Source organism: Exiguobacterium sp. s150 (assembly GCF_018618435.1).
GTDB lineage: Bacteria > Bacillota > Bacilli > Exiguobacteriales > Exiguobacteriaceae > Exiguobacterium > Exiguobacterium alkaliphilum.
On record NZ_JACSMC010000025.1, the window covers coordinates 1 to 40,825 of the forward strand.

The window sequence follows — 40,825 nt, forward strand, 5'->3', positions numbered from 1 at the left end:
AAAGACAAACGGCCGCCAGATGGCGACCGTTTGCGTTGCTCGTCCGACGGCGCCCCGACTCCTGCAGGAGAGCAATCCGACGGAGACCCGGCAGCGACGCTAGTCGCGATGCGGCTCCGGGATTGCCTGCGGAAAGCGTGGGCGTCGGAAGGACGAGCGATTCGATTGATGTTAGTCAACAAGCTGAAACGCCTCGGGATACCCGAGGCGTTTCTTGTTATGAGGCTGTCCCTTTTAGCTTCCCAGGAAGCTTGCAACGCTCGAAATAAATCATTTGGCCGTGCCGGACGATGCGTGCCCCTTTCCCATCATGGTTCGCCTCACGAAGCCGCAAGAGCCCTTTCTCCTTCGCCTCGTGATCGTCCTTCGCGTCGAGCGTCTCGTTCAAGACGATTGTGCCATCGTTTTCAAACGCGGTGATCATATACTGTGCCATCTCCATTGCCCCCTTTGTATCTCCATTGTACTGAATGGTCATTCATTCTTCAAGGGGACGTGTCGCGAGCTCCTCGAACGTGAGTTGACGCGCCGTCTCCGTCCGCGGGATTAATTCGGAGGCCGTCATCCCAATCAAACGGACGGGTTCACTGATTGCCATCTCATCGAACAGACGACGGGCGAGCCGTTTAATCTCGTCATGGTCGTGTGTCGGATGGTTCAGTTTGATTTGATGGCTCCGTGCCTGGAACTCACTCGTCTTGATTTTAATCGTCACGGTCTGGCAACTGAGCTCACGACGGTCGAGTTGACGCAAGACGTCCTCGATTTCCGGGACGACCCGTTCAAACACTTCTTCCGGGTCATCGAGGTCGAAGGCGAACGTCGTCTCAGAGCCAATCGATTTCCGTTCCCGTGTGGGGACGACCGGGCGACTATCGCGGCCGTGGGCGAGTTCAAACAGTTGTGTCCCACGGTCATGGCCGAAGATGGCTTTTAGTTGTGCGACGTCTGCTCGCTGCAGATCGGCAATCGTCTCGAAGCCGTGCTTGAATAAGATTTGCGCGGTCACTTTTCCGACGCCGTGCATCGTGGTGATCGACAGCGGGGCGAGGAACGTTTCGACTTCTTGCGCCGTGACGACGGTCAGCCCGTTCGGCTTTTGAAATCCGGACGCGATTTTGGCGACGAACTTCGACGGGGCGACACCGGCCGAGGCAGTGAGCCCGGTCCGGCGTTTGATTTCTCCGAGGATATAACGGGCCACATATGTGCCGGACGTGCTCATGAGCGCGTTATCGGTGACGTCTAAATACGCTTCGTCGAGCGACAACGGTTCGACGAGTGGGGTGACCGATTTGAAGATGGCCATGACTTGCTCGCTCACTTGGCGGTACGCTTGAAAGCGAGGTTTGACGAACGTCGCCTGAGGACAGAGCGCGAACGCCCGTCGAGATGACATGGCGCTGTGGACGCCGTACTTTCTTGCCTCGTACGAACAGGTCGCGACGACACCACGGCTATGGGGTGCTCCTCCGACGATGACGGGCTTGTCGCGAAGATGAGGCCGGTCCCGCTGCTCGACCGAGGCGTAAAACGCATCCATGTCGACGTGGATGATGAGGCGTTCCATGTCATTCTCCTTTCCATTCAAATCAATTTAAGTCTATTATACCGAACTTTTGTTCGATGTTTTATTTTTCTGCCTCTTGATTGCTTGCTTCGTGTTCACTTGCGTCGGAAACTGTAGGAGCGAGCCGATCCAATTCTTCCGTTTCAACCACACTTGGATGATGACGGTAAAGAGGAGAATCATCGCCCAGGCGAAGACGTAACCGAGCGGCCAGTCGAGCTCGGGCATCTCTTTGAAGTTCATTCCCCAGATGGCGCCGAACGCGACGACGGGGGTCGTCAGCGCCGTGAAGACGGTGAGCGCCTTCATGATCTCGTTCCCGCGAAAGTTCGAGAGCGTCGCGGCGAGGTCGGTCATGGCGATGACGTCGTCCTGATAGTGTTCAATCGATCCGAGCAGTCGTTCGACGCGATACGTCGCGAGCCGGTAAGGCTTCAACTCGTTCAAGTCCATGTCGAGGAATGCCTCCCGACCGGCCTGTAACAGTTCGCGATACGGGACGACTGTATCTGACCAACGTTCGATTTCGCTGCGGAGCCCGAAAATCTCATTCATGAACTCAGGCGGCACTTGTCCGCTCATCTCACGCTGGGCAATCATGAGACGCTCCTCGTACTCGTCAATCCCGTGAAAGTAATAGTCCATTCTCTCGGCGAGCAGCTCATAGAACGCTTCAAGCGGCGTCTCATAACGTTTTGCTTTGACGACTTCACAAAACAAATCGTCAAACCCGATCGTCCATAAGAAATCAGGCCCGACAAAGTAGTGTCCGACCTTTTGAGGTTCCCGCTCAAGCTGTTCATAGTCGAGGGTGAGCGAGCCGTATAGATAGCGATCGCCGACGATGATTTTCGTGACTTTCGCTGTCGTCAGTTGATCGAGCCAATACGTGTACGCCTCCTCGTAACGCTGATCGATGTGCACGGACTCCTCGGGCCGTGTGTACCAGTTCCACTTCATCTTCCATTCCTCCAATTCCATTCTCTATCCACTATTCCCGAATTGATAAGAAAGTTGGCATCTCGGAAGAAGTTTCGTTAAGATGGAGGTACTGAATTAGAGAGAGGTGCTAGCATTGGCGACAAAAATCGGACAGCTCAAAGTGGGCGATACGTTAGACCAATATGTGATGATTAAACAATCTTACCGGGGACTGGCCGGGAACGGGAAGCCGTACTTGACGCTCATCTTATGTGACGAGAGCGGGGAGATTGAGACGAAGCTGTGGGACAGCGCCGACACGGACAAGTATGCGATGAAAAAAATCGTCCATGCCTCGGGTGAGGTGATGGATTACCGTGGACGCACGCAACTGAAGCTGAAGCAAATCTCCATCATCGAAGGGGAGACCGACATCGCACCGTACGTCCGCTCCGCCCCGGTCGCGAAGCCGGAGCTCGAAGCGACGATCCGCTCGTATATCGATGCGATTCGTCACGACGGGATGCGCCAGCTCGTCCAGTCGATCGTCGACCGGAATGAAGAGGCGTACTTGACGTATCCGGCGGCCGTGCGGCACCATCACGCCGTCTACTCAGGCCTCGCTTTCCACGTCATGTCGATGTTGAAACTCGCCGATGCGATGTGCGACCTGTATCCGCAATTGAATCGGGACTTGCTCGTCTCGGGTGTCGTCTTGCACGATTTGGCAAAAGTGATTGAACTGTCGGATGCGATCACACCGGAATACACGCTCGAAGGCAAGTTGCTCGGACACTTGTCGCTCATGGCATCCGAAATTGAAGTCGTGGCCCGTGAGCTCGGTACCGACCGCGAAGTCGTGACGCTGCTTCAGCATCTCGTCCTCAGCCACCACGGCAAGCCGGAGTGGGGATCGGCGAACGCACCGCAACTTCCAGAAGCGGAGATGCTGTTCTTCATCGACAATATCGACGCACGCATGAACATGTTCGACAAGGCGTTCGAAGGCGTCGAGCCGGGGACGTTCACAGAACGCGTCATGGCGCTCGACAATCGCGCTTTCTATAAACCGAACCTATGAAAAAACGGTCGCTCTCATTTGTGAGGGCGACCGTTTATGGCTTATTGTTCAGTTGATTCTTCAGCTGGTGCTTCTTCAGCTGGTGCTTCTTCAGAGGCTTTCACAGCTTCTTTGACTGCATCGAACTGTTGCGAGGCTTTCGCGTCTTTCACGTCGACGTTATATTTTTCAATCAACTCGGCGTAAATCTTGTTCGCATCAACCGATGCTGCTTTCTCGGCTGCGAGTTCTTCACGGATGCGATCTTTCTCATCCTCGAGCTTCAAGTCTTTCTCTTTGCGGTCGACGACTTTAATGACGTGGTATCCGAACTGTGATTGAATCGGCTCAGAGATTTCGCCGACGACATCTTCACGGAACGAGTACTCTTCGAATTCAGGCACCATCGCACCGGCTGAGAAGTAGCCGAGGTCGCCGCCTTGTTCACCAGAACCTGTATCCGTCGATTTCTCTTTCGCGAGTTCTGCGAAGTCCGCACCGTCATTCAACTGCTTGATGATGTCTTGTGCTTCCTCTTCCGTCTCGACGAGGATATGGCTCGCTTGGACTTCAACGTTTTCCTTCGCGAACTGTGCTTCGATTTCTTCGTCCGTCACGTCGACGAGCTCAGATTTCGCTGCATCGACGAGCATCTGGCCACGGAGTGCCTCTTTGAACTCGTCCGTGCCGCTCATGCCGGCTTGTTGAATCGCTTGTTCGAACTCTTCTGTCGAGTTGAACTGTTCTTCTGTTTTACTGTACTCTTCTTCGACTTTGTCTTGCTCGACTTTGTCGCCGTACTCTTTTTCGAGAAGTTCGTTCATCGTCTCTTGGAACGCGAGTTGTGGGACCATGCGGTCGTAACTCATGTTCGCGATTTCACCGCGTGTGATCTCGCCGCCTTCGAATGAGACGACAGTCGAATCGTCCGATGCGCCACCGCCGTTTGTCGCAGCGTACGTGCCGCCTGCGCCGATGACGAGAGCGAGTGCAGATGCGCCGACGAGGGCGCCCGTTGAAAACTTCTTATCTTGTTTCTTTGGTTCGTTTGTCATTCCGTTTGACATATATTCCACCCCTAAAAATCAATAAGTTTCTATGTCCGACTATATCACATTTTCTAGATCATGACAGCTGTTCTGTTGCCTGTACAGTATCATAGCACAGAAACGTATCGTATAATGGTAAAAGAGAATGTGAAATGATGGGGTGGGAAACGTGTCGTTAGAAGAGAAAATGAAACAATTGTCATATCAAATGGAGCTGTTGATGCAGTCGGTCGACTGGTCGGACCGGCCCTTCGAATATGAAGTCATTCGGGCGAACTTGACGCGAGACGACGTCGAAGCGTTCTACGCCTTGTTAGAGGAGATTCGCCAACAACAAACCGAGCAAGGGCGCTACGGTTTGTCGTCCGTAGAACCCTTGCTCGTCAATTTCGTCGGCATGTTACACCCGGCGCTCGATCCTGAAACAATCTTGGCGGCGTGCGTCAAGCAACAGATTGCGCTTGACGTGACCGAACCGCTCTATCGGCAGGTCAAGCTTCTTTCGTGATGTCGTCGTCTTCCGGGCGACGACCGGCCTCTTCGGTGATCATCTTCGACGTCTCTGCGAAAATGTCCATGAAGTTGTCCCCATAGAGGCGACGGACGATCGCGGTGATGTCCGTCAAGTCCGGGTACTTCCCATAAAGTTCTTGGAGCGGCAACGAAGCACGGAACACGCCGTTTTCTTCCGGGTCGAACGCATGAATCGTCTCGAGCAAGAGCGCCTCACCTTCTGGCGTCAATTGGACGTACGTGTTGCGCTTGTCGGTCTCTTTCTTTGAGAACGTGAGCAAACCGCGGTCTTCTAACTTTTTCGAGAAGTTGAACGCCGTCGAGACGTGCATGACGCCGTACTTGGCGATTTCCGAGATTGAGGCGCCCCCGAGCGCGTGCGCAATCCACAAGATGTGATGCTCGTTGATGTTCAAATCGAACGGTTTAATCCAATTTTGCCAGTCCTTCTCGACCGTCTTCCACAATGCTTTACTGAGTTGAATGATTTTATGGCTATACAACATGGCCTCAGGGCCAGTGAACTCTTTTTCTTGCTCCATCTCGATCCACCCTTTCCGGATACAAAGTGACTAAAACGACGGACGATGAGGACAGACCGCTTAGTTGGTCTGTTTCGCTTTCGCTTCGGTCATATCTGACTGTACGTTTGAAAGCTCGTTAAGGTTTCCTTGGATCCGCTCGATTGAAGGCTGAATGTCTTGCTGATAGCGTTCGACTTCGGCTTTCACTTGATCCGTTAATTCTTTCCCTTGCAGTTTTCCTGCTTGCGCGACATGCGACGCGTTGGCCGCTACTTTTTGGAATTGTTCTTTCAACGTAGTGATTGTAGACGCGCGATGTTGCGTCGAAGCGGCATCGTTCGCCGTTCCGCGCGCGAGTTTTTTCACGGTCGCAACCCCTAAAAACGCTACGACGAAGCCGAAAGCAACCCAATCTCGACGATTGTGACTCGACAATACATTCCCCTCCTTAAGCACGATGATGCTAGAATACATTCTTTTCATATTATTTTACCAAAAAAGAGAGATTAAAAACCTATATCTCAAATAAAATTTTTCAGAACATTCAATTTTGACCGAAAAATCTTTTTATTTTAAAATATAGGTAAAGGAAGGTGACCTCCAGTGAATATGCAAAAGCGTTGGGTCGATGACATGTTGGACCTGTACAACGCGGCGAAACGACTCGGAGATGACACTTGGGCACATACGATCATGAAAGCACTCGAGGCAGGGTACGAAGCATCGGAGTTGAATGAACAAGAGCGCAAACAAACGATATTAGAAAAGCGCCTCATGGAAATAGATGCCCGCCTACACGAATTAAGAAAACAATTTGAACATGCCGAATCTGTCAAATCGCGTCAGCAGCTGTACGAACAGGCGATCAAATTACAAGTCGAACGGGCGCAAATCGAGGAGGAGCGGAAACGCCACCACGATTCGATCAATTCGACATAAAAAACGGACCAGGCGTCGTGCGCCTGGTCCGTTTCGTTCATACGTGCGTTGAGATGTTCGCCGCCAATGTCTTGAGGGCGTCTTGTGAATAGTCGTCGGCGTGCGTCTCCCACTTGGCCCCGAACCCGTCGTCATGACCGAAGCGCGGAATGAGGTGGATATGGAAATGGTACACGGTCTGACCGGCGATCTCCTCGGCGTTCGACAAGATGTTCATACCGATTGCGCCCGTCTCGCGTTGAATCGCGTTCGCAATCCGTGGCACCGTTTTGAATACGTCCGATGCGACCGCCTCGGGCAATTCGTATATGTTCCGGGCGTGATGTTTCGGGATGACGAGCGTATGACCGTTCGTCACTTGCGAGATGTCAAGAAAGGCGACGACAGACTCGTCCTCGTAGACTTTGTGAGACGGGATCTCACCTTTGACGATTTTACAAAAAATGCAGTTATCTTCAGTATGCATGGCACGTCCTCCAATCGAATAGGAATACTCGTCTCCATCATAACACGGAAGCTCGGGCGGAAGAACGATTGTCCGAATCGATGCACCTCCTCTACAATAGAAGGAACAAAAACGGAACAGGAGGCGGACACGTGAATTATGAGCGTAAAAAAAGACATGACCGGAAGCGACGGCTACGAATCGGTCTCCTGAGCGCGACTGTCTTTCTCGTCGCGGCTGGCCTCATCTATTTCTTAGGATATCAACCGGCTGCTGAAAACGAACGGATTCATGTTCGATTCAAAGAAGCGCTGTTGACCGAGGATGTCGGATTTTTTGAACAGAACGTCGAATATGCGAACGAGCCGCTCACACGGGCCGAGACGCTCCGCTTCATCCGCTGGTTGAACGACGAACCGAGCATTCGTAGCGAGGCGATCGCCGAAGTCGTGACCGACCGTGAAGACGCAGCAGCGAGCGGGGATGGCTTATTCCGACTGATTGACACAGGGGAAGGGCGGTTTGGCTTCTCCGATTATCGGATTGAGCTGTTACCGAAACAATTGACCGTGACGACCGATGTCCCGTACACGAACGTCTGGGTGGACGGGATTCAAGCCGCGCGACTCGAAGAAGCGGGGGAGACCGTCACCCTCGACCGGATGCCGGGACGATACGACGTGAAAGCGGTCGCGGTCGTGGACGGGACGACACGGACACAGGAAGAGACGGTGACGCTTGTCGACGTGGACGAGCTCGCCTTCTCCCTGCGACCGGAGACGAGCGAAGTGATCGCGGGACAGTTCGACCTCGATCGGACCGAGCTGATTGAAATCGAGGTCGAGGCGCAGACGGGCCATGCCATCGAAGTAATTGACGGGCTTATGAATAAGCGAACGGACGCGGTCAAGGAAGCCGTCGGCGAGCCGGTGAGCGAAACGGAGCGCGTGTGGCGCTATGACGGGTTTGACGTGACGTTTGACGGCGGTCGCGTCAGTCGCATCGACATCGATCTCGCCAAAAGCCCGGATGACTTGATTGCGTTGATTGGTGAGCCGGCCGAGCGAATCGAGGTGGACGGTGGGACGGAGTGGCGTTACGACCGGCCGCTCCTCGAGTCAATTTTCACGTTGTTCGGTTTTCAAACGGATAAACGCTTCTTGGAACGGGACGGCAAACTGTACGTCGTCATCCGCTGAACGAGAAACGGGACCCTCGATGATGAGGGTCCCGTTTTCGGTAGGCATGTGATTAGCGTTTACGCATTGATTTCATGACGAACGATACGATCAAGATCAAGATAATCGCACCGAGAAGTGCTGGTACGATGGCAATGCCGCCAACTGCAGGACCGAAGTCTCCGAAGATGAGGCCGCCAAGCCAAGCACCGATGATCCCGGCAATGATGTTCCCGATGACGCCACCTGGAACATCCTTACCTAAAATAAGACCTGCTAACCAACCGATAATACCCCCGACAATTAACGTGATAATCCAACCCATAAAAACATTCTCCTTTCTGTTTTGTCCATTGTCCTTCTTAACAATTTTATGGAACAATGGAAGTATTGAATAAGTTTTAAAATGCCTTACAGTTCAGATTATTCCCATGTGACAGCTTTTAAAACATATATCACAAAAAAAAGTTGAAAATGAGGGGTGGAGTTTTCATGTTGCACGTCGACAAGTTGAACGGCGGTTATATAGGAAAGCAAGTGCTGCACGATATTTCGTTTGAAGTGAAAAAAGGGGAGCTCGTCGGGCTGATAGGGCTAAACGGAGCCGGGAAGTCGACGACGATTAAACATATTTTAGGACTGCTCAATCCGTTGTCCGGGACGATCACGGTCGACGGGGAGACGTTAGAATCTTCCGAAAAAAACTATCGTAAAAAAATAAGCTATATACCCGAGACCCCTATTTTGTATGAGACGTTGACGCTCCGGGAACACTTGGCGCTCATGGGCAAGGCGTATGGCTTACCAGACGAAGAGTTAGAAGAACGGACGCTGCGTCTGGCGAAAGATATGCGGATGGAGAAGCAACTAGGCTGGTTCCCGTCGGTCTTTTCGAAAGGGATGCGTCAAAAGGCGATGATTTTATGTGCGCTCGTGACGAAGACGCCGCTCCTCATCGTCGATGAGCCGTTCGTCGGACTCGACCCGCTCGCGATTCGACAGCTGCTGCGATTGTTTGACGAATATAAGGAAGACAGCGCCATCTTGATGTCGACCCACATCCTTGAGACGGCGGAACGCCACTGTGATCGCTTCGTCTTCTTACATCAAGGCGTCGTCATCGCGACCGGTACGGCAGCGGAATTGCGTCAGACGTACGGGCTCGACGCGCTCGCGTCGCTCGATGATATTTACGTCGAGGCGATTGAGGCCGAGGAGCGGAAACGATGAACGTATTTCGACAACGGTTTGGTGTCTGGGTCGAGGACGTCGTGAAATATAGCCGCTACGTGGCGAACGGCGGCCTATTGTTCACGCTCTACTTCACGCTCATCTACGGCGCTTTCGTCTACAATCAATTTTTGAGCGGGCTCGACGCTTCGTTCCCGAGCGCCTGGGTCGTCGCGCTCGCGTTCTTGGTCTTGCCGCTCGGTCACCGACCGCGGACGCTGTTGCAAGAAGCGGATCAAGTCTTTTTACTACCGGAACTCGGAAACATCCGGGCTTATATGAACGGCGTTCGCCTTTTCAACGTCGTCTTTGCGTCTGTACGTGCCGTCCTGCTCATGCTTGTCGTGTTGCCGCTTCTCGTCCGGACGCTCGACGTCACGCCTGGCGAAGTGCTCGCGATCATCGCGACGAGCGTCCTGTTGTCTGTCGTCGGCCGCCTAGCGAAGCTTGAAAGCATCCGTTACGTCGGGGTCGTCAGTGCCTTCTTCAGTGCGGGCGTCATGCTCGTCGGATTCCCGATTGTCACGCCGGTGCCGTCACTGTTGGCGCTCATCTATTTACACATCAAACGAAACGAACGCATCCCGCTCGCGGACTGGCTCGTCCTCGAACAGGCGAGCAAGGCACAGTTCAACCGGGTCGTCAGCTGGTTCGTCGATTTGCCGGACATGCGAGAAGACGTGAAGGCACGACCTTTTATCGTGAACGTGATGAACCGTTATTTACTTAAACGTACCGACGCGGCCCGATACGTGTATGGGTTACGAATCGTGCGGTCGAACGACTCGCTCGACTTGATGTTCCGGCTGTCGCTCGTCGCCATTCTGGTCATGTGGTTGTCTGGCGGTTGGTACGTCGGGTTGGTCGTCCCGCTCTTCGTCGGCTTGACGGCGCTCCAACTCGTCCCGCTGTTCAAACGACTCGACTCCGTCTCGATCGCGTCATGGCTCCCGATCACGCGCGCCGAGCGGCTGGCCGCCTACAAGTGGTGGACGCTCCGTCTCCTCGTCGGGCAAGCGCTCGGACTCGGAATTGCGTCGCTTCTATTTGGCGGGACATGGGACGCGCTCGTCGGGCTCGTCTTGGCTTATGGAATCGTGCGCTATTATTTGGCTAGATTAAAATAAAACGAAGGACACCCGCTAGGCGAGTGTCCTTCGGATTGTTGACTAACAGAATGTTTTCGCTCATCCTCTTGGCGCCTCCGCTTGCCCCCAGAAAAGCGAGCTGTGCCCGGTCGGACAAATAAAAAAACTGCAGACAATGTTTTGTCTACAGTCTGGAAGGACACCCGCTAGGCGAGTGTCCTTCGTTTTATTTCTTAGGAGACATGACCGAGACGCTCGATCCGAGGATTTTCGGGAGACGTGTCGGTGTATCCGGTTGTTCTTCGATTTCGCCGTAAGCCGAGATGCCGTGCTCGGCGATATCGAGTCCGATGTCTTCTTGCTCTTCCGTGACGCGAAGCCCAATCGTCACGTCGAGAAGTTTCAAGAACGCATAGCTTCCGCCACCGGCGATGACCATGGCAATCAAGACGCCGAGCGCCTGAACGCCGAGCTGACCGAGACCACCACCGTAGAAGAGACCGGCCGAGCCGATACCTGTGATGTCAACGAGTCGTGGTGAGGCGAAGAAGCCAAGGGCGAGCGTCCCGATGATTCCGGCGACGCCGTGAACCGAGAAGGCGCAGAGCGGGTCGTCGACGTATTTCGCCATGAGGAGGCTCGTCCCGTATGTGGCGACCGCGGCGAGCGCCCCGATGATGACGGCAGCCCACGGTTCGACGAACGCACAAGCGGCCGTGATGGCGACGAGCGCCCCGAGGACACCGTTGACGACTGTCGGGATATCGGCTTTCTTCCGGTGGACCATGACGATGGCGAGCGCCCCGAGTGCGCCGGCAGCCGTGGCGAGCATCGTCGTGAGGGCGACGTAGCCGAAGAACCCGTCAGCGACTGACATCGTCGATCCGGCGTTGAACCCGAACCAGCAAAGCCAGAGGACAAGTCCGCCGACGACCGTTAGGACGTGGTTGTGACCAGCGAGCGACTCTGTCTTCCGACGTGGTTTTAAGATGATCGTTGCCATGAGCGCGGCCATCCCGCCTTGAAGGTGGACGACGGCCGAACCGGCGAAGTCTTGCATCCCCATCGATCCGAGCAGTCCACCGGCCCAAACCGAGCGGGCGACGATCGGATAGAGGATGGCGACGAAGAAGATGCCGAATAGGACGTAAGCAGAGAGCTTAGCCCGTTCTGCGAATCCACCCCATGCGATGGCGAGTGCGACCGCGACGAACGATAACTGGAACAAGAACTTGATGTCGATCGAGACGTTTGCCCAGTCTAAGCTTGTGAACGAACCGTTCAAGAAGAACCCTTCCGTTCCGAACCAGCGCGTCCCGTCCCCGAAGGATAGTCCGAATCCGACAGCCCAAAAAGCGAGTGCCGCCACAGAGAGGCTGATGATTTGTTTGACGGCGACGTGCCCGGCGTTTTTCGCCCGGAGCGTTCCCGTTTCAAGCAGGCCGAAGCCGAGTTGCATCGTCAAAACGAGCAATGCCGCGATGAGTACGAACAGCGTGTCCATATAATACATAATGTCTTCCATGTTGCGATTCCTCCTTTTTTTCATCGGTGTGGGTGAAAAGTTGTTTTCAGTGTAATGCGAATAAACAAGGGTGGATTGCATTTTGTCAGATTATCTGACATAGTTTTTTTAAAAGGAGGATGGGTGTGGTGGACTATAAAACGAAGAAAGTGATCGGAATGGGCGTCATCACGGAATTGACGGGGCTGTCTGAACGCCAAATTCGTTATTATGAAGCGAAGGGACTCATCTTCCCGGAGCGGACGAAAGGTGGTTCACGCAAATATTCTTTCCATGACGTCGAGCGCTTGATTGACGTCGCCTCGAAACTCGAGGACGGGTGGCGTATCCAAGATATTAAAGAGCGAGAGAAGCGTCTGTCGGCGAAACAGCGTGACGATCTCATCCGTGGACAGCTCAATTCGGCGTTCCGGACGTATCCGACAAAGAAATGACACAAAGAAAACACAATGAAAATGCTTCACATTAGCATTATTCTAATTAATTTCTGTATAATGTTTTTGAGTTCACATACCTATAGAAGAAGAGTGTAGGAGAATTAAAGAGGGGAATGACGCGACGTATGAACGATACTATTTTAAGGGCGTTTCGAGGAGAGGCGACGGACTATGTGCCAGTCTGGTACATGCGCCAAGCGGGACGCTACCAGCCGGAATATCGGGAGATTAAAAAGACGAGGACGTTATTCGAGATCACACACGACCCAGAATTGTGTGCGTATGTGACCGAGCTCCCGATCAAACAACTCGGCGTCGACGCGGCCATTCTATATAAAGACATCATGACACCGCTCCCGTCGATGGGCGTCGATGTGGAAATCAAGAGCGGCATCGGTCCGGTCATTGATAACCCATATCGGACGATGGCCGACGTCGAGAGCTTGAAGCCGCTTAACCCGGATGACATCTCGTACGTGTTCGAGACGATCCGTTTGCTCCGGCAGCGCCTCGACGTGCCGCTCATCGGCTTCTCGGGCGCGCCGTTCACGCTCGCGAGCTATATGATTGAAGGCGGTCCGTCACGGAACTACCATCGTACGAAAGCGCTCATGTACGCGGAACCGGACGTATGGAACGCGCTCATGGACAAGCTCGGCGACATGGTCATCACGTATGCGAAAGCGCAGGCCGAGGCCGGGATTCAAGCGTTCCAGCTGTTCGACTCATGGGTCGGCACGCTCAGCCGGAAAGACTACGCCCGCTACATCAAGCCGACGACAGAACGGATCTTCCGTGAGCTTCGTGGACTTGATATCCCGCTCATCATGCACGGCGTCGGGGCGAGCCACCAAATCGAGGAATGGCACGACTTGCCGCTCGACGTCGTCGGCCTCGACTGGCGTCTATCCGTAGATGAAGCACGCGGACGTGGCATCACGAAAGCGGTCCAAGGAAACTTAGACCCGTCATACTTGCTCGCACCGTGGCCGGTCATCGAGGCGAAAGTGAAAGAAATTCTCGATGAAGGCATGAAGCAACCCGGATACGTCTTCAACTTGGGACATGGGGTGTTCCCGGAAGTCGATCCAGCCGTACTCGTCAAATTGACAGCGTTCATTCATGACTACTCACGTGAAAAAATGGGAGGAAAATCATTATGAAAACAGTCGGATTACTCGTCATGGCATATGGGACACCATACAAACCGGAAGACATCGAGCGTTACTACACGCACATCCGTTATGGCCGTAAGCCATCACCGGAAGCGCTTCAGGACTTGACGGAGCGCTACGAAGCGATCGGTGGCGTGTCACCGCTCGCGAAAATCACGGTCGACCAAGCCGAAGCGCTTCGCGACATCTTGAACGAGCGTCACGTCGGCGAAATCGAGTTCAAATTGTATATCGGTTTGAAACATATCGAACCGTTCGTCGAGGATGCGGTCGCGCAAATGGCGAACGACGGCATTAAAGAAGCGGTGTCGGTCGTATTGGCCCCGCACTACTCGTCATACAGCGTCAAGTCGTATAACGGCCGCGCCCACGAAGAAGCTTCGAAATACGGCATCGAGATTCGTTCGGTCGAGTCGTGGTATGACGAGCCGAAGTTCATCAACTGGTGGGCCGAAGCGATCAAGGCGACGTTCGCGAACTTGCCGGTCCCGGCCGAGAAGGCTTGCTTGATCGTGTCGGCGCACAGTCTTCCCGAGAAGATTTTGGCAGGCGGCGACCCGTACCCGGATCAATTGAAAGAGACGGCGGACAAGATTGCGTTAGCCGCTGGCGTACCGCATTACGAAGTGGGTTGGCAGTCGGAAGGGAACACACCTGACCCGTGGATCGGACCAGACGTGCAAGATTTGACGGCTGAACTTTATGAAAAGCATGGATACGAAGCGTTCGTCTATACACCGGTCGGTTTCGTAGCGGATCACCTCGAGGTGCTCTTCGATAACGACGTCGAGTGTAAAGTCGTCTGTGACCGCTTAGGCGTTCACTATGCGCGTCCGAACATGCCAAACGCGGAGCGGAGCTTCATTGAAGCCATCGCCGATCGCATGGAAAGCGTGATCGTACATCATGCGTAATGTAACGATTGTCGGTGGTGGGATTACAGGTCTCACCGCCGCTTTTTATGCCGAGAAATATTTGCCGGAGGACGTGACAATCACGCTGCTCGAGGCGACGGACCGTCTCGGCGGAAAAATCGACACGTTCGAGACGGGGGAGTTCGCGGTCGAACGGGGACCAGACTCTTACGTATTCCGCAAGACGGCGATGACGGAGTTGATTCATGAGGTCGGCCTTGGTGACGAGATCGTACGAAACGGTGTCGGTCAGGCGTACGTCCTCCATCATGACGGCCTGCATCCCATCCCGAAACAAACGGTCATGGGCATCCCACTCGACGTCGATGCGTTTAAAGATACGACGCTCTTATCGGAAGAAGAACATGCCGCGCTCCGAGCGATGCTACTCGCGCCACCGGACGTTGAACCGCCGAAAACGGACGTGTCGCTCGGATTATATTTACGTGAGCGTGTCGGCGACCCGATTGTCGACCGGTTGATTGAACCGCTTCTTTCCGGGATTTACGCGGGAGATATCGACAAGATGAGCGCCTTGTCGACGTTCCCGCAGTTCATCGAAGGAGAGAAAAAGTACGGCAACCTGTATGAAGGGATGCGCCATCTTCGTCCCGAACAGCGTGTCGCCGAAGTCGGGGCGAAGAAAGTCGGGCAGTTCGCCTCGCTCAAGCGTGGCTTGAAGTCGCTCACCGACCGGCTCGCGGAGCGCCTTGAGCGGACCGAGGTCGTCTTGAACTGCTTCGTCGAACACGTCGAAGAGATCGAGGACGGGTACCGGTTGCTCACGAATCGTGGCGACAAGGAGGTCGAACACTTAATCTTGACCGTGCCGCCACGCCTCATCCGTCAGTTTTTACCAAAAGTCGACAGCGACTTCTTGGCGGACATGAAACCACACGCGACGGCGACGTGCTCGCTCGTCTTTAAACAAGACGACATCGAGTTGCCGTTCGTCGGGACCGGTTTCGTGACGAGTCAAGAAGCGGACGTGACGATCACAGCGTGCACGTTCATCGACCAAAAATGGCCGCACGCCGTACCAGAAGGGTATCACGTATTGCGTGTCTTCCTCGGGCGCCCGGGGGCCGATGACATCGTCGAGGCGTCCGATGAGACGATCGTGTCGACCGCACTCGGTGACCTTGGCCGCTTGATGACAATTAAAGGTGCCCCGATTGAAACGGTCGTCAGCCGTCTGCGCGACGGCTTGCCACCCTACGCCGTCTTCCATTCGGACCGGGTGCGTGCCCTCCGAGCCGAGCTGGGCCGGGTCTATCCTGGCGTGCTCTTAGCGGGCATCGCCTACGACGGGATTGGCATGCCGGACTGCATCAAGAGCGTCCATGAACAAGTCAAAACGTTAGGTGAGCACGTGTAAGCTTTTTGTGAAGAGAGGTGTTGGATTTTTCCGAACGCCTCTCTTTTTGTTATAGTTAAGGGCGAAACAGAAAAAGGAGTGGATGTTGATGGCAACGTACAAACTGTTCGTATCGGATATGGATGGCACGATTTTGCATAACCACACGCGGATCGCGAAAGAGACGGCCGAGGTCGTCCGCGAGGCGGAAGCACAAGGGATTCGCTTTGCGATTGCGACGGGACGCAATTATTTCAACGCGAAAGAGATTCTCGATGAGGTCGGCCTGTCGTGCCCGATCGTCTCGTCGAACGGGGGACGGGTGTTGACGGAGACGGGTGAGGTGCTCCACGAAATCGACTTGACGACCGAGGACGCATTAAAAGTCGTCTCCGTGCTTCATCAAGACCACAAGTATGCGGACGTCTTCTATGAGATGTACTCGGAGACCGGACTCGTGGCGAGCCGTATGGATTTAATCGAAGCTGCAATGGAGAACTTGAAGCAAAACGGTGACGATCGTTCGCTCGAGATGTACGAGTTCTTCCGTAAACGTTATTACGTGAACGAAGATGTGAAACTTGTGGAAGATATCGAACATTTCATCCAACACGAGGCGGGACGCGTCTATAAGTTCATCGCCTTCTCGAGCCATTTTGAGAAGATGTCTGCCTTGTGGGCCGAAATCGATGAACAAGTCGACGGCGTCTACGTGACTTCGTCGGGCGACGACAACATCGAGGTGATGGCGAACGGGGCCGATAAAGGACACGGCGTCACGAAGCTCGCCGAGCATTTCGGCGTCGACTTGTCAGATGTCGTCGTCATCGGCGATAACTTGAATGACGTCCCGATGTTCGAAGTGGCCGGGAAAGGCATCGCCATGGCGAACAGCCACGAAGAATTGATTAAAATCAGTGACCATGTGACGGAGCGCCATGACGAATATGGCGTCGCGAAAGCATTGAAGCGCGTCATGAACGGCGAATGGAAGTAATTCATTTGTCGAGCTGAGCGGTCGTCTCGTATAATGAACGTATGACTAGTCACTAGGAGGACAAACAGCGTGAAATTCATCTTCAATCCGGATATCCGGGACCCAAAGCTCAACTTGGCGGTCGAGGAGTATATCCTCAAGCATTTGAACGTCGAGCATGAGGATTACTTCTTGTTCTACATTAACGGACCGTCCATCATCATCGGCAAAAACCAGAATACGTCGGAAGAAGTCAATTTGAAGTATATCGAAGAGAATGGCATCGACGTCGTCCGTCGTCTCTCAGGCGGGGGTGCCGTCTATCATGACGAGGGCAACTTGAACTTCAGCTTCATCACGAAAGATGACGGCAACTCATTTAACAACTATAAGAAGTTCACGCAACCGATCGTCGATGCGCTCAAACAGCTCGGTGTCGAAGCCGAGCTGACGGGACGCAACGACATCCAAGTCGGCGAACGTAAAATCAGCGGTAACGCCCAGTTCACGACACGCGGTCGCATGTTCAGCCACGGCACGCTCATGTTCAACTCGAACATCGAAGAAGTCGTCAACTCGCTCAACGTCTCGGAAGAGAAGATGCGCTCGAAAGGAATCAAGTCGGTCCGGAGCCGCGTCGCGAACATCACCGAGTTTTTGGAAAGTGAGATGGCGATGGAGCACTTCATCGAGGCACTCCTTCATTCAATCTATGATGGGCAAGAACCAGAGCGTTACGTGCTTCGTGACGAAGACTGGGAAATCGTCCAAGACATCTCGAAGGAACGTTACGCGAACTGGGACTGGAACTTTGGCAAGTCACCGAAGTTTGATGTCGAGTCGAAACGCCGCTTCCCAATCGGAACGATTGACGTCCGCTTGAACGTCAACAAAGGGACAATCACCGAGGCGAAGATTTACGGTGACTTCTTCGGTGTCGGCGATATCCATGACGTCGAGCAAGCGCTCGTCGGGACGCGTTTCGAACGAGGCGCGATTCGGGAACAATTGTCACACCTTGACATCAAACATTACTTCGGCAACGTCGAGCTCGAAGAACTCGTCGATCTTATTAGCTGAAGCGGCTCTACGGTCAGGATGGTCTCAACGCGAGACCATCCTTTTTTGGCAGTTTCGTGAAACATTGACGGTGGCGTTGCGACGGCTCGGGTAGAGGCGTATCATATTCAGTGCAAGCGCTTTCGTAACGAGCGACGACGTGGAGGAGGAATCAAGATGTACCGTTTCATCACAGAATGGATGGACACGAACCGATTGTGGGTGACCGATCAAATGACGTTCGATCGGGCTGTACAGGCGATCGGCTTAGAATTAGAAGGGAGAGGCATCGTCGACGGAACGTTCACCCGGGCAGTGCTCGAACAGGAGCGGACGATTCCGTCCGGCGTGGCGGATGTGGCCGTCCCGGTCGCCGTCATCGATGTACCGCGTCACGTGACGCGAGAAGATGGGATCACGCTACTTCACTTGAACCATCCGTTCGACGTCCTCAGCATCACCGGCGAACCGGTCCGGGCCGAGATGTTGTTTTTTGTCACAGCGACGACAGAGGCACGACGGGAAGCGTTCCATAAACTGATGGACGATTTGCTGATGGATGATGAGACGCTTCAGGCACTCGCGCACATAAAGAGTCGAAGCGGATTGTACCATTTGCAGACGATGGATTTGAAAGCGTTTTCTTTCTGAACAGTTTCATGTACAATAGAACTAACTAAAAAAGAGCGCGGAGCCCGTGCTCTTTTTTACGGCGTAAAAGTGAACCGTCATTCATTCAAAAGGGGGATTACTATGGCAAACTTAGTCACGGCGTTACGAGATGTAGTGGCTGAACATCCAGCAAAAGCGGCCTACGTGTTTGGGGAGGACACGGTCAGCTACGAACAATTTTTAGGACAAGTGCAGGCGATGGCGTCGACGCTTGAAGCAAAAGGGGTCAATCAAGGCGACCACGTCGCCCTCGTCCTCGGCAATAGCCCGGCGTTTTTGATTTCATACTTCGCGGTGCTCGCACGGGGCGGGGTCGTGATCCCAATCAACCCTACATACACGCCCGACGAGATGGCGTATATCTTACTTGATGGGGACGTGAAGGCAATTGTTGGCTTATCGCCGCTCATCGCCCAAGCGAAAGCGGCGCTGTCGCAACTGCCGCAATTGAAACTCGTCGTCTCGGTACCGTACGCCGACGTGCCGGCCGAAGCTGAACGTGGCGCCATCGAGTTCTTACCGTTCGCCGACGCGCTTAAAGGCTCAGGTGGGACGTTACACTTCGTCGACGAAGAGGAAGTCGCCGTCATCTTGTATACGAGCGGGACGACGGGCAAACCGAAAGGAGCCCTCTTGACCCATCGGAATCTATACTCCAACGCGCAATCGATAGGGGAATATTTGGAGATCACTCCGGACGACAAAGCGCTCGCCGCGTTGCCGATGTTCCATGTCTTCTGTCTCACGGTCATCGTCAATGCGCCGTTACTACGCGGGGCGACCATCGTCATCCTGCCGAAATTCTCGCCACAGGACGTGTTCGACTTGATTCCGAAGCATCGCGTCACTATCTTCGCGGGCGTGCCGACGATGTACAACTTCCTCCTGCAGACCGCGCTGAAAGTCCCGGCCTATACGTCGGCTTTGAAGCACGTCCGTATCTTCGTCTCCGGCGGGGCGAGCCTTCCGGTCCAGTTGCTCGAGACGTTCGAGACGACGTTTGAATGCAAGATCCTCGAAGGGTATGGCTTGTCTGAAGCATCTCCGGTGACATGCTTCAACCCGCTCCACGGGGAACGGAAAGCCGGATCGATTGGACCGTCCATCGTCCATGTGGAGAATAAGATCGTCGATGAGCTCGGAGAAGAGGTCGGTGTCGATGAAGTCGGGGAGCTCATCGTCCGCGGGCCGAACGTCATGAAAGGCTACTATAAGCTGCCTGAAGAGACGGCGGTGACGCTTCGAGACGGCTGGCTCTATACGGGCGACTTGGCTAGACGGGATGAAGACGGCTACTTCTACATCGTCGACCGGAAGAAAGATATGGTCATCGTCGGCGGCTATAACGTCTATCCGCGCGAAGTCGAAGAAGTGTTGTATCAACATCCGGGAATCGTCGAAGCGGCGGTCATCGGAGTACCGGACGCCGAGCAAGGCGAGGCGGTCAAGGCGTTCGTCGTGACGCGGGAGGACGTCTCGATCGAGGACATCCGTTCGTTCGCGGCGACGAAGCTCGCGAAATATAAGCAACCGACGCAAATCGAGTTGATTGACGAGTTGCCACGGAACACGACCGGGAAGATTTTACGGACCGTCTTGAAGAGCGAGGCGTTCCAAAACAGTTGAACGAAGGGGCGACGTGTTGTCGCTCTTTTTTGCGCACTACATTTGACACCTTTACGGGGTAGGGGTATATTGGTGGTGAGGTGATAACCATGGAAGAATTCATGCATGAGCAACCGATCGTCCCGCGGGACGATGCCGAACGGGAAGCGCTCAGCAAACGGCTGCGCCGGATCGAGGGACAAGTCCGAGGGATTCAAAAGATGGTCGAGAACGACCGTTACTGTGTCGACATTTTGACGCAGACGTCAGCGATTCAAGCCGCGCTCAAACAAGTCGAGTTGCATTTGCTCGAGCGACATATGCGGAAATGTCTCGTCCATGCCAGTGAGACGGAAAATATGGAACCGTACATTGACGAATTGATGACAATCGTCAACCGCATTAAAAAGTAGGGAGGTCTGTTCATGAAAACCGTCGAACTCTCGATTCAAGGGATGACGTGCGCCGCATGTTCGGCCCGAATCGAAAAAGTGTTGAATAAGATGGACGGTGTCGAAGCGACCGTCAACTTGCCGCTTGAGACGGCGACGATCCGTGTCGAAGACGGCATCACCGAGGAAGAGCTGATCGCCCGCATCGAGAAAATCGGTTACGGGGCAGCACACAAAGTCGAGATGACGCCAAAGCGGGACTTGCGTCCGCTCGAACGGAAAGTACTCATCTCGTCGCTCCTATCGGCCCCGCTGTTGCTCGTCATGATCACGCACATCCCGGGGTTCATGTTTCATGCCGATTGGCTCATGAACCCGTGGTGGCAGTTCGCCCTGGCGACGCCGGTCCAGTTTTGGATTGGGGCGCAGTTTTATCAAGGGGCATACAAAAGCTTGAAGAGCGGCAGTGCGAATATGGACGTCCTCGTCGCGACGGGGACGTCGGCTGCCTACTTCTATTCGGTGTTCGAGATGCTCGCCCACCCGATGCACCCGGCACTCTACTTTGAGACGAGTGCGGTGTTGATCACGCTCGTCCTCGTCGGGAAATGGCTCGAGGCGCGGGCAAAAGAGAAAACGACGGATGCGCTCAAATCGCTCTTGTCGCTTCAGGCGAAAGAAGCGATTCTCCTCGTCGATGGTGAAGAACGTGCCGTGGCGGTCGAACTCGTCCGCGCCGGAGATATGCTCGTCGTCCGACCGGGTGAAAAAGTACCGGTCGATGGACGAATCATCGAGGGTGAGACGATCATCGATGAATCAATGTTAACAGGTGAATCGATTCCGACTGAAAAAGCGATGGGCGCAGAAATTGTCGGCGGGACGATCAACCGGTCGCACCGCGTGGTGATGCAGGCTGAACGTGTCGGCAGTGAGACGATGCTCGCTCAAATCGTGCGCGTCGTCGAGCAGGCCCAGACCGATAAAGCTCCGATTCAACGGCAGGCCGACCGCATCTCCGGTGTCTTCGTCCCGATTGTCGTCGCCATCAGTGCGGTCACGTTCGCCGTCTGGGCGTTCGGGTTCGGTAATTTGGATATGGCGATTCGATCCTCGATCGCGGTACTCGTCATCGCCTGCCCATGTGCCCTCGGTCTCGCCACGCCGACGTCCATCATGGTCGGGACAGGCCGTGCCGCCGAGCAGGGCGTCTTGTTCAAAGGTGGCGGTCAGCTCGAGTCGTTGAACGGGGCCGACATCGTCGTCTTTGATAAGACGGGTACGCTCACGAACGGGACGCCGGAAGTGGTAGCCACGTTCGGAGATGAGACGTTGATGCGCCAAGCGGTCATGGCTGAGCGCCAGTCAACGCACCCGCTCGCGACGGCGATTGGGAAGCTTGATGGGACGGGGCGGGTCGAACAAATGGAAGAGCTCGCCGGTCGAGGATTGAAAGCGGTCGTGGATGGGAATGAACTTCTCATCGGTTCGGTTCGCTTAATGGAAGAAGCAGGATTCAGCTTGCCCGATTGGAAGATGGGAGCGATGACGCCGGTGTATGTGGCGGATGCTTCCGGGATCCAGGCGGCGTTCGGATTGAAGGACCGCTTGAAACAAGGGAGCCGTGACGTCGTGGCCGAACTCGCGAAGACGCGGGCCGTCTACGTCTTGACCGGTGACCGTAAGGAAGTCGCGCTCGATGTGGCCCGTGAACTCGGTATCCCCGCGTCGAACGTGATCGCGGAGGTGCTCCCCGTCGAGAAGGCCGACCACGTCGAGGCGCTGAAGAAAAAAGGCCGCGTCGCCATGGTCGGGGACGGCATGAACGATGCCCCGGCGCTCGCCGTCGCAGACGTCGGCATCGCTTTTGGGAGCGGCACAGACGTCGCCTTGGAGGCGGCCGATGTGACAGTGATGGGCAAAGACGTCGTCGGTGTGAACCGAGCCCTCGAGATGAGCCGGTTGACGATGAAAAACATCCGTCAAAACTTGTTCTGGGCGCTCGCCTATAACAGCCTTGGTATCCCGGTCGCGGCGGCGGGGCTACTCGCGCCTTGGATCGCCGGCGCGGCGATGGCGTTCAGTTCGGTCTCGGTCGTCTTGAACGCGTTACGATTGAAAACACAAGGAGGACATCCACATGAATGAAACGGTATTGAAAGTAGAAGGCATGACATGTAACCACTGCAAGGCGGCCGTCGAGGGCGCTTTGACGGAATTAGAAGGTGTCGAGTCGGCAATCGTGTCACTCCAAGACCACCGCGTCGACGTGATTCATAACGATCACGTATCGGTGAAAAAAATGATTGAAGCGATTGAAGAGCAAGGCTACGACGTAAACGCCTGACCGAGATCCCGCCCTTGAGGCGGGATTTTTTTTGCGTTTTCCATCGAGACAGAAATGTGCTATATTATAGGTGATAATGAGAATCGGTATCAATGAGAGGTGGGGTTACGATGGAACTCGTCATGATTAGTGGCGTCGTGGCGCTCGTGAGCGGAGGAGCGGCTTTCTTGGCTCAACAATTACGCGGACAGACGTCCCGTTAAAGAGGGGAGACCCTCTTTTTTTGTCGAGCAATTGCAGGTTTAGACGTAGTCCTTCCCATCATTTATCCATAATTGTTTGATATAATATGTAAAAACGTTGCAGGAGTGAATCGGATGTATACAATCTATTTGGTCGACGATGAAATCAACTTGAATAAAATGCTCGTCACATATTTAGAGCAGGAAGGTTACCGGGTCCGTTCGTTCGCCGACGGTGCCTCGGCACAAGCGGCGATTAAAGATGAGCCCGATTTATGGGTACTCGACATCATGTTGCCGGACCTTGACGGGTTCCAGCTATTGAAACAAATCAAGGCGACGAACGCCAACACCCCGACGATTTTTATCTCGGCACGCGATGAGGATATCGATAAGATTATCGGGCTCGAGATGGGGTCGGACGACTATATCGCCAAGCCGTTCTTGCCGCGCGAACTCGTCATCCGTGTCAAAAAGCTGATCGATCGCGTGTACGGCTCGAAGTCCAATGAGCATATCGAGTACGGCGAATACACGATTTATCCGGACAAGCGGCTCATCAAACACCAAGAGGACGATATCGATTTGACGTCGAAAGAGTTTGATTTGTTGCTCCTCTTCCTCGAGCATCCCGGTTCGGCGTTGTCGCGCGAACAGATTCTCGAGGGTGTATGGGGACACGATTACTTCGGTTCGGACCGGGTCGTCGATGACTTGGTCCGCCGTCTGCGCAAGAAGTTGCATCGACTCGAGCTCGAGACGCTCTACGGCATAGGGTATCGTCTCGTCAAACCGTGATGTTCGAGCAACTCAAGCCGAAACGGCTCATGTGGAAGATTTGGGTGCTCATCCTGCTCATCATCGTCACGCTCGCGCTCATGATTCTCCTGACGGTCCGCTCTTCGATCGCGCAATTTATCGATGAACAAGTGTACGAGACGCTGCAGGACGTCGATTATTACCTCGGCAATACGAACCAGCTCGAGAACATTCCGCAAAATCCGATCGAGTATGACCGGCGCCAACAAGAATCGCGCTCGGTCAATCAGCTCATCTTTTTGCCGAACGGTCGCATCATTTATGGTTCGGCTCCGCTCGAGTTGACGAATCGGATGTATCGGGAAGCGATTGAACAGACGAGTGAGATCGCGAAATACCAGACGACGATTGACGGAGAGGACGTCTACTATATCATCCGTCAAAACGAATACGATGGGACGCTCATTTATCAGGCGTCTTACGCCTGGGATGCGTATCGCCGTGAGCTCGTCTCGACATTGTTCTGGCGCATCTCCATCTTGATTGGGGTCATCAGTCTGTTGTCGCTCATCCCGGCGCTTTGGATGTCACGTGAGTTGACGAAACCGATCGTCGAGATGGAGCGAGCCGTCGAGAAGATTTCGAATCGGCAATGGGAGACCGTGCTCCCGCTCGCAAGAGAGGATGAGCTTGGACAGTTGGCGCGCTCGATTGATGCGATGCGACTCGAACTTCAAGAGCAGGACTTGGCGCAGCAGGCGCTCCTCCAGAACATCTCGCACGATTTGAAGACGCCAATCATGGTCATCCGCGGTTATGCGCAATCGATTGGGGACGGGATTTACCCGACCGGTGATTTGAGAGGGTCGGCCGAAGTGATTGACGAAGAAGCGTCGCGTCTTGAGAAAAAAGTCGTCGATTTGCTTTACGTCACAAAACTCGAATATTTTAAAGGACAGGAGATGCGGCTTGAGCCGATCAATCTCGACAAGCTGATGGAGTTGCTCGTAGCCCGTTTCAAACTGAGAGGGGACCTCGAGTGGGCGGTGACCGGGCACGCCGGAGAGATGCTCGGGGACGGCGAGCAGATTCGGGTCGCATTCGAAAACGTGCTCGACAACGCCCTTCGCTATGCGCAGTCGTCGATTCGAATCCATTTGAATCGCACCGACGCCGGTGTCGAGATTGTCATTGCAAACGACGGTCCGCCGGTCGACGAAAACCTCGACTTGTTCCATCAATTCTCTCGAGGCAAGCAAGGCAAGTTCGGGCTCGGCCTGTTCATCGTCCAACGGATCGTGACGTTGCATCACGGCGAGGTCACGTTAGGAAATACGGCGGACGGAGTGGCTGTGCGTTTCCGTTTCCCGCATTCGAAAACCGTTCAAATCTCAAATTCAGACGAATGATTCTCAAAAACCAGCTGAAACGGCTGGTTTTTTTTATTGGCAATGGGGAAATCCGATTTGCGGCTTTCATAAGAACTTGATATGAATAACGTGTAAGGCACAATAAACGGTATGGAGGATGAACAGATGACGCAGTTGACGAATGACACAAGAGCTTTGATTCCGGTGTTTAACGAGTATGGGGAAGCCGAGACGCTCGTCTATCAGCCGGACGGGATTCATCGGATGAAAGGGGCACCGATGCAGTTGCTCGAGCACGCTTGTCTCTATTATGGATCGAGCATCCAAGGGCGCATCGAGGCGGCACGACACGTGCTCGGTCCGCACCGGAAAACACCGGTCGTCATGGATTGGCATGCCGACGCGGTCTTCTTTCCGACGATTGCGAAAGAGAGCCCGGACTGCGCATGGATCAACTTTCAACACGTCACGGACATCAAACCGGGGGCGAACGGCACGCACATTCAATTTTTGACGGGCGAGTCCGTCCAAGTGAACGTGTCCGACCATACCGTCTCGCGTCAGAAGCAACGTTCCATCGAAATCTCATACGCTTTCCAAAAACGGTTTCACGGTAGCACATTGAAACAAACGTAAGCATTGAAATCGATATGGAACCCCTCTATGATGAAGAAGAATAGTTCATATGTGTATTTGCACATTATCTGAAAGCGAGGGGTCCATATGTTTTTTCAACAAATGATTGAGCGAGGAAAACTCGTCATCGTGTTTTTACTCGTCGCAATCATCGTCGGCGTGCTCACGTTCTTCCAACTGCCGAAGCGTGAAATCCCGGAGACGAGCATCAACATCGTGCTCGTCCAGACGCCGTATCCAGGGGCGACTGCTGAAGCGGTCGAACGGAACGTCACGAGTGTGCTCGAGGACGAATTAAGGAACATCGAAGGGGTAGAGAACGTGACCTCCCTCTCGGCGTCCGAGTTCTCAAACATCACGGTCGAATATGAGGACGGCTTGAACAAGTCAGAACTTCAGGCGAACGTGCGCCAAGCCGTGTCGGATGCCCAGTCGCGTCTGCCGGATGAGGCGCTTCCGCCGACCGTGAACGATTCGGTCGGTCAACTTCCGGTCGCCTCGTATTTGTTGACGGCGGATGACCGTGAATCACTCGAGACGATTCGAGGCAACGTCGAACAGGTAGAAGAACGCCTGTCCCGCACGGCCGGCGTGACCGGCGTGACGATTAAAGGGCTCCCGGAAACGGAGTTCGTCGTCTCGCTCGATTCGGAAGCGCTCGGGGAACGCCAACTCGCCTTCCCAGACGTGTTAACGGCCATCAATGAAGAGTACAAGACGACGCCGCTCGGACGTCAATCGACGGAAGACGGCATCTATCAGCTTGCGATCGATAGCTTGACGAACGTCAATGACATGGACCAAGTCGTCATCGGATCGTTCGAAGGCGAGCCGGTGTTGCTCGCAGACGTCGGTACGGTCGAGGAGGCACCGAAAGCGGTGACCGACCTCGTCTCGCTTGACGGGAAGCCGGCCGTCTCGTTCACGGTGACGATTGAACCAGGTCAAGACATTCCAACGCTTCAGGAACGGGTCGACGAAGTCGTCACATCGGAAGTCGGCAACCTCGACAGCGTCGAGCTCGTCACGTACTCCGATCAGGCGGAAGCGGTCGATGCGATCTTCTCCTCGCTCACGCGCGAGTTTTTGATCGCGATGATCGCGGTCATCGTCGTGACGACGATCGGCTTGACGTTCACGGGCTCGCTCATCGTCAGTTTGGCGATCCCGCTCTCGTTCTTGCTCGCGTTGATTCCGCTCCGCTTCACCGGGGTCGATTTGAACCAAATCTCGATTATCGGCGCGATTATCGCCCTCGGGATTCTCGTCGATGACGCCATCGTCGTCAACGACAATATTTTACGTCGATACCGGAAAGGGGACTCGGCGATGCTCGGGGCCGTCCGTGGGACGAAGGAAGTGTGGGGCTCGATCGTCACGTCGACGCTCGCTGTCGTCTTCGCCTTCTTGCCGCTGACGTTACTGTCGGGCGCGAACGGGAACTTCATCCGGGCGCTGCCGACCGTGCTCGCTTTATCGGTGCTCGCATCAATGGTCATCAGCTTGACGCTTGTCCCGATCGCGCAATATTGGCTGAACCGCAAGCAAGTCCGCGTCTCGAAACGCGAGCCGGGTTGGCTCGGTGGACCGCTTAACCGGTTGAGCAACTTCTATGCAGATAAATTGCTCCCGCTCGTCGCGAAACGGCCATGGACGTTCGGTCTCGTCGGCTTCGTCCTCACGACGGCGCTCTACGGCCTCATCTTGTTGACGCCGTTCGAGTTCTTCCCGGCAGCGAACCGCCCGGAAGTCGTCACGAGCGTCACGTTCCCGGTCCAGACGAACCTTGAAGAGACGGAACGTCGCTTGAGGCAGATGGAAGCCGAGTTCCGAGACGTCGACGGCGTCGTCGAGACGTCCGTCTTCGCCGGAAGTGGATTGCCGAGTCTGTTCACAGGTGGGCTAGACCAGTCAGGCGAAAACACAGGACAGATCGTCGTCCGCGTCGATAACGATCAAATTGACGCGATTCAACTGATTGACCGCTACACGACACAATTACGTGAAAATTATCCTGACGCGGAGATTTTCTTAGAAACGCAACAGCAAGGACCACCGGCTTCGGCCCCGGTCGAGTTCACGATGCGCGGTGAGACGATTGATCAGCTTGTCGAAGCCCGCGACACGGTGAAAGCCGAGCTCGAGGCGATAGAAGGTGCGCTCGTCCTCGACGACATCAAAGAGCCGTTCCAGACGCTCACGTACGAGCTCGACCGTGAAGCGATGGCATCCGCCGGTGTGACGGCGAAGACGATCAGTGATCAAATCCGTCTCGTCACAGACGGGGTGCCAATCGGAACGTTCGACGACGGTGTCGAGCAACGTGACGTCAAAATCGTCATCGATGCTGAGGCGAACCGTGAGGCGCTCGCACTAGACGACATTCTCGTCCCGGTGCAAACGGAGGCCGGTCCGCCGGTCGCCCCGCTCAGTACGTTCGTCGATGAGACGACGACCGAGCAAATTCAACAAATCCCGCGGGAGAACGGAGAACGCACCGTGACGCTTCGCATCTATCCGACCGAAGGGATGGACGAGGAAGCGTTCAGAGCGGACGTCGATCGCGTGCTTGACGACGCGCAAGCCGGCTTGACTGACGATGGCATCTCATTCGCCCAGACCGGGTCGAGTGATACGCAAAACGAGTTCTTCCTCGAACTCGCGACGTTGTTCGTCGTCGTCTTGTTCTTGATCTTCTTGATTATCGCGTTCCAGTTCAACTCGTTGTCCTTGCCGCTACTCGTCTTGTTCACGATTTACTTGGCCATCGCTGGCGCGGTCGTAGGTCTATTCGTGACGCAGACACCGTTTAGCTTCATGGCCTCGATGGGGATGGTCTCGCTCGCCGGAATCGTCGTCCGGAATGCGGTCGTCTTGTTCGAATTCATCGAGCAGGGCATTCGCCAAGGGATGGCGGTCACGACGGCGGTATATGAGGCCGGCCGGGCTCGGATTCGTCCAATCTTGTTGACGGCGCTCACGGCGGTCGTTGCCCTGTTGCCGGTCGCCCTCGGTAGTGATCCGCTCTTCAAGCCGCTCGCGATCGGGATTGTCTCAGGAATCATGTTCTCGACGATTCTCACGCTCGTCCTCGTGCCGGCGTATTACCTGATTTTGGCGAAACGTCGCCACCGTGACAAACCGTTCACGGAATGACTTGAGACCGGCCGCCGTGCCGGTCTTTTGTCTGTCGGCTGTTTCGGCAGCGGGAGAGATGTTTTTTTGAGATGCTCTATGGGTATAATAAGAGAAGGACTTCACAATATTGGAGGGAATCAACGATGAATGATTCATACACATGGTTAAATCGCCGGACGATTCGCCCGGCTTATAGTGCGACAGGGGGACGGGCGTGGACGAGTGAGCGCGTCGTCCGTCCTGATGCGGCGCGTGGAAAGACGGTTCGTGGTGTGAAACGCGTCCGTCGCCCATACACGGACGAGCATGGCAACCGCCGCTACACGACGAGTCGTGTCGTCATCACCGATGCGGCGCGTAAAGCACGGGCGAACGGTCACGGCGAAGCGGCCGTTCAACTCGAACTGTCGGTGCCGACGCCGTATGAGCGCGTGCGTGAGATGATTCCGACGAAGAAAGTGCTCGTCCCGGTCATGGCCGGCCTCGCCGTCGCCGGTGGGATTGCCGGTGCGGTCTATGCGCTGCGGAAGAAAAAGCGAAACAAGAACAAATAAAAAAATCGCCCCAGCCCGGGCGATTTTTTTATTTGAGACGGTCGGCGAGAATTCGGTTCAATTCGGTTTCACCGAGTTCACGCATTTCGTCCTCGTTCTCTTGGTCATACGACTCATCCGTGAAGCGTCCCACGAATTCGACTTTTCCGTTCCCGAGTTCACGGAAGACGAGGTTTTTTCGGTCGTTATAAAAGACGACACGATATTCCCGTCCGTTCTCATGCATATAGTTGAACACGCCTTTAATGTGGTCCATGTTCTTTTCTTCAGGCTGATCCTCTTCTTCGTCATCCTCATCGAGCGCATCGGCGAGGACAGCCGTAGGCTCGACTTCTTCCGTTTCTTCCTCAGAGGAAACGGCTTCTTTTTTCTCTTCTTCTGTCATGACAACGACCTCCTTTGCTTACTTTCCTATCATACCCGCTTTTTGAAAAGCTGACTACTCAAAATGGTGGGAGCAGACGCGAACGACGTTAGACGACGACATAATCAAGCGATGGAACAGCTGTCGTTTGACCGGTTCGGGCGCCTCGACCGTCTTGAGCGCCTGTTCCATGCAACCGAGCCAATGCCCGGCGTGTGTCTCCGAAATCGGGTGGTCCCGATGAATCATCGCCAAGTTTCCACCGCCACGTCGTTCCGTATACAGTTTCGGCCCGCCGAGTAGTTGAGTCAGAAACTCAAACTGATGTTGTTTTACCCGCTCTTTGTCATCCGGAAACAGCGGCAGTAAGACCGGATCGGCGTAGACGAGGTCATAAAATGCCTCGACGAGTTGTTTGACGCCGCGTTCGCCTCCAAATTGTTCATATGCACTCATCATCCATCCCCCTCATACCTTTAGTCTAATCGATTTTCATGGAGCATGGGTAAAGGAAAGGGTTAGTCTTTTTTTGCTTAGGTGAAACGGAGGTTTCGCTCTACAAACCGGGAGCGATACGTCATAATAAAGAAAAAAGGGAAGGGGTGTTCGCCTAAATGACGGTCACTTTTCATGTCGGACGTTCCGGGAGCGGAAAGAGCGAATCGATGATGCGTCACATCATCAAGGAACTCAAACGCGACCCGAGCGGACCGACCATCTATTTATTGGTACCGGACCAAATGTCATTTGAGATGGAACGGAAGATGGCGATGACGGACGGCTTGACGGGTTCGACCCGAGTGCAAGTATTATCGATGCGCCGCCTTGCGTTCTTGCTCATGCGTGACCACGGCATCTCGACCGAACAGTTTTTGGATCAGACGGGGACGCATCTGTTGTTGCGTCGCGTCGTCGAGATGAACGAGGAGCGGCTGACACTGTTCCGACGGACGATGAACCAATACGGGTTTTATGAGGAGTTGAACACGCTCATCACGATGTTGAAGCGTGGGCTCGTCGACCCGGAACAATTGCTCCGCTTGAGCGAGCAAGATCCGCATCGGGCGTTAAAGTTACAAGACTTATCGATTCTATATGAAGGGTTCATGGCGATGACGGCCGATAAGGCGCTCCATGCGGAAGACTATTTCAACGTCATGCTCGAGCTGTTACCAGAGGTTGACTTGACGGGCACGCAGTTTTACGTCGACGGGTTCAACGAGTTCTCCGAGCAAGAGCTCGCCGTCCTCGTCGCGATTGCCGAGAAAGCCCCGCTGTCGGTCTTATTGACGATTGATCCGGACACGCTTTATCGGCCGAATCCGCTCTTCGGTCCGACGCAGCGGACGCTCATGCGGTTCAAAGAACGACTGTCCGAGTCACGAATCAGCTCGACAGACGTGCCGCACGATGGCGCGAAGCGGTTCACGCATCCGAGTCTCGCCTATCTCGAGGCGACGTTCGGCCAAATGACCGCGGCACCTTATACGCGCGAAACGAACCACGTCTCGCTCGAGGCCGCCGTCGATCGGACGGTCGAGGTGGAGGCGGCTGTCCGTGAAGTGATGCGGCTCGTCCGCGAAGACGGGTACCGCTATCGAGATATCGCCTTCGTCTCGCGTTCGCTTGAAGCGTATGGGGACTTGGCATCACAGGCCCTGCAGAAAGCGGCATTGCCGTTCTTTCTCGATGAGCGGCAACCGATGCTCGACCATCCCGTGGTCGAACTGTTGAAGGCGACCGTCGACATTGCCCTCCGCGGGTATCGGGAAGAGCCGGTGTTCCGCGCGCTCAAGACGGAGCTCGTCTTACTCGACGCCGAGCATCGCCGCACGTCGGTCGATCGACTCGAGGCGTTCGTCATCGAACGCGGCATCAAGCATTACCATTGGCACGACGAGTGGCAATTGAAGCGCCGGGCTGAGGACGAAGCGAAGCTTACCGGGGAAGAACTCGATCTCGAGACCGCGCTCAACCGTTATCGCCAGACCGTCGTCGACACGTTCGACCCGCTCTTGGCTGACTTGAAGGCGGCCAAGACGATGCAGGCATACACGCATGCCATCTATCACTTCCTGGAGCGAATCGATGTCGCCGCTTGTCTATCGTATTGGCGCGACGAGGCGCTCGAGGACGCCCGATTGCTCGAGGCCCGCGAGCATACGCAAGTATGGGACGCGGTGTTGCACTTACTTGAACAGCTCGAGGCGGCCGCGCCGGAAGAGACGCTCTCGACGGAACTGTTCTTGCAGATGATGGACACCGGACTCGATAGTCTGCGTTATGCTCTCGTGCCTCCGTCGCTCGATCAATTGACGGTGACGGATTATGTCCGGGGGCGTCTCATCGATAAGAAAGTCATCTTTTTACTCGGGGCGAACGAGGACCAAATCCCGCTCGTCGCGACGCAGTCGAAACTGTTGACCGACCACGACCTCGACTTCATGCATGAGCATGGCGTACGGGCCGGAAAAGCGACCGAGCATCTGTTTGACGATGAGACGTATTACGTCTATAAAGCGCTGACGGCACCGAGTCATCGGTTGTACGTCAGCTATGCGCTCGTCGACCGGAGCGGGAAGGCGATTCAGCCGGCTGGGTTCGTCGCCGACATCAAGACGCGCCTGTTGAATGGCGCCGTCGTCAAGACGCACTTCGCCGAGGCCGGTGAACATCGTCCGGCCGATCAACTTCGCTTCATCACGAACGTCAACCAGACGGCGGCCGTGACCGCACTCGAGTTGCAACGCCTCAGCCGACACTATCCGATTCAAGACACATGGTTCGCTGTTTATAACGAGCTACTCAAGCATCCGGAAGGACGCGCGCGCATCCGTCTGTTGACGAGCGCCTTGTTTTATCAGAACGTACCGGAGCCGCTCTCAAAAGACGTGGCCAAGTCACTTTACACGAACTCGATTCGGGCGAGCGTGTCCCGACTCGAGACGTTCCAGGCGTGCCCGTTCCGCCACTTCGCGAGTTACGGGCTTCGCCTCAGGGAGCGCCGCTTGTATCGGCTCGAGGCACCGGATATCGGGAACTTGTACCATCGAACGATCGAACACATGTCTCAAACCGTGAAGATGGACGGGAAGGAGTGGCGCGACGTCGATCAAGCCGAGTGCGTGACACTCGCCGAGTCTGCCGTCGAACTCGTCACCCCGGAGATTCAGCATGCGATTTTAATGAGCTCGAACCGCTATGGATATTTGAAGAAGAAATTGACCGACGTCGTCACGAAGACGGCCGAAGTGTTGATTGAACAGTCGAAACGAGACGGGTTCGATCCCGTAGCGTTCGAGCTCGCATTCGGCAGCGGCAACTTCCCGCCCGTCTCGTTCACGCTCAGCAACGGGGCGACGTGTGAACTCGTCGGCCGCATCGACCGGGTCGACACGGCACAGGTCCATGACCAGCTCTACGTCCGGATCGTCGACTACAAGTCGAGCAAGCGCGATATCGATTTCGCTGAGATTTATTACGGTCTCGCCATGCAGATGCTCATCTATTTGAAAGTGTTGATTGAGCAGGCCGATGCCTGGACGAAAGAGAACGTCGCACCAGCAGCGGCGCTCTATTTCCACGTCCACCGGCCGCTCGTCACACCGGGCGGGACGGAGGCTGACACGGCGCGTAAAGTGCTCGAGTCGTATCAGATGCAAGGGCTGCTCGTCGACGACCCGGAAGTGCTCGACATGATGGACCGGACGGCGAAGGCGGAAGCGAAAAAATCGATCGTCATCCCGGTCAAATATAAGAAAGACGGGACGATTGATGCGAACACGGTGAAGAAAGTCGTCACGCCGCCGCAACTCGAACAGTTGATGGACCACGCCATTGATATAGCCGAGGCGAGCGCCGAGGCGATGTATGACGGCACAATCGGTGTCGAGCCGTACGAGTACAAGGAGCGCCGTCCGTGCCAGACGTGTCCGTATCAGAGCGTCTGTCATTTTGACGAGGCGCTCGCCAATGAGCCGCGACAGTTGAAGAAGCTAGAGAAAAACGATGTGCTATCAAGATTAGGAGGTGACGCCGATGAAGTGGACGAATGACCAACAAGCCGCCATCGACGCGAGGGATTCACACGTGCTCGTCTCGGCAGCGGCCGGTTCCGGGAAGACGGCCGTCCTCGTCGAACGGCTCGCGAGCCGACTGCTCGATGAAAACGACGACTTGACGGCCGACCGCATGCTCGTCGTCACGTTCACGAACGCGGCAGCGGCAGAGATGAAACGGCGAATCGCCAAAGCGCTCGACGGGGCACTTCGTGATGACCCGGATAACGACTACGTCCGGCGGCAACGTCAAATGCTCAACCGGGCGCTCATCACGACGATTCACTCGTTTTGCTTAGAAGTGATTCGGGAGAACTATTATTTGCTCGACCTCGACCCGGCGTTTAAAATCGCCGAGGAACGAGATTTGGTGCTCCTTCAAGACGACGTCCTCGAAGACGTCCTTGAAGAAGAATACGGGAAACAAGACAGCGGCTTCTTCGCCCTTGTCGACGCCTATACGTCAGACCGGGGCGACAATGAGCTTGAAGAGCTCATCCTCGGATTGTATCACTATGCCCGGACGCTCCCGGACCCGGAGGCGTACTTGGATGAACTCGTTTCGCTCTATCAGATGGACAGCGACCCGGACGAAGAGCCGCTCTTAATCGAGTTCGGCCGTGTGTTGTTCACCGATATCGAACGGGCGCTTCGGCAGCTCCGACGTGTCGGCATCGAGCTTCGTCTTGCCGGTTACGAGGCCCAAGCTGAGAACGTGCTCGCCGCGATTGCCCCGTTCGAACGAATCGAGGCGGAGACGTTGAAATGGAGCGAGCTCGAGACGGCGGCACGGGCCGTCAAGTTTGGCACGATGAAGTCGGTCAAACGGGTAGACGAGCATGCCATCTATCATAACGTGTTAAAACCCGCGTACGATCAGGCGAAGAAAAAATTGACGGATGCGCTCACGGAGGCGAGCGTGAGCGGGGCCGACCATCTCGAGGCCCTCGCGGCGCAACGTCCGCTCGTCGAGACGCTCGTCGGGACGGTCCGGACGTTCGCCGTCGCTTACGAGCAGGCGAAGCGCGACCGGGCGTTCGTCGACTTCAGTGACCTTGAACATTACGCCCTCGCCATCTTGCGAGAAGGGGACGCGCCGTCCTCGGTCGCTTCGCTCTATAAACAACGGTTCGTCGAGGTGCTCATCGATGAGTACCAAGATACGAACGAGATTCAGGAGACGATTATCGGTCTGGTCAGTCAAGAAGACGAACAAGTCGGCAACCTGTTCATGGTCGGCGATATCAAGCAGTCGATCTATCGCTTCCGTCACGCCGAGCCAGGCCTCTTCATCGACAAGGCGACGCGATTCAAACGAACGGAGGCGGGCCAGCGCATCGACTTGTCACAAAATTTCCGCAGCCGGGCCGAAGTGCTCCACGGCATCAACGATTTGTTCATTCAGTTGATGGACGAGGAAGTCGGAGAAATCGCATACGACGAGGCGGCCCGTCTCGTGCCAGGCCGCGACTACGAGCCGCTCGAGGCGAGTCCGGAGCTCGTGCTCGTCAACGGACAGAGCCACGAGTTGTCGAAGCAAGAACTTGAAGGTCGAGCGATCGCGACACGCATTTTAGAGCTCGTCTCAGGCGACGAACCGTTCAAAGTGACCGATGAAGAGACCGGGTTACTCCGCTCATGTGAATATCGGGATATCGTCATTCTCGTCCGATCGAAGAAAGAACGAGTCGAACAGTTGATGGATATCTTGACCCAATACAATATCCCGGCGTACACCGACTCGGACGGCGGCTACTTCCAGGCGACGGAGATTCGGATGATGTTGTCTGTCTTGAAACTGATTGACAACCCGCTCCAAGACATCCCTCTCGCTGGGGCACTCCGTTCTCCGATGTTCGGTTTCACGGACGAAGAGCTCGCCAAGATTCGCCTCGAGTCGGAGGAGTCGTTCTATGACGCTTTGAAGATGAAGGCGGACGATGAGGATGAGCTCGGCTTGAAGTGCGGTGAGGTGCTCGACCGACTCTCGATGTGGCGAACGTTCGCCCGCAACCACAGCCTGTCTGAACTGATTCAACAAGTGTTCAACGATACCGGGTTTTATGATTTTGCCGGCGGTCTGCCGGGTGGGAAAGGTCGCCAAGAGAACTTGAAGGCACTCTATGACCGAGCGCTCTCCTACGAGCGGAGCGGGTATCGGGGGCTGTATCGCTTCTTACGTGTGATGGATCGATTGCAGGATAACGGGGAGGACTTGTCGGAAGCCAGGTCGCTCGGGGAAGAAGAGAACGTCGTCCGCATCATGACGGTCCATAAATCGAAAGGGCTTGAATTCCCGGTGACAATCGTCGCCCAGCTCGGCAAGCAGTTCAACAAGCGTGATCAAATGCAACGGGTCATCTTCCATAAACGGTACGGCATCTCCTTGGATGCGATCGACGTTATCACGCGGACACGCACCGAGACGTTCGTCAAAGAGATGATTCGCCGAGACCTCGACAAGACGATGAAAGCCGAAGAGATGCGCGTCTTGTACGTCGCGTTGACCCGGGCGAAAGAAAAATTGATTTTAGTCGGCACCGTCGCCGACCCGATGAAGCAAGTGCACGATTGGCTACACGTCGAGAGTCATGGCGAGGCGTTATCGGCCGAGGCAAGACGTGACGCCAAGACGTATTTGGATTGGGTCGCGCCGGCACTTCTCAAACTCGAGGGCGCCGCCCCGTTCCTTGAACGAAACGGCCTCCCGGTCTTTCGCGGGATGCCAGAGGCGACGCGCTGGACGTACCGTATCATCGCCGAAGACGATTTGGCCGAAGTGGCCGCGCTCCAAGAGATGATGGCGCAGCTCCATCACGTCAAACAGTTCGAAGCGATCGACTTCCCCGTCAAACGTGAGCAAGAAGTGACGGAGGCGGTTCGACGGGCGTTCGCTTACACGTATCCGGCCCAGGCCGCGACGGAGACGGCCGCCAAACAGACCGTCACCGAACTGAAACGGGCGATGCAACTGGAAACGGCGGCGTTTGAAGAGACGTTCCGGGCGACGGACACGCCGTATCGGGAACCGAAGTGGAAACAGACGGACCAGACCGGTGCCGAGCGCGGGACGACGCTTCACTTGTTGTTCCAACTGCTCGACCCAAGACAACCGATCGCGCCCCAAATCGACCGGCTCGAGAATCATCAGATGCTCAGCCCGGTCGAAGCGAAGACGGCCCGGCTCGCCATGGCAGATATCGAGACGTTTTTTGACGCCCCGATCGGCCGGGCGTTGACCGAGGCGTTAGCGAAAAATCAGGCGTGGCGCGAGTTGCCGTTCACGTATGCCGTGCCGGCCGAGCGCGTCAATCCAGACGGTGCGTTCACGGACGAACGGGTGCTCATCCAAGGGATTATCGACTGCCTCTTCTTTGACGGCGAGACGTATGTGCTTCTCGACTATAAATCCGACTCGGTGCTCTACTTGACGGACTCGGATGAGGCGGCGAGACAGATGTTGCGCGAACGCTATACGGTTCAACTCTCGCTTTACCGCGAGGCCATCGAATCGATTTGGGGAATTACGGTCGGGCAGACGGTCATTTACTCGCTCGATTTACAAGACGTTGTTTCAATATAATATAGACGGGAATTGTTTTCAGGTGTACGGTTATAAACCGTGCACCTTTTGTTTTGTGATTATGATATAAATCCGGTAAAATAATGAAATGGAATGAAAATGGAGGAATCGTCATGGTAAAAATCCTACTCGCAGAAGATGAAGAAGTATTACGCATGCTCGTTTTAGATACGTTAGAAGATGAAGGCTACGACATCGATGAGGCACCAGACGGCCTCGAAGCATACCGTTTGATTGAACAGAATGAATACGATCTCGTTATCGTTGACCATATGATGCCCGGCATGACCGGACTAGAAGTCATCGAGAAGGTCCGAAAATTACCGGGACGTCAACATACGAAAGTGATGATGTTGACGGCGAAGAGTCAACAATCTGACCGTGATTGCGCGAACGAGATTGGTGTCGACTACTTCATCTCGAAACCGTTCAGTCCGCTCGAACTCGTCAAAATTATAGGAGGCATCGTGAATTGAACAGATGGTTTAAGCAAAAGCTCGGCCGTGACATCATGGTCGTCCTCTATACATTTTTAGCGGTTGCTTTAATTGGGTCTGGCATCGCTTACTGGTACGTCGAGAATCGTCTCGAAGCGAACGAGGCGCGCCTTCGTGAGGTCGACGAGCGCATCAGCCGATTGAACACGCTTTGGGACGAGTGGCAAGGGGCGCAGTACGATTCGCGCGGCTATTTGTTGTTCGGCGATACGGAGGCGCTCGATCGGGCCCGCTCGAAAGAAAATGAGTTCCAACAAGAAATCAATTGGTTCAAGAGCGTCGTCCAGACGCGGCAAGGCGAGATTTTTGCGGACGACCTGCAAAATTTCCATGACTTTTATTTTGATGTGATTTTACCGGTCACGCTCGAATACGGGGAGTCGCGGAGAGAAGGTGAGGTCATCGAGACGTTCATCGACCCGGAGACGGTCGCGTCGCTCCCGACGGCCCAGCGCTTGATTGAGCAAGGTGTCGTCCAGTTCAGTCCGGAGCGCGGCATCGACACGCTCGGTCCGATTCAACAAATCGAGACGTCGCTCACGGACTACAGAGGGCTCATGGGCAGCGAAAAAGAGAAAGTATATACCGAATGGCGGCAAAACAATAACATTTTGCAGTTCTTATGGATTGCAAGCATCGTGTCGTTCGCCATCCTGATCCTTTTGTTCGTCCAACCGTTCTTGCGTCGCCAGTCGCGTCTAATTTCACGCCTCTCGGTCGCATCGGACCGCCTCTTGAAGGGTGAGATCGTCGATTTGAGCGATCAGATGGTCCGCGAAGACGAAATCGGGACGATGTCTCGCTCGTTCAACAAGATGGCCGAGACGCTTCGTGACAATGAGCGCCACTTGATTGAGAAGAATCACGAGCTTCAGGCGCAACAAGAAGAACTGATTGCCCAGCAAGAAGAGTTGCAAGCGCAACAACAAGAACTCGAAGAGATTCTCGAGCAGACGCAACAGAACGAGCAACATTTGGCGTACCGGAACGAGTTGACGGAGACGCTCGCAGCCCGCGACTCGTTGACGGCGTATCCAGAGATTATCGAGAAACTCGTCGCCATCACGGACTCGGAAGTCGGGGCACTCGTCTTCGTCGATGAGGCCGGCTCGTATTCAGTGACGAGCCACGGCCTAAACGAGACGCTCACGCGTCAGCTGCTTGAAAGTGAGAACTCGGTCCTCACCCGGGCGATGACGCTCCGGACGACGGTCCATTCGTCGAAACAAGTCGCCAGTGACCATCCGCTCCCGTATCCGTACTATATGTACGAGACGGCGGTCCCGGTCCACGACCCGACCGACGATACGATTATCGCGTTCATCTATCTCGTCCGCTATAAGGACCGTTTCACCCAGACGCAGATGGGCGACATCATGTCGTTCGCGCGTCAGCTGTCGCTCTCGCTTCTCCGGATGCGTCTCTTCGAAGAGATGACCCGTGAGAAAGGGAAGACCGAGCGGATTCTCGATTCGATTCGCGAAGCCGTCATTTACGTCGAGCACGCGACCGACGACGTCTTCGTCAACCGTCCGCTCTATGAAATGTTCCCGGAACTCGACGAGATCACATCGAACGAACTCGCCGAGCTGTCTTGGAACGAGTGGCGCGAGACGATTTCGACGACGGTCGACCAAGAAGACGACTTCCTGAAATATACGGAACGACTTTTCACTGACGACTTCCCGCATGACAGCGTCAGTTTCTCGATCCGTAAAGGCGAGATGAACCTACAGATGTACGCCGAACGGATCATCGTCGGCGGCATCTCGAAAGGGACGCTCCTCGTCTTCCGTGACATCACGAGCGAGACGGAGGCCGAACGGTTGAAGAGCGAGTTCATCTCGACGATCTCGCACGAGTTGCGCACGCCGCTCTCTTCGATTTATGGGTTCACCGAGCTCATGGTCAAGAAACAGCTGCCAAACGAGAAACAGGCGAAGTATTTGGAGACGATTCATGCCGAGACGGAGCGCCTGACGCATCTCGTCAACGACTTCCTCGACGTGCAGCGGATGGAAGCGGGCAGTCAAATGTATGACCGCGAACAACTCGACGTCGAGCCGGTCATCCGCGACATGATGACGTTTTATGAAGCTTCATCATTGAAGCACCAGTTCGAGCTCATCACATCCGACGACCGTCCGTATGAGCTGTATGCCGACTGTCAGAAGTTTAAGCAGCTGATGAGCAATTTGCTGTCGAATGCAGTGAAATATTCACCGCACGGCGGTAAAATCACGGTCGAATTGGCCCACCACGACCAGTCCGTGTCGATTAAAGTGAAGGACGAAGGGATCGGAATCCCGAGCGAAGCGCTCGACCGCCTCTTCGACAAGTTCTATCGCGTCGACAACTCGGACAGCCGTGAGATTGGCGGTACGGGTCTTGGACTCCCGATTTGTCAGGAAATCGTCCGAGGCCATGCCGGTCAAATCCATGTCGAGTCCGTGCAGCATCAAGGGTCGACGTTCACCGTCGTCATCCCGAGCTATGAGCATGCTGTTCGCGAAGAGACACCGACGACCGTATAAAGGAAAGAGGGGTGCCCGAAGTAAACTGTACCCTGAGTAGTAGACACTAAAAAAGTCTACTGCTCAGGGTTTTTGTGTACACTGAACTAAATCATATTGGGAGTGAATTCGAGTGTCGAAGAAGATGTTTACGTCAAAAGAAATAGATGCGCTAGCCGCAAATCCTTACGTTAA

The 40,825-nt window shown here is 54.9% G+C and carries 38 protein-coding genes; 26 read left to right on the forward strand and 12 right to left on the reverse strand.

Annotated elements, in window-relative coordinates; all coding sequences use genetic code 11:
• The 4 genes from KNP76_RS11525 to KNP76_RS11540 all read right to left on the reverse strand — a co-directional run.
• Positions 1 to 182: hypothetical protein (locus KNP76_RS11525; protein ID WP_214844620.1), on the reverse strand; the 182-nt coding region annotated here is incomplete at its 3' end.
• 35 nt (positions 183 to 217) lie between these two features.
• Entirely contained in the window at positions 218 to 436 is a 219-nt protein-coding gene (locus KNP76_RS11530; RefSeq protein ID WP_034808348.1) for a YhzD family protein, read from the reverse strand.
• A 42-nt stretch (positions 437 to 478) separates the two neighbouring features.
• Positions 479 to 1,570, reverse strand: a complete 1,092-nt coding sequence (gene dinB / locus KNP76_RS11535; RefSeq protein WP_034808346.1) for a DNA polymerase IV — start codon at positions 1,568 to 1,570, stop codon at positions 479 to 481.
• 36 nt (positions 1,571 to 1,606) lie between these two features.
• Entirely contained in the window at positions 1,607 to 2,530 is a 924-nt protein-coding gene (locus KNP76_RS11540) for a CorA family divalent cation transporter (RefSeq protein ID WP_051622688.1), read from the reverse strand.
• 115 nt (positions 2,531 to 2,645) lie between these two features.
• Here KNP76_RS11540 and KNP76_RS11545 point away from each other — a divergent pair, with 115 nt between their 5' ends.
• The gene (locus KNP76_RS11545) at positions 2,646 to 3,572 is read left to right on the forward strand and encodes an HD domain-containing protein (RefSeq protein WP_034808345.1); all 927 of its coding nucleotides are present in this window, start codon (positions 2,646 to 2,648) and stop codon (positions 3,570 to 3,572) included.
• Between the two features lie 41 nt (positions 3,573 to 3,613).
• Here the strand turns inward: KNP76_RS11545 and KNP76_RS11550 are convergent, their stop codons facing one another.
• The gene (locus KNP76_RS11550; protein WP_214844621.1) at positions 3,614 to 4,618 is read right to left on the reverse strand and encodes a peptidylprolyl isomerase; all 1,005 of its coding nucleotides are present in this window, start codon (positions 4,616 to 4,618) and stop codon (positions 3,614 to 3,616) included.
• Positions 4,619 to 4,787: 169 nt separating this feature from the next.
• Here KNP76_RS11550 and KNP76_RS11555 point away from each other — a divergent pair, with 169 nt between their 5' ends.
• Entirely contained in the window at positions 4,788 to 5,108 is a 321-nt protein-coding gene (locus KNP76_RS11555; protein ID WP_251137460.1) for a DUF1878 family protein, read from the forward strand.
• On the opposite strand, the gene KNP76_RS11560 is transcribed toward KNP76_RS11555, so the two are convergent.
• Together KNP76_RS11560 and KNP76_RS11565 are read right to left on the reverse strand one after the other, a co-directional pair.
• Entirely contained in the window at positions 5,092 to 5,655 is a 564-nt protein-coding gene (locus tag KNP76_RS11560; protein ID WP_034817778.1) for an HTH-type transcriptional regulator Hpr, read from the reverse strand. The genes KNP76_RS11555 and KNP76_RS11560 overlap by 17 nt on opposite strands.
• 60 nt (positions 5,656 to 5,715) lie before the next feature.
• Positions 5,716 to 6,003 (reverse strand): hypothetical protein, encoded by a 288-nt coding sequence (locus tag KNP76_RS11565; RefSeq protein WP_367661127.1) that lies wholly within the window; start codon positions 6,001 to 6,003, stop codon positions 5,716 to 5,718.
• Between the two features lie 243 nt (positions 6,004 to 6,246).
• Between KNP76_RS11565 and KNP76_RS11570 the strand changes: the two genes are divergently transcribed.
• The gene (locus KNP76_RS11570) at positions 6,247 to 6,576 is read left to right on the forward strand and encodes a hypothetical protein (RefSeq protein ID WP_034817776.1); all 330 of its coding nucleotides are present in this window, start codon (positions 6,247 to 6,249) and stop codon (positions 6,574 to 6,576) included.
• 37 nt (positions 6,577 to 6,613) lie between these two features.
• Here the strand turns inward: KNP76_RS11570 and KNP76_RS11575 are convergent, their stop codons facing one another.
• On the reverse strand, positions 6,614 to 7,042 hold the full coding sequence (locus tag KNP76_RS11575; protein WP_034817775.1) for an HIT family protein: 429 nt from the start codon (positions 7,040 to 7,042) through the stop codon (positions 6,614 to 6,616).
• Positions 7,043 to 7,173: 131 nt separating this feature from the next.
• Between KNP76_RS11575 and KNP76_RS11580 the strand changes: the two genes are divergently transcribed.
• Positions 7,174 to 8,220 (forward strand): hypothetical protein, encoded by a 1,047-nt coding sequence (locus KNP76_RS11580; RefSeq protein WP_034817774.1) that lies wholly within the window; start codon positions 7,174 to 7,176, stop codon positions 8,218 to 8,220.
• A 52-nt stretch (positions 8,221 to 8,272) separates the two neighbouring features.
• Here KNP76_RS11580 and KNP76_RS11585 read toward each other — a convergent pair whose 3' ends face one another.
• A complete protein-coding gene (locus KNP76_RS11585) occupies positions 8,273 to 8,524 on the reverse strand; it encodes a GlsB/YeaQ/YmgE family stress response membrane protein (RefSeq protein ID WP_024371796.1) in 252 nt (83 codons plus the stop codon).
• A gap of 167 nt (positions 8,525 to 8,691) precedes the next feature.
• Here KNP76_RS11585 and KNP76_RS11590 point away from each other — a divergent pair, with 167 nt between their 5' ends.
• Together KNP76_RS11590 and KNP76_RS11595 are read left to right on the forward strand one after the other, a co-directional pair.
• Complete coding sequence (locus KNP76_RS11590) at positions 8,692 to 9,429, forward strand: ABC transporter ATP-binding protein (protein ID WP_034817773.1); 738 nt, start codon at positions 8,692 to 8,694, stop codon at positions 9,427 to 9,429.
• Complete coding sequence (locus KNP76_RS11595) at positions 9,426 to 10,556, forward strand: ABC transporter permease (protein WP_214844624.1); 1,131 nt, start codon at positions 9,426 to 9,428, stop codon at positions 10,554 to 10,556. Before KNP76_RS11590 ends, KNP76_RS11595 begins: the two co-directional genes overlap by 4 nt.
• 187 nt (positions 10,557 to 10,743) lie before the next feature.
• On the opposite strand, the gene KNP76_RS11600 is transcribed toward KNP76_RS11595, so the two are convergent.
• Positions 10,744 to 12,042 carry an ammonium transporter gene (locus KNP76_RS11600; RefSeq protein ID WP_034817770.1) on the reverse strand — a complete coding sequence of 433 codons (1,299 nt, stop codon included), beginning with the start codon at positions 12,040 to 12,042 and terminating at the stop codon, positions 10,744 to 10,746.
• A 128-nt stretch (positions 12,043 to 12,170) separates the two neighbouring features.
• On the opposite strand from KNP76_RS11600, the gene KNP76_RS11605 reads away from it, so the two are divergent.
• The 16 genes from KNP76_RS11605 to KNP76_RS11680 all read left to right on the forward strand — a co-directional run bounded on the left by KNP76_RS11605 (position 12,171) and on the right by KNP76_RS11680 (position 29,615).
• Positions 12,171 to 12,476 carry a MerR family transcriptional regulator gene (locus tag KNP76_RS11605; RefSeq protein WP_034807472.1) on the forward strand — a complete coding sequence of 102 codons (306 nt, stop codon included), beginning with the start codon at positions 12,171 to 12,173 and terminating at the stop codon, positions 12,474 to 12,476.
• 116 nt (positions 12,477 to 12,592) lie between these two features.
• Positions 12,593 to 13,642, forward strand: coding sequence for a uroporphyrinogen decarboxylase (gene hemE, locus KNP76_RS11610; RefSeq protein WP_034807470.1), 1,050 nt, complete (start codon positions 12,593 to 12,595; stop codon positions 13,640 to 13,642).
• Complete coding sequence (gene hemH, locus KNP76_RS11615; protein WP_034807469.1) at positions 13,639 to 14,568, forward strand: ferrochelatase; 930 nt, start codon at positions 13,639 to 13,641, stop codon at positions 14,566 to 14,568. Before hemE ends, hemH begins: the two co-directional genes overlap by 4 nt.
• The gene (hemG, locus tag KNP76_RS11620; RefSeq protein ID WP_214844625.1) at positions 14,561 to 15,946 is read left to right on the forward strand and encodes a protoporphyrinogen oxidase; all 1,386 of its coding nucleotides are present in this window, start codon (positions 14,561 to 14,563) and stop codon (positions 15,944 to 15,946) included. Before hemH ends, hemG begins: the two co-directional genes overlap by 8 nt.
• Positions 15,947 to 16,034: 88 nt before the next feature.
• Positions 16,035 to 16,922, forward strand: a complete 888-nt coding sequence (locus KNP76_RS11625) for a Cof-type HAD-IIB family hydrolase (RefSeq protein WP_251137462.1) — start codon at positions 16,035 to 16,037, stop codon at positions 16,920 to 16,922.
• A gap of 69 nt (positions 16,923 to 16,991) precedes the next feature.
• Positions 16,992 to 17,981 carry a lipoate--protein ligase gene (gene lplA, locus KNP76_RS11630; RefSeq protein ID WP_214844627.1) on the forward strand — a complete coding sequence of 330 codons (990 nt, stop codon included), beginning with the start codon at positions 16,992 to 16,994 and terminating at the stop codon, positions 17,979 to 17,981.
• A 156-nt stretch (positions 17,982 to 18,137) separates the two neighbouring features.
• The gene (locus KNP76_RS11635; protein ID WP_214844628.1) at positions 18,138 to 18,611 is read left to right on the forward strand and encodes a PTS sugar transporter subunit IIA; all 474 of its coding nucleotides are present in this window, start codon (positions 18,138 to 18,140) and stop codon (positions 18,609 to 18,611) included.
• Between the two features lie 102 nt (positions 18,612 to 18,713).
• Complete coding sequence (locus KNP76_RS11640) at positions 18,714 to 20,258, forward strand: fatty acid--CoA ligase family protein (RefSeq protein WP_034817767.1); 1,545 nt, start codon at positions 18,714 to 18,716, stop codon at positions 20,256 to 20,258.
• A gap of 89 nt (positions 20,259 to 20,347) precedes the next feature.
• Positions 20,348 to 20,650 carry a metal-sensitive transcriptional regulator gene (locus tag KNP76_RS11645; RefSeq protein ID WP_214844629.1) on the forward strand — a complete coding sequence of 101 codons (303 nt, stop codon included), beginning with the start codon at positions 20,348 to 20,350 and terminating at the stop codon, positions 20,648 to 20,650.
• A 12-nt stretch (positions 20,651 to 20,662) separates the two neighbouring features.
• Positions 20,663 to 22,777: a heavy metal translocating P-type ATPase gene (locus KNP76_RS11650; protein WP_214844630.1), complete on the forward strand. Its 2,115-nt coding sequence runs from the start codon at positions 20,663 to 20,665 to the stop codon at positions 22,775 to 22,777.
• Complete coding sequence (copZ, locus tag KNP76_RS11655) at positions 22,770 to 22,976, forward strand: copper chaperone CopZ (RefSeq protein WP_034807450.1); 207 nt, start codon at positions 22,770 to 22,772, stop codon at positions 22,974 to 22,976. Before KNP76_RS11650 ends, copZ begins: the two co-directional genes overlap by 8 nt.
• 317 nt (positions 22,977 to 23,293) lie before the next feature.
• The gene (locus KNP76_RS11660; RefSeq protein WP_034807448.1) at positions 23,294 to 23,956 is read left to right on the forward strand and encodes a response regulator transcription factor; all 663 of its coding nucleotides are present in this window, start codon (positions 23,294 to 23,296) and stop codon (positions 23,954 to 23,956) included.
• A complete protein-coding gene (locus KNP76_RS11665) occupies positions 23,956 to 25,326 on the forward strand; it encodes a HAMP domain-containing sensor histidine kinase (protein WP_034817783.1) in 1,371 nt (456 codons plus the stop codon). Before KNP76_RS11660 ends, KNP76_RS11665 begins: the two co-directional genes overlap by 1 nt.
• A gap of 126 nt (positions 25,327 to 25,452) precedes the next feature.
• On the forward strand, positions 25,453 to 25,923 hold the full coding sequence (locus KNP76_RS11670) for a competence protein ComK (RefSeq protein ID WP_251137463.1): 471 nt from the start codon (positions 25,453 to 25,455) through the stop codon (positions 25,921 to 25,923).
• A gap of 102 nt (positions 25,924 to 26,025) precedes the next feature.
• Complete coding sequence (locus tag KNP76_RS11675; RefSeq protein WP_371816227.1) at positions 26,026 to 29,079, forward strand: efflux RND transporter permease subunit; 3,054 nt, start codon at positions 26,026 to 26,028, stop codon at positions 29,077 to 29,079.
• A 125-nt stretch (positions 29,080 to 29,204) separates the two neighbouring features.
• A complete protein-coding gene (locus tag KNP76_RS11680) occupies positions 29,205 to 29,615 on the forward strand; it encodes a hypothetical protein (RefSeq protein ID WP_034807440.1) in 411 nt (136 codons plus the stop codon).
• 28 nt (positions 29,616 to 29,643) lie between these two features.
• Here KNP76_RS11680 and KNP76_RS11685 read toward each other — a convergent pair whose 3' ends face one another.
• Entirely contained in the window at positions 29,644 to 30,000 is a 357-nt protein-coding gene (locus KNP76_RS11685) for a hypothetical protein (RefSeq protein WP_034817759.1), read from the reverse strand.
• Between the two features lie 54 nt (positions 30,001 to 30,054).
• Positions 30,055 to 30,435: a truncated hemoglobin gene (locus KNP76_RS11690; RefSeq protein WP_051622642.1), complete on the reverse strand. Its 381-nt coding sequence runs from the start codon at positions 30,433 to 30,435 to the stop codon at positions 30,055 to 30,057.
• 158 nt (positions 30,436 to 30,593) lie between these two features.
• On the opposite strand from KNP76_RS11690, the gene addB reads away from it, so the two are divergent.
• The 4 genes from addB to KNP76_RS11710 all read left to right on the forward strand — a co-directional run bounded on the left by addB (position 30,594) and on the right by KNP76_RS11710 (position 40,651).
• Positions 30,594 to 34,034, forward strand: coding sequence for a helicase-exonuclease AddAB subunit AddB (addB, locus tag KNP76_RS11695; RefSeq protein WP_214844633.1), 3,441 nt, complete (start codon positions 30,594 to 30,596; stop codon positions 34,032 to 34,034).
• On the forward strand, positions 34,018 to 37,620 hold the full coding sequence (gene addA, locus KNP76_RS11700) for a helicase-exonuclease AddAB subunit AddA (RefSeq protein WP_034817756.1): 3,603 nt from the start codon (positions 34,018 to 34,020) through the stop codon (positions 37,618 to 37,620). The genes addB and addA overlap by 17 nt, the downstream gene beginning before the upstream one ends.
• A gap of 113 nt (positions 37,621 to 37,733) precedes the next feature.
• Positions 37,734 to 38,096, forward strand: a complete 363-nt coding sequence (locus KNP76_RS11705) for a response regulator (RefSeq protein WP_021066686.1) — start codon at positions 37,734 to 37,736, stop codon at positions 38,094 to 38,096.
• Positions 38,093 to 40,651 (forward strand): sensor histidine kinase, encoded by a 2,559-nt coding sequence (locus KNP76_RS11710; RefSeq protein WP_214844634.1) that lies wholly within the window; start codon positions 38,093 to 38,095, stop codon positions 40,649 to 40,651. Before KNP76_RS11705 ends, KNP76_RS11710 begins: the two co-directional genes overlap by 4 nt.
• Positions 40,652 to 40,825 lie beyond the last annotated feature (174 nt).

Coding starts and splice junctions, on each gene's coding strand:
- KNP76_RS11575 (WP_034817775.1), bottom strand. CDS start 7,042: ATGCATACTGAAGATAACTGCATTTTTTGTAAAATCGTCAAAGGTGAG.
- KNP76_RS11635 (WP_214844628.1), top strand. CDS start 18,138: ATGTACCGTTTCATCACAGAATGGATGGACACGAACCGATTGTGGGTG.
- KNP76_RS11675 (WP_371816227.1), top strand. CDS start 26,026: ATGATTGAGCGAGGAAAACTCGTCATCGTGTTTTTACTCGTCGCAATC.
- KNP76_RS11625 (WP_251137462.1), top strand. CDS start 16,035: ATGGCAACGTACAAACTGTTCGTATCGGATATGGATGGCACGATTTTG.
- KNP76_RS11660 (WP_034807448.1), top strand. CDS start 23,294: ATGTATACAATCTATTTGGTCGACGATGAAATCAACTTGAATAAAATG.
- KNP76_RS11550 (WP_214844621.1), bottom strand. CDS start 4,618: ATGTCAAACGGAATGACAAACGAACCAAAGAAACAAGATAAGAAGTTT.
- hemE (WP_034807470.1), top strand. CDS start 12,593: ATGACGCGACGTATGAACGATACTATTTTAAGGGCGTTTCGAGGAGAG.
- KNP76_RS11530 (WP_034808348.1), bottom strand. CDS start 436: ATGGCACAGTATATGATCACCGCGTTTGAAAACGATGGCACAATCGTC.
- KNP76_RS11645 (WP_214844629.1), top strand. CDS start 20,348: ATGGAAGAATTCATGCATGAGCAACCGATCGTCCCGCGGGACGATGCC.
- KNP76_RS11705 (WP_021066686.1), top strand. CDS start 37,734: ATGGTAAAAATCCTACTCGCAGAAGATGAAGAAGTATTACGCATGCTC.
- KNP76_RS11690 (WP_051622642.1), bottom strand. CDS start 30,435: ATGAGTGCATATGAACAATTTGGAGGCGAACGCGGCGTCAAACAACTC.
- KNP76_RS11600 (WP_034817770.1), bottom strand. CDS start 12,042: ATGGAAGACATTATGTATTATATGGACACGCTGTTCGTACTCATCGCG.
- dinB (WP_034808346.1), bottom strand. CDS start 1,570: ATGGAACGCCTCATCATCCACGTCGACATGGATGCGTTTTACGCCTCG.
- addA (WP_034817756.1), top strand. CDS start 34,018: ATGAAGTGGACGAATGACCAACAAGCCGCCATCGACGCGAGGGATTCA.
- KNP76_RS11540 (WP_051622688.1), bottom strand. CDS start 2,530: ATGAAGTGGAACTGGTACACACGGCCCGAGGAGTCCGTGCACATCGAT.
- KNP76_RS11570 (WP_034817776.1), top strand. CDS start 6,247: ATGCAAAAGCGTTGGGTCGATGACATGTTGGACCTGTACAACGCGGCG.
- hemH (WP_034807469.1), top strand. CDS start 13,639: ATGAAAACAGTCGGATTACTCGTCATGGCATATGGGACACCATACAAA.
- KNP76_RS11685 (WP_034817759.1), bottom strand. CDS start 30,000: ATGACAGAAGAAGAGAAAAAAGAAGCCGTTTCCTCTGAGGAAGAAACG.
- KNP76_RS11650 (WP_214844630.1), top strand. CDS start 20,663: ATGAAAACCGTCGAACTCTCGATTCAAGGGATGACGTGCGCCGCATGT.
- KNP76_RS11595 (WP_214844624.1), top strand. CDS start 9,426: ATGAACGTATTTCGACAACGGTTTGGTGTCTGGGTCGAGGACGTCGTG.
- KNP76_RS11640 (WP_034817767.1), top strand. CDS start 18,714: ATGGCAAACTTAGTCACGGCGTTACGAGATGTAGTGGCTGAACATCCA.
- KNP76_RS11555 (WP_251137460.1), top strand. CDS start 4,788: ATGAAACAATTGTCATATCAAATGGAGCTGTTGATGCAGTCGGTCGAC.
- hemG (WP_214844625.1), top strand. CDS start 14,561: ATGCGTAATGTAACGATTGTCGGTGGTGGGATTACAGGTCTCACCGCC.
- KNP76_RS11585 (WP_024371796.1), bottom strand. CDS start 8,524: ATGGGTTGGATTATCACGTTAATTGTCGGGGGTATTATCGGTTGGTTA.
- KNP76_RS11665 (WP_034817783.1), top strand. CDS start 23,956: ATGTTCGAGCAACTCAAGCCGAAACGGCTCATGTGGAAGATTTGGGTG.
- copZ (WP_034807450.1), top strand. CDS start 22,770: ATGAATGAAACGGTATTGAAAGTAGAAGGCATGACATGTAACCACTGC.
- KNP76_RS11560 (WP_034817778.1), bottom strand. CDS start 5,655: ATGGAGCAAGAAAAAGAGTTCACTGGCCCTGAGGCCATGTTGTATAGC.
- KNP76_RS11590 (WP_034817773.1), top strand. CDS start 8,692: ATGTTGCACGTCGACAAGTTGAACGGCGGTTATATAGGAAAGCAAGTG.
- KNP76_RS11680 (WP_034807440.1), top strand. CDS start 29,205: ATGAATGATTCATACACATGGTTAAATCGCCGGACGATTCGCCCGGCT.
- addB (WP_214844633.1), top strand. CDS start 30,594: ATGACGGTCACTTTTCATGTCGGACGTTCCGGGAGCGGAAAGAGCGAA.
- KNP76_RS11670 (WP_251137463.1), top strand. CDS start 25,453: ATGACGCAGTTGACGAATGACACAAGAGCTTTGATTCCGGTGTTTAAC.